Here is a 54,971-nt window from a genome sequence, read left to right on the forward strand (position 1 = left end):
CCTGGCGCTGGGCGAAACGACGCCGGGGCCGCTGATCATGGTGGTGGCCTTCGTCGGCTTCGTCGGCGGCTGGACGAAGCAGCTGTTCGGGCCCGACGCGCTGTTCCTCGCCGGCGCGGCGGCCGCGTGCGTCGTCACGTTCTTCACCTTCCTGCCGTCGTTCGTGTTCATCCTGGCCGGCGGGCCGGTCATCGAGTCCACGCACGGCCAGCTGCGCTTCACGGCGCCGCTGACGGCCATCACGGCGGCGGTCGTCGGCGTCATCCTGAACCTGGCGTTGTTCTTCGCCGCGCATGTGCTGTGGCCGCAGGGCTTCGGCGGGCGGTTCGACGGCGTGTCGGCACTGATCGCCGTGGGCGCGGGCATCGCGCTGTTCCGCTTCAAGCTGGGCGTGATGCCGCTGCTGGCGCTGTGCGCCGGGCTGGGGCTGGCGCTGACGACGGCCGGCCTGCTGCAGCCCTGAGGCGGCGCCGTTGGCTTCGGACGTGGAGGCAGTGGCCGGATCCTTGGGGTGGCGCGTGAGCCGCCACCGGTGGCAGCATGCGGCGCCAAAACCACCAGGGAGTGCTTGATGATCGACCACACAGGCGTCACGGTCAGTGACTTCACCAGGAGCAAGGCGTTCTACGAACGGGCGCTCGCGCCCATCGGCTACGCATTGATCACGGAGCTGCCGGCCGCCGTGACGGGCAGCGTGGACGTTGCCGGCTTCGGCGAGCCGCCCAAGCCGGATTTCTGGATCAGCCGCGGCACGCCCAACCAGCCGCCCATCCACGTCGCCTTCCGCGTGACGTCGCGCATGCAGGTCGACGAGTTCCACCGCGAAGCGCTGGCCGCCGGCGGCACCGACAACGGCGCGCCCGGCCTGCGCCCGCACTACCACCCGAACTATTACGGCGCCTTCGTGCGCGACCCGGACGGCCACAACATCGAGGCGGTCTGCCACGAAGCCGCCTGACGCCGCGAAATGCAGGCCTTCCTCGACACCCAGCCGCTGAGCCTGGCGGAGCTGCCCCGCATCGACGACGCGCTTCGCGCGTTCAAGGCCCACATGCGCGACTACTGGGCAGCGCTGAATGACGAAGGCGTCTGGCTGTTCCTGTCGACGGTGGGCTGCTGGGGCGTGCCTCAACCCGCCTTCCAGATGACCGCCTATTTCGTGACGGTCATGATGTTCGGCTCCCGCCTGGCGAGCCGGTACACGGAGCGGCGATCCTTCAAGACGCTCGCCAGCGATCTGGAACGGCGCATCCACCAGGAAACGGCCAGCGCCGAGGAAAGAACCCGGCAGTTCCTGCTGCTTCAGCAACTGCAGAAGGCCTATCTGTCGGGGCTGCGCCCGCTGATGGCCAGCAAGGTGTTTGCCGTGTCGTGGACGTTCTATGGCACCAGCTTCGTCTATGCGCTGGCCCAGCGGTTCCCCGGGCTGCTGGCCTGAGCTTCAGTACCAGTACACCGGGTACTCGCGCCGGCAGGCGCGGTGGTAGAGCACTGCCACGGCCACCATGGTCAGCGCGCCGGCCAGCGTGGGGAAGAACAGGAAGCTCCACTTCGGCGCCACCAGGAACACGATGATGGGGTTGGAGCCCGCCGGCGGGTGCATGCAGCGGGCCAGCATCATCAGCGCGACCGACACCGCCGCCGCCGTTGCCAGCGCCCACCAGGCCGGGCCCCACAGCGCCAGCGCCGCCAGGCCCACCGCCGTGCAGATGACGTGGCCGCCCACGACGCTGCGCGGCTGCGAGAAGTGGATCTCGGGGAAGGTGAACATCATCACCGCCGTGGAGCCGAACGAACCCAGCGCCAGCAGCACGCCGAGGTTGAACGAGCTGTAGGCCAGCACGGCGATGACGGTGAACACGCCCAGGCAGGCGAAGACGCCCGCCACCGGCGTGAAGCGCGGCGGCCCCTCGCGGCGCGTGATGGCGGCCTGGGCCAGCGCGGCGGGTGGCGGGTAGGCGCTCCAGGACGCCCGGTTCGCAGCGGTGCGGGCCAGGCCGCCTGGCGCGATGTCGGTCATGGCTGCAAGGCCTCGGCAACGGGGGACATGAAAAGAGGGGTGAGCCCACGGGCCGCACCCCTTGAACACCGCCGAACACCTCCGGACGGCGGCGCAAAGAGACTGGGTTCAGCCTTGCAAGTTTCAGGCCGTGCTGCTGGCCGGGTGGCTGCCGGGCACGGCCCCGAGCTCGCCCGACTCGCGCGCCTTCTTGCCGTAGACCAGTTCGAACACGGGGCTGGCCATCATGGTGGTGATGACGGCCATCAGCACCAGCATGGAGAACAGCGCCGGGCCGATGATGCCCTTCTGCAGGCCGATGTTGATGATGATGAGCTCCATCAGGCCGCGGGAGTTCATCAGCGCGCCGATGCCGAGAGCCGTGCGGTTGTCCTCGCCGGCCAGGCGGGCGGCCAGGTAGCAGGCGCCGAACTTGGCCAGCACCGAGGCGGCCAGCACGCCCAGCGCGATCAGCAGCAGCTGCACGGAATTGATCATGTCCAGCCGCGTGTTCAGGCCCGAGTAGGTGAAGAACATCGGCAGCAGCAGGATGACCGTCAGCGGCTCCACCTTCTTCTTCAGCTCGGCGGCGAACAGGCCGCGCGGCATGACGGCGCCCAGGATGAAGCCGCCGAAGATGGCATGGATGCCGACGGCGTCCATGACGAAGGCCGACGTGCAGAAGGCGATCAGCGTGATGCCCAGCACCGTGTTGCTCATGTGGCCGTCGCGCTCGACCATGCGGCCCAGCGGCGCCAGCAGCTTGCGGCCGAACATCAGCACGAAGGCCGCCCAGATGACGCCGCCGCCGATGGCCAGCACCGCCACGCCCGGGCCGGCACCAAAGGCGGCCAACACCAGTGCCAGCACGCACCACGACACGGCATCGTCGAAGGCGCCAGCCGTCAGCGACAGCGTGCCCAGCGAGGTGTTCGCCAGACCGCGCTCGTTGATGATGCGCGCCAGCATCGGGAAGGCCGTCAGCGCGATGCAGGCGCCCATGAACAGCGTCGCGTTGGCCACCGAGATGCCCTCGGCGAACAGCCCCGGCACCTGCAGCAGCATGGGCGTGATCAGGAAGGCGATGAAGAACGGCGCCGCGATGCCCGAGATGGACACGCCGATGGCGCTCCTGGCCTTGGTGGCGAAGTGATCCAGCCGCAGCGTGGTGCCGACGAGGAACATGTACAGCCCCACGCCCAGCTGCGCGCCGCAGTACAGGACGTTCTTCATCTCCTTGGGGAAGATGGCCGCCTGGATGTCGGGCGCGAACAAACCGAACAGCGATGGGCCCAGGATGACGCCCGCGATCATCTCGCCCACCACCTGCGGCTGCGCCAGCAGCTTGGTGCCCAGCCAGCCCACCACGCGGCAGGCCAGGATGATGAGCGCCAGCTGCAGGAAGAAATGGACGCTGAAGTCGGTGGGCGAGTAGGTCTGCGCCACCGCAGGGGCCGGGCCGCCGTGCTTGGCGAACACGTCGCTGAGCATGGCCAGAAGATCGAATTGCATGGGGTTCCTCGTGGACTCTTGTGTACGTTGCCGCGGGGCGGCTCGGCATGCCGGGCCGCCGTCGACAACGTTGTCTCAGGCCAAGCCACCGCGAGGCGACTTGTTGCGTTGCACTGTGCCAGCCGGCTTTCCGGTGTCCATCGGGTCGAACAGAAACGGACCTACGTACCTACATCGCGTTTGCGCCCTTGAAGGTACGTAGGCACAATCCGCCGCCACGATGAAGCTCCTGTCCAGCCGCGAGTTCAACCGCGATGTCAGCCTCGCCAAGCGCGCCGCGCAGGTGGAGCCGGTGCTCATCACCGATCGCGGCCAGCCCACGCATGTGCTGCTGAGCATCGGCGAGTACCGGCGGCTGACGGGCGAGGGCGACAGCATCCTGGAACTGCTGGCCCTGCCAGAGGTGGTGGCCATCGACGCCGCCGACCTGGCCTCCGACGGCGCCTGGGACCACCGGGAGCCGCTCTGATGTTCCTGCTGGACACCGGCATCGTGCTGGAGCTGCGCAAGGCCAAGGCCGCGCAGGCCGACGCCGGGCTGCTGGCCTGGGCCGGCGGCATCCCGCGGCAGAAGCTGTTCATCTCGGCGCTGAACCTGCTGGAGATCGAGAGCGCCGCCGCGCGGCTGGGTCGCAAGGACCGCGCCGCCGGGCTGGTGCTGCGCGACTGGATAGACCAGCGCGTCACGCCCGCCTTCGAGGGCCGCGTGCTGCCGGTGGACGCGGCCGTCGTGCGGCGCCGCGCACAGCTGCCCTACGCCAACACACGCGACGGCCTGCTGGCCGCCACGGCGCTGGAGCACGGGCTGACCTTCGTCACGCACCGCGTGTCGGCCTTCCGCGCCGGCCGCGTGAAGCTGCTCAACCCGTCCGGCTACATTGCCCAGCCCACCGAGGATGACGAGGACTGGAGCCAGGGCGCCCAGACCGGCCACCAGTGGCTGAAGAATCTTTATACGAGAGCATGACTGCCAAGCGACGCATCCTCATCGTCGGCGGCGGCACCGCCGGCTGGCTGACGGCCGCCTACCTGGCCAAGGCGCTGCGCCTGGCCGAGCGGCCACATCTGGAAGTAACCGTGCTGGAGTCGCCCGACATCGGCACCGTGGGCGTCGGCGAGGGCACCTTCCCCACCATCCGCGCGACGCTGCAGTTCCTGGGCATCCCCGAGGCCGAGTTCATCCGCGAGACGTCGGCGACGATGAAGCAGGGCATCCGCTTCGTCGACTGGGCCCGCACGCCCGCGGCGGGCCGGCACCAGCAGTTCTTCCACCCCTTCGAGGCGCCGTTCTACGCCGAAGACATCAACCTCGTGCCCTACTGGCTGCTGCAGGACGAAGCCACCCGCCCGCCGTTCGCGCAGGCGATGACGCTGCAGTCCCGCGTGGCCCAGGCGCAGCGAGCGCCCAAGCGCGCCGGCGAGGCGCCCTACACCGCGCCGCTGAACTACGCCTACCACTTCGACGCCATCAAGCTCGCCCAGCTGCTGGCCAATCACGCGCGGCAGCTGGGCGTGAAGCACGTGCAGGGCACGGTGACGAACGTCGCGCTGGATGCGCGCGGCGCCATCGCCCACCTGGACACGCCGCTGGGCCGCTTCGAGGCCGACCTCTACGTCGACTGCACGGGCTTTCGCGCCGAGCTCATCGGCGGCCCGCTGGGCAGCCCGTTCAAGTCCTGCCGCGGCCAGCTGTTCGCCGACCGCGCGCTGGCCTGCAAGCTGCCGCTGGACGGCCCCGACATGGAGAGCTGCACCATCGCCACGGCGCACGAGGCCGGCTGGCTGTGGGACATCGGCCTGAACGGCTCACGCGGCGTCGGCTGCGTGTACTCCAGCAGCCACATGAGCGACGAGCGCGCCGCCGAGGTGCTGCGCGCCCACTGCGGTACGGAGGACGTGACGATGCGCAGCATCCCGTTCGCGCCCGGCTACCGCGAGCGGCAGTGGGTGAAGAACTGCGTCGCGGTGGGCCTGTCCGCCGGCTTCCTGGAGCCGCTGGAGGCCACCGGCCTGGTGCTTGTCGAGGCGGCCGTCGGCATGATTGCCGAGATGCTGCCGCACAGCGGCCCCATCGATGCCCCGGCGCGGCGCTTCAACGAGCTGATGGCGCTGCGCTTCGAGAACATCATCAACTTCCTGAAGCTGCATTACTGCCTCAGCAAGCGCGACGAGCCGTTCTGGCGCGACAACGCCGACCCGGCCACCATCCCCGCCCGGCTGGCCGACCTGCTGGAGCAATGGCAGCTGCGCCCACCCGGCCGCTTCGACTTCGTGCTGGACACCGAGACCTTCGCGTTCTTCAACTACCAGTACATCCTGTACGGCATGGGCTTTCGCACCGACCTCAGCGCCGGCCGCGCCGACTTCACGCAGACCGCCGAAGCCGATCGGCTGTTCGCCAAGATCCAGCGCTTTGCCGACCGCGCCTTGGCAGACCTGCCCAGCCATCGCGCGTTGATTCAGCAGATCAATGCGATGAAGCAGGCTTGATGGCCCGGGTGCCGGTGCAGCGCCGGTCGGGCGGCTGGTTTTCCCGCGACTGCGACGCGCTGAACTGCTTTTCCACGAAGCGCCACACCATGCGCGATGCATCCGGCCCGCTGGCATCGCTGAAGCGCTCGCGGGCCGCGCCGCCGCTCCACGCGTGGCCCAGCCGGTCCACGCGCACCAGCATGGCCACCACACGGCGGCGACGCCTGAACTCCGTGACCTGCATCGGGTAGCGCTTGCCGCGCAGCAACTCGCGCGGAGCGCCGGCGCGCGCACCAGCCGCGTCCGACCACATCTGCACGGCGGCCTCGGCATTGCGGGCCGATACGACGCCGTCCTGCCCGCCGTGGATGACGATCAGCGGCGGCCAGTCGTCGGTCGGTGTCACGCCAGGCTCGCGCCGGCCCTGCATCGCGCCGACAGCACCCAGCGCCGAACTCGCCGCACCGGGCGGCACGCCCGAGTGCATCGCCAGTGCCTTGAAGCGCTGCGGGTAGCGCGTGGCCAGCAACGCAGCCATGCTGGCGCCGGCCGACAGGCCCGCCACGGCCGTGCGCTCGCGGTCGGCCGCGTAGAGCACGCTGACCTGATCGATGGCGCGCATGATCCACGCCGCCTCGGCCCAGGCGCGGCCGCCCTGCGTGTCGAACCAGTTCCAGCAGCCCTGCGCATTGGCCAGCCGCGGCTGCTCGGGGTACAGCACGAGGAAGCGCTCGCGCGCGGCGAGCCGGTTCATGCGCGTGCTGGCGGCAAAGCGCTTCGCGTCCTGCTGGCAGCCGTGCAGCATCACCAGCAGCGGCAGCTTCTCTCCGAAGCGCACGCCGTCCGGGCGGAACAGCCCATAGCGGCGCGGCCCGCCCGTCGTCAGCACCGCCCCCGTCAGCCAGCTGCCGGCACCGGCGGGCGACTGATGGCGTTGGCGCAGCGGCTGCGCGGCGCGCCGCAGCAGCGTGGCCTGGCGGTTCAGCAGCGCCCCCCAGGAGGGTGGCTTCATGCGTCGGCGGCCTGCGCCAGTTCGGTCGGGTCGGGGTGCTCGCGCAGCGCGGCGTTCAGCTGGTCGATGGCCACGCACCAGTCGCCATCGTCCTGGTGCCACTGCTCGCGCAGGAAGGCCACCTGGCCGGCGCTCCAGAACGGCGCCTCGGACAGGTTCAGCGTCTGCGGCAGCGGACGGTGGCGGCGGATGAAGGCCTGGATGTCGGCCGGCGCATCCGGCAGGCCCAGCTGGCGGAACAGGTCGTCGAGGTCGTGGTGGGTGGTGGTGTCCATGGCGGCACTCCTTTCGACGCCCATCTTGGAGCGGCCGGCCGCGGCGCCTTGTCAGCGGGCGCCTCATCCTGTGTCGGCGCCCACGACGTGCGACAGGCCACGGCGGCGCCGCAAGGCCGGCCTGTCGGACAAGCGCGCGTTGTGCGTCCCGCGCTAGCGGCCGCCCCGGCCGGGCGGCTATCGTCGCCGCCCATGACTTGCCCGCTCTACGTCGTCTTCAACCGTGCCTCGGGCCGCGGCAACCGCGACGAGCTGGGCCCCGCCGTCGAGGCCGCCTGCGCAGCGGCGGGGCGCGCCTGCCGGCTGTTCCCGGTCGAGCAGCCCGGGCAGCTCGCCGCCGTCGCGCGCGACGCCGTGCGCGAGGCGCAACCCGCCCGCGGCATCGTCGTCGCGGCCGGCGGCGACGGCACGATCAACTGCGTGGCCCAGGCCGTGCTGGGCAGCGGCTGCCGGTTCGGCGTGCTGCCGCGCGGCACGTTCAACTATTTCGCGCGCACGCACGGCATTCCGGCCGAGCTGGACGGCGCGCTGCGCGTGCTGCTGACCGAGGACGCCGTGGACGTGCGCGTCGGCCGGCTCAACGAACGCATCTTCCTCGTCAACGCCAGCCTGGGCCTGTACCCCGAGCTGCTGGAGGAGCGCGAGGCGTGGAAGCAGCAATTCGGCCGCAGCCGGCTGGTGGCGCTGGCCGCCGGCATCAAGACGCTGCTGCGCGGCCATCGCAGCCTGCGCCTGGCCATCGAGCTGGGCGGCCAGCGGCGCGAGGTGCGCACGCCGACGCTGTTCGTCGGCAACAACGCGCTGCAGATGGAGCAGGTGGGTGTGCCGCAGGCGCCGGCCATCGACGCAGGCCGGCTGGCCGGCGTCATGCTCCAGCCCGTGGGCCGCGGCACGATGCTGGCACTGCTGGCACGCGGCGCCTTCGGCCAGCTCGGCGCGGCCGACCAGGTGCTGCACTTCGACTTCGACCGCCTGACCGTGCAGGCGCGCAGCTTCGGCGCGCGCCACATCAAGGTGGCGACCGACGGCGAGGTGTTCTGGATGCCGCTGCCGCTGCGCTTCGACGTGGCGCCGCATGCGCTGCCGCTGATCCGTCCGCCGGGCCTGGCGCTGGAACGCGCGCAGGCACAAGCCCAGGCGGCTGCGGAGCCGGACGCGTGACGACCGTTCTGCAGCTGTCGGACCCGCACTTCGGCACCGAGCGCCGGCTGGCGATGGACGCGCTGCAGACCTTCTGCGCCGCGTTGCGGCCCGACCTGCTGCTGGTCACCGGCGACATCACACAGCGCGCCCGCACGGCCGAGTTCGACGCGGCGCGGGCCTTCCTCGACCGGCTGGCCGTGCCCGAGCGCCTCGTGCTGCCCGGCAACCACGACATCCCGCTGTTCGACCTCGTCGAGCGCGCGCTGCACCCCTACCGCCGCTACGCACGCGCGTTCGGTGCGGCGCTGGAAGGCGAGTACGAGCGCGACGACCTGCTGGTGCTGAGCGTCAACACGACGCGGCGCTGGCGCCACCGCCACGGCGAGGTGTCGCCGGCCCAGGTGGAGCGCGTCGCGCAGCGGCTGGCGCGCGCCCGCTCCGGCCAGCTGCGCCTCGTGGCCGTGCACCAGCCGGTGGCCGTGACGGAAGACGGCGATGTCGAGAACCTGTTGCGCGGCCACCCGTTGGCCGTGCAGCGCTGGGCGCAGGCCGGTGCCGACGCCGTCGTCGGCGGGCACATCCACCTGCCCTATGTGCTGCCCCTGCCCGGCCTGGCGCGCACGCTGTGGGCCGTGCAGGCGGGCACCGCGCTGAGCCACCGGCTGCGCGGCGGCATCTCCAACTCGGTCAATGTGATCCACGCCGGCCCGGGCGCCCGCGTCGAACGCTGGGACCTCGACGACGCCAGCCAGTCCTTCCGCCGCGTGGCCTCCACGCTACTCACGGCCGGCTGAGACGGCGGCCAGCGCAGGCCGACCCGCGCGCTCGACGCTGGAGCGTGCCGCCGCGCGGCGCCTACTCGGCCTCGCGCGCCGTGCTGGCGTCCGCCTGCGTGATGACGCTGCCCGGCGCCACGCTGCGCGTCAGCCACACATTGCCGCCGATGACGGCGCCGCGCCCGATGGTGACGCGGCCCAGCACCGTCGCGCCGGCGTAGATCACCACCTCGTCCTCCACGATGGGGTGGCGCGGCTGGCCCTTCAGCAGGTTGCCGTCGCCATCGGTGGGGAAGCTCTTGGCCCCCAGCGTGACGTTCTGGTAGATGCGCACGCGCCGGCCCAGCACGGCCGTCTCGCCGATGACGACGCCGGTGCCGTGGTCGATGAAGCAGCCCGCGCCGATGGTGGCGCCGGGGTGGATGTCAATGCCCGTGTCGGCATGCGCCAGCTCGGCGATGACGCGCGCGATCAGCGGCAGGCCCAGCCGGTAGAGCTCGTGCGCGAGGCGGTGGCTGATGAGCGCGCGCAGGCCCGGGTAGCACAGCAGCACCTCGTCGACGCTGCGCGCCGCGGGGTCGCCCTGGTAGGCGGCCAGCACGTCGCTGTCGAGCAGCTCGCGCACGGCCGGCAGCGTGCGCAGGAAGCGCGCGGCCAGCGCCTCGGCATCGGCCGCGGGCGCCGCGTCGCCCCGCTGGCGCGCGTCGTGGCGCAGCTCCAGCGCCATCTGCTGGCGCAGCGTCACCATCGCCGCGCCCAGCGTGTGGCCGACGTAGAAGTCCTCGTTCTCGGGCCGCAGCGTCGGTGGCCCCAGCCGCATCGGGAACAGCGCGCCGGACAGGCACTGCACCATGCCGGCCAGCAGCTCGCGCGACGGCAGCTCGCGCCCGTCGCCGCCGCGGCGGTGCGCCTCGCGCCAGCGCAGGCGCGCGCCGCGCAGCGCGTCGACAACGGCGGGCAGATCGTCGCCAGGAGGGGGTGTGAGCGGTGCAGTCATGCCCGCAATATGCCCCAGTCGCGCCGGCGGCTCCTAGGGGCCGCGCGGCAACGGCGGCTGGCGCCCCTCCCGTACGCCCAGCAGCAACCCCTGCGCGCTCAACAGCGCCGTGTACGCTTGGCGCCCATGAGCCATAAGCCCACCACCGTGAACGACCTGGGCGAGTTCACCGTCCTCATCGATGCGCGCTCGCCGGCCGAGTACGCGCTGGACCACATCCCCGGCGCCATCAACTGCCCCGTGCTCGACGACGAGGAGCGCCGCATCGTCGGCACCACCTACGTGCAGACCTCGGCGTTCGAGGCGCGCAAGATCGGCGGCGCCATGGCGGCGCGCAACATCGCCCGCCACCTGGACGAGCGGTTCCGCGACAAACCCAAGGACTGGCGGCCACTGGTGTACTGCTGGCGCGGCGGCATGCGCAGCGGCAGCTTCGTCAACTGGCTGCGGCTGGTGGGCTGGGACGCGCAGCAGCTCAAGGGCGGCTACAAGGCCTGGCGCGGCCACGTCATCGAGCAGATCGCACAGCGCGCCCCCACGCTGGACCTGCGCGTGCTGTGCGGCCCCACCGGCAGCGCCAAGACGCGCGTGCTGCAGGCGCTGGCCGACGGCGGCGAGCAGGTGCTGGACCTGGAAGACCTGGCCGCCCACCGCGGCTCGGTGCTGGGCGCCGTGCCGGGCCGGCCGCAACCGTCGCAGAAGGCCTTCGAGACCCAGCTGATGCACCGCCTGGCCGCGCTGGACCCGTCGCGCCGCGTGTGGGTGGAGGCCGAGAGCCGGCGCATCGGCCGCCTCACCGTGCCCGAGCCGCTGCTGCAGCGGCTGCGCGAGAGCCCGGTCGTGGAGATCGCCGCCACGCCCGCCGCGCGGCTGGCCTACCTGCTGCGCGACTACGCCTGGCTGGGCGACGACCCGCAGGGGCTGGCCGACAAGCTCGGCACGCTGCGCGAGCTGCTGCCGCGCGACGTGCTGGCGCAGTGGCAGGCCTGGGCGCTCGAAGGCGCGCTGCCGCCGCTGTTCGAGGCGCTGATGGCCCGCCACTACGACCCGCTCTACGCCCGCTCCCAGGGCCGCCACCTGGCCGGCCTGCCGAACGCCGCGCGCGTGGAATGCGACGATCTGTCCGACGCCGGCATCCTGTCCCTGGCCGGCCGCATCGCCTCACTGACCTGACCTCCCATGTCCACTGCTCCCCTCCCGCGCCTGACCTCGCTCTCCCACGGTGGCGGCTGCGGCTGCAAGATCGCGCCCGGCGTGCTCAGCGAGATCCTGAAGAACACGCGCCAGCTGCCGGTGCCGCCCGAGCTGCTGGTGGGCATCGAGACGTCGGACGACGCCGCCGTCTACCAGCTCACCGACGACATCGCGCTGATCGCGACGACCGACTTCTTCATGCCCATCGTCGACGACCCGTTCGACTTCGGCCGCATTGCCGCCACCAACGCAATCAGCGACGTCTACGCGATGGGCGGCAAGCCCATCCTGGCGCTGGCGCTCGTGGGCATGCCCATCAACGTGCTGCCGGTGGACGTCATCGGCCGCATCCTCGCGGGTGGCGAGTCGGTCTGCGCGGCGGCCGGCATCCCGATCGCGGGCGGCCACACCATCGACTCGGTCGAGCCCATCTACGGCCTCGTCGCGCTGGGCGTCGTGCACCCCAAGCGCGTCAAGCGCAACGCCGACGCCCGCCCGGGCGACCGCCTCGTGCTGGGCAAGCCGCTGGGCGTGGGCGTGCTGTCGGCCGCGCTGAAGAAGGAGGCGCTGTCCGCCGACGGCTATGCGCAGATGGTGGCGACAACGACTCAGCTCAACACGCCGGGCCCCGACCTCGCCGCGCTGGCCGGCGTGCATGCGATGACCGACGTGACCGGCTTCGGCCTGGCCGGCCATGCGCTGGAGCTGGCGCGCGGCGCGGGCGCCTGCGTCGACCTCGACTGGGCGCGCGTGCCGCTGCTGCCGGGCGTGCGCGAGCTGGCCGGGCGCGGCTTCGTGACCGGCGCGTCGGGCCGCAACTGGGCCGGCTATGGCGACAGCGTGCGGCTGCCCGACGGCTTTGCGGCGGTGGACCAGGCGCTGCTGAGCGACCCGCAGACCAGCGGCGGGCTGCTGGTGTCCTGCGACGCGGCGGCCGTGGACGAGGTGCTGGCCGTGTTCCACCGCCACGGCTTTGCCGCGGCGGCCGAGATCGGCGGCGTCAGCGCCGCCGGGGCCGACGGCGCGCAGCTGCGGGTGCGTTAACCGCGCACGGCATCAACGCGGCGGGTCCAGGTCCGCCTTCAACAGGCGCAGCCCATTGGCCACCACCAGCAGGCTGGCGCCCATGTCGGCGAACACGGCCATCCACATCGTCGCGCTGCCGAACACGGCGAGCAGGAAGAACACCGCCTTCACGCCCAGCGCGAACACGATGTTCTGCCACAGCACCGCGTGCGTGTGGCGCGACAGCCGGATGACGGCCGGTATGCGGCGCAGGTCGTCGTTCATGATGACCACGTCGGCCGCCTCCATCGCCGTGTCCGTGCCGGCCGCGCCCATCGCGATGCCGATGTCGGCCCGGGCCAGCGCCGGCGCGTCGTTGATGCCGTCGCCCGTCATGCCGGTGAGCCCGACGCGCTGCTGCAGCGCCTGCACCGCGTCGAGCTTGTGCTGCGGCAGCAGGTTGCCGCGCGCCTCGCGGATGCCGACCTGCGCCGCAATGCTCTGCGCCGTCGCGTCGTTGTCGCCCGTCAGCAGCACGGGCGTGACGCCCAGTGCCACCAGCTCGGCCACCGCCGCCCGCGACGTCGGCTTCAGCGTATCGGCCACGGCGAACAGCGCGATGACGCCCTGCTCGTCGGCCAGCAGCGTGACGGTGCGGCCCAGTGCCTCGTGCCGTTGCAGCCGCGCCTCCAGCTCGGCACTGCACTGGCCGCGCTCCTCGATGAGCCTGTGGTTGCCCAGCACATGGGCCTGGCCGCCGATGCGCCCCTGCACGCCGCGGCCGGCCAGCGCGGTGAACGCGTCGACCGGGGTCGGCGCCACGCCCAGCCCCTGCGCAATGGCGCGGGACACCGGGTGGTCCGACCGCGCCGCCAGGCTGGCAGCCAGGCGCTGTGCGGCCGCCGCATCACCACGCAGCACGGCCTGCTCCACCAGCCGCGGCCGGCCCTCGGTGAGGGTGCCGGTCTTGTCCAGCGCCAGCGCCTTCAGCCGGCGGGCGTCTTCGAGATAGGTGCCGCCCTTGATGAGGATGCCGCGCCGGGCCGCCGCTGCCAGCGCGCTGACGACGCTGACCGGCGTGGCGATCACCAGCGCGCAGGGGCAGGCGATGACCAGCAGCACCAGCGCCTTGTAGATGCCCTGCAGCCAGGGGGCGCCCGTCAACGCCGGCAGCAGCACCGCCACGGCCACGGCCAGCACGAAGACGACCGGCGTGTAGACCGCTGCGAAGCGGTCCACTAAGCGCTGCGTCGGCGCGCGCGTGCCCTGGGCCTGCTCGACGGCGCGGATGATGCGGGCCAGCGTCGTGTCGGACGCAGCGGCGGTGACGCGGAACTCCAGCTCGCCCGTCTCGTTGAGGGTGCCGGCGAAGACAGCGTCGCCCACCGTCTTCTCGACCGGGAGGCTCTCGCCGGTCACCGGCGCTTGGTTGACCGCGCTGCTGCCGCGCGTGACGGTGCCGTCCAGCGGCACTCGCTCGCCGGGGCGCAGGCGGACGAGGCTGCCGATGGCAACCCCGGCGACCGGCACCGTGACCCACGCGCCGCCAGGCTGCTGCACCAACGCGGCCTCCGGCGCCATCGCCATCAGGCCCTGGATGGCGTTGCGCGCCCGGTCCACCGAGCGCGCCTCGATGAGCTCGGCGATGGCATAGAGGGCCATCACCATGGCCGCCTCCGGCCACTGGCCGATCAGGAAGGCGCCGGTGACCGCCACCGTCATCAGCGCATTGATGTTGAGCTTGAAGCGGCGCAGCGCCGCGAGACCCTTGGTGTAGGTGTCAACGCCGGCCAGCGCGATGGCCACCACCGCCACCACCATGCCCAGCGCCTGGCTGGCGCCGCCGTGCGGCAGCCACAGCTCCACGCCCTCCGCCGCCAGCGCCACCAGCAGCGCCACGCCCAGCCGGGCCACGCCGGCGCCGAGGCCGTGCGAATGGCTGCGGTCGTGGTCGTGCTCGTGCCCATCCTGCGCCCGCACGCCAGCCACCTCGACCGGTTGCGGCGTGAAACCCGCCTGGCGGATCGCGTCCAGCGCCCGCAGCAGCGCGTCTTCCGGCGCCGCGATGGTCAGACGGCGCGCCCCCAGCTGGAAGCCCAGCGACGCGATGCCGTCGACGGGCTCCAACGCGCGGCGGATCTCCGCCTCCTCGGCCGAGCAGTCCATTGTTGGGATGAGAAACGTCCGGCCAACGCCCGGTGCGGCGTCGGCGCGCGCACCCTCATGGCCGGCGCCGCAGCCGCCACCGGAACAGGCGGAGCAAAGAGGTGAGGAGGTGTCGTTCATGGCGCCATTCCAAACCCTGGGGTGGCTCCAGAGTCAAGCACACAATGCGGCCCATCCCGCCAAATCTGCAGTCTGTCGCCCCCCGCTTGGGGCCGCCCGGACCCGGGAGATATGGTGTGCTACATCAGCAACACACCTCGGAGCTCCCATGACTCCCACCTGGACAGACCAGGCGCCGATCTACCAGCAGCTGGCCGACCGACTGGCCGTGCAGCTGCTGGACGGCAGCCCCCCGGAAGGCGAGGCCCTGCCCTCGGTGCGCGCCCTTGCCAGCCAGTACGTCATCAATCCGCTGACCGTCACGCGGGCGCTGCAGGCGCTGGCCGACCACGGCCTGGTGGAATCGCGCCGCGGCCTGGGCATGTTCGTCACGGCCGGCGCGCGGGAGCGGCTGCTGCGCCAGGAGCGCGAACAGTTCCTGCAGAAGGACTGGCCGGCGCTGCGCGCCAAGCTCAAGCGGCTGGGGCTGACCGCCAAGGATCTGAACTGGGAGTCGACATGAACACCAACCTGATTGAAGTGAAGAACGTCTCGCTGAGCTACGGCAAGAAGACGGCGCTGAACGATGTGTCCGTGACCGTGCCGAAGGGCCGCGTCGTGGGCCTGCTGGGCCACAACGGCGCGGGCAAGACGTCGCTGATGAAGGCGCTCGTGGGCCTGCTGCCGGTGCAGGGCGAGCTGACGGTGCTGGGCCTGAAGCCCACGCACGACCGCCAGAGGCTGCTGGAGCAGCTGAGCTACATCCCCGACGTGGCGGTGCTGCCGCGCTGGGCCCGCGTGCACGAGCTGATCACGCTGATGAGCAAGCTGCAGCCCAAGTTCTCGGCCGAGCGTGCCCGCGCGCTGCTCCAGCGCACCAGCGTCAGCGAAAGCGACAAGGTGAAGAGCCTGTCCAAGGGCATGGTGGCGCAGACGCACCTGGCGCTGATCGCCGCCATCGACGCGAAGCTGATGATCCTGGACGAGCCGACGCTGGGGCTGGACGTGGTGTCGCGCAAGAGCTTCTACGAGATGCTGATCGACGAGTGGTGCGACGGCGAGCGCAGCGTGCTGATCTCGACGCACCAGGTGGAGGAGGTGGAGGCGCTGCTGAGCGACGTGATCATGCTGGACGAGGGCCGCGTGGCGCTGGCCATCAGCCTGGAGGACATCGACCGACGCTTCGTCGCGCTGAACCACGACCCGGCCGCCGCCGACGCGATGGCCGCCGCCCACCCGCTGCTGCGCTACCGCGAGCAGGGCCGCACGACGTCGCTGTTCGACGGCGCCCCGCCCGAGCACATCACCAGCCTGGGCCAGCGCGTGCGGCCCAGCCTCGTGGATCTCTTCATGGCGCTGACCCGCAACCCGGCGCTGAACAGCAAGCAAGCCTGAGGACCGACACCATGCACACCCACATTCCCACCCTGCTGCAACGCGAATGGATGCAGCACAAGCGCGGCTGGCTGATCACGGCGCTGGCGCCACCACTGCTGTTCCTGGCCGTGCTGCCGTTCAGCGACTTCCAGGGTCTGCCAACGAAGAACCCCGAGCTGATGTCGATCGCCATCCTGCTGATCTCGGTCGCTGCGGTCTATGTGATCTGCCTGTTGGTGGGGCTGTTCCAGCTGCCGGGCCTGGCGCGGCGCGACACGCAGGACCGCTCCATCGAGTTCTGGCTGTCGCTGCCAGGCCGACCCGCCGAGAGCGTGTTGGCAACCGTGCTGGCGCACGCGTGGCTGGCGCCGCTGGGCGGCGCGCTCATCGGCGCGCTGCTGGGCCTGCCCATTGCGGTGGGCGTGCTGGGCAGCAAGATGGGCCTGGCCCATGCGATGGGCACGAACTGGGGCGAGGTCATCGCCGCGGCGGGGCCGGTGCTGCTGCGCGGCCTGGCAGGCACCTTCCTGTTGACGCTGTGGCTGGCGCCGTTCTTCCTGCTGCTGATGGCCGCATCCAGCTGGCTCAAGCGCCTGGGCGTACCGGTGGTGCTGGTGGGCGTGGGCGTGACGGTCGCCGTGCTCTACAACGTCTATGACATCACCTGGCCGCTCGAAGCGCTGCAGGGCCTGAACGCACGCATCAACCAGACGCTGATCCACAGCGGACCGGGCCTGCAAGAGGCGCTGAAGCAAGAGGACGTCGGCAGCCTGGTCAACTGGGCGCTCAAGGACTTCGGCCATGCGCTGGCCGACCTGGCCTCGCTGCAGTTCCTGGGCTGGGCCGCCATCGCCGCCGGCGCCTTCACGCTCGTCGTCATGAAGCGCACGCGCGGCGGCTGAGCGCCAGCCGGCTTGCCAACGAAAAGAGGCCCCGAGGGGCCTCTTTTCGTTGAGGGGGACGCTGATCAGGCGGCCGAGGCCGTACCGGCCGGCGGCACGACGCGCGCCGTCACTTCCTTGCGGAAGCGGTTGAGTTCCTGGACGGTCGCGAAGCTGCGGTCCATCAGCAGGCTCATGTTGTGCAGGATGCGCTCGACGACCTTGTTCTCCCACACGGAGTCGAACTGGATCTGCTTGTCCAGCCAGCGCTCCAGCCACTCGGGGTCGGGCAGGCGGCTCTGGATGGTGTCGCGCGGGAACAGCTTGGCGTTCACGTGCAGGTTGGTGGGGTGCAGCGCCTGCGCCGTGCGACGGGCGCTGGCCATCAGCACGCCCACCTTGGCGAACGCAGCACGCGCCTCGTCGCCGAACTTGGCCATCGCACGCTTCATGTAGCGCAGGTAGGCGCCACCGTGGCGGGCTTCGTCGCGCGACAGGGTTTCGTAGATGGCCTTGATGACCGGCTCGGTGTGCCATTCGGCGGCACGGCGGTACCAGTGGTTCAGGCGGATCTCGCCGCAGAAGTGCAGCATCAGCGTTTCCAGCGCGGGGGCCGGGTCGAAGTCGAAGCGCACCTCGTGCAGCTCTTCCTCCGTCGGCACGAGGTCGGGGCGGAAGCGCTTCAGGTACTCCATCAGCACCAGGCTGTGCTTCTGCTCCTCGAAGAACCAGACCGACATGAAGGCCGAGAAATCACTGTCCTCACGGTTGTCGCGCAGGAACATCTCGGTGGCCGGCAGCGCCGACCATTCCGTGATGGCATTCATCTTGATCGTCTGAGCCTGCTCATCGGTGAGCAGGCTGGCGTCGAACTTGTCCCAGGGAATGTCGCTGTCCATGTTCCAGCGCACGGCTTCAAGTTGCTTGAACAGTTCGGGGTAAAGCATGGTCGGTCCTCGTTTAGAGGCTGGATTCTAAAAGTTTGTGAGCGCAGTCAGGCTCGCGGGCCTGAAGCGGCCGCTCAGGCCTGCTCATGACTGTTTGCAATCGCGCGCCATCAAAGGCGCAGAACCTCGCCAGCCGACGACGCTGGCAACAATCGTCGCCCGAACGCGGGACAGCGCCGCGTAACTTCGTGCTGGTGGGCGGCTCTACAGCTACACATGGTGAAAACCCGAGCGGAAAGCTCAAACGGAGGAGCCCCACCCACGGAATTTAGGCCGCTCAACCTCTCTGGACAGAGCAGCAATCTCGGAGCCGTTCTCCTCCTCCTCCCTCCCTCCCTCGTTGGCTTCGAGGCGTTCTGCGGCCGCTTTTACAAACAAGGCCCGTGTCGAGCGACACGGGCCTTTCTGTTGAGGCCGGCAGCGGGCTACTTCAGCCACCCCTTGCGGCGAAAGTAAATGAAGGGCGCGGCCACCGACAGCAGCATCAGCACCAGCGCGAACGGGTAGCCCCACTCCGACTCCAGCTCCGGCATGTTCTTGAAGTTCATGCCGTAGATGGACGCGATCAGCGTGGGCGGCAGCAGCGCGACGCTGGCCACCGAGAAGATCTTGATGATCTTGTTCTGGTTGATGTTGATGAAGCCGACCGTGGCGTCCATCAGAAAGTTGATCTTGTCGAACAGGAAGGCGGTGTGCGAGTCCAGCGAGTCGATGTCGCGCAGGATCTGGCGCGACTCCTCGAACTGCTCCGCGTTCAGCATGCGGCTGCGCATCATGAAGCTCACCGCGCGGCGCGTGTCCATCACGTTGCGGCGGATGCGGCCGTTCAAGTCTTCCTCGCGGGCGATGGAACCCAGCACCTCGCCGGCCTCGGCATCGGTCACGTCGCTCTTCAGCACGCGGGCGCTCACCGCCTCCAGCTTGTCGTAGATGCCCTCCAGCACGTCGGCCGAATACTCGGCGTCGGCGTCGTAGAGCTTCAGCAGCACGTCCTTGGCATCCTCGATCAGCGCCGGGATGCGCCGCGCCCGCAGCCGCAGCAGGCGGAACACCGGCAAGTCCTCGTTGTGCACGGAGAACAGCACGTTGTTGTAGAGGATGAAGGCCACGCGCACATTGCGCGCCGGCTTGGCCCCGTCGGCATCGTCACTGCCCTCGATGAGGAAGTCGGAGCGGATGTGCAACTCGCCGTTGTCTTCCTCGTAGAAGCGCGCCGATTCCTCCAGGTCTTCATCGACGATGTCCTCGGGAATGGTCAGCCCGAAGCGGTCGCGGATCCAGCCCTTCTCCTCGACGCTGGGGCTTTCCAGGTCGACCCAGATCGGGCGCGACAGAGCCAGGTCTTCAGCGGTTTCGATTTCTTCCTGGAACAGCCCGCCCTTCAGGCGGCCATTGTCCAGCGTGAACACATTCAGCATGCATCGTCTCCAGCAGCGCTGGCAAAGGACGACGCCTGGCGCCGTCCGGGGTGGCGGGGTCAGTCAACCGTCTCACTCCGGGCGGGCGCGGCCTGCTCAGGGCCGCCGGCGGGAGTGGACGGTCACCGAGGGTGATCGCTGTCCAAGAAGGGCTCCGTGGGGGAAATAGCCGTGGATTATTGCACCCGCGCAAGCCGTGAAAGAAGACGCAAAAACGAGGCCTGAGCTACGACAAAAGCTCACCGCCATCCTCTTGTCACGCAGCCACTTTGCGCGCAGACTGGGCTCGTCGATTCCCCACTCCCACCCACCTCCGCTACCCGAAAGACCCCTCCTCCTCCCTCCCCCTTCCCCTGTTTTTTGGTTCCGTTTTTCCGACCCATTCCTCTGAAAGGAGGCTTTATGAATCTGACGATCAGTGGCCATCACCTCGAAGTCACCCCGGCGCTGCGCGAATACGTGCTCACCAAGCTGGACCGCGTGACTCGCCACTTCGACCAGGTTGTTGATATCAACGTCCTGCTGACCGTAGAGAAGCAAAAGGAGAAGGAACGCCGCCAGCGCGCTGAAGTCACGCTGCACGTGAAGGGCCGCGACATCTTTGTCGAGCAGTCCCATGAAGACCTGTACGCCGCCATCGACCAGTTGATGGACAAGCTGGACCGCCAGGTCTGCCGGCACAAGGACAAGGTGCAAGACCACCACCACGCCTCGGCCAAGCGCCTTGAGGTGCCCGCCCGCTGAACACCGGGCGATCCGTCCTCCAGCGGCCTGCGGGCCGCTTTTGTTTTGCGCGATGCGCAACCGGCAGCCCAACGGCTGTTGCTGCAGTGCCGCAAAAACCCGCATTCAGGGGTCGCCAAGGGCCTTTTCCACGCCAGCATGTCCACCCGCCCTCCCCAAAACGGCGCGCAGTTCCATAATCTGCGACTCTGATTGACCCACCCGCCCGGCTCCGGCCGCGCCGACCAGGCGCCCCCGACGCTCGGCCCCAGCCCATGAACCGTCTCGCCGCCATCCTGCCCGCCGACAACGTGTTGGTGAACGTGGATGCGTCCAGCAAGAAGCGCGCCTTCGAACACGCCGGCCTGCTGTTCGAAAACCACCACCAGATGGCCCGCGCGCTGGTCACCGACAACCTTTTCGCGCGCGAGCGCCTGGGGTCCACCGGCCTGGGCCACGGCGTGGCCATCCCGCACGGCCGCGTGAAGGGCCTGAAGAACCCACTGGCCGCCGTGCTGCGCCTGCAGCAACCCATCGCGTTCGATGCGCCGGACGATGAGCCCGTGGGCCTGCTGATCTTCCTGCTGGTCCCCGAGGCCGCCACGCAGCGGCACCTGGAGATCCTGTCCGAGATCGCCGAGATGCTGTCGGACCGCGAACTGCGCGAGCAGCTCAAGACCGAGGCCGAGGCGGCCACGCTGCACAAGCTCATCGCGGCCTGGGAGCCGCTGAAGTCCGTCGCTTGAGCCGCCAATCGGCGCTTCGCGTAAACCCTTAGCCCGTCACCGTCCGACTTGAAACCCACCTCGATCAGCGCCGAGCGGCTCTTCGAAGAACACCGCGAGGCACTCCGCTGGGAGTGGATCGCCGGCCACGGCCATCCCGAGCGCCGCTTCGACGAGGCCGCGGTGCGGGACGCGCAAAGCGCCGCCGATCTGGTGGGCTACCTGAACTACATCCACCCCTACCGGGTGCAGATCGTCGGCCGGCGCGAGGTGGCTTACCTGAGCCAGGAAAGCACGGAGGTCCAGGATCGCCGCATCTCGCGCATCGTCACGCTGGAGCCGCCGGTCATCATCGTGGCCGACGATTCCGCACCGCCGCCGCGCCTGGTGGCCATGTGCGACCGTGCCGAGATTCCGCTGTTCCGCACCACGGAGTCCGCCGGCCACGTCATCGACCTGGTGCGCGGCTACCTGTCGCAGCTGTTTGCCAACCGCACGACGCGCCATGGCGTGTTCATGGACATCCTGGGCCTGGGCGTGCTGCTGACCGGCGAATCGGGCCTGGGCAAGAGCGAGCTGGGGCTGGAGCTGATCTCCCGCGGGCACGGCCTCGTGGCCGACGATGCGGTGGACTTCTTCCGCATCGCGCAGACCGCCATCGAGGGCCGCTGCCCCGAACTGCTGCTGAATCTGCTGGAGGTCCGCGGCATCGGCCTGCTGGACATCAAGGCCATCTTTGGCGAGACGGCGGTGCGCCGCAAGATGCGCCTGAAGCTCATCGTGCACCTGGTGCGCAAGGAGACGATGGAGCGCGACTTCGAGCGCCTGCCCTACGAGCCGCTCTACGAAGACGTGCTGGGCATGCCGGTGCGCAAGGTCGTCATCGCGGTGGACGCCGGCCGCAACCTGGCCGTGCTGGTGGAGGCCGCCGTGCGCAACACCATTCTGCAGCTGCGCGGTATCGACACCTACAAGGAATTCGTCGAACGCCACCAGCGCGCCATCGACAGCGGGTCGCTGGATTGAGGCCCCTCGCGGGGCGGAGATGCTCGCGGCATCCAGCCGCTCGCACATCGCCAGCGCGGGCCGGCCTGGGGCGGCCCGGCGGAGGCGCTCAGTCCTTGTTCGGGCAGTCGACCTTCGTGCAGGTGGCGTACAGCGCCAGCGAATGCTCCTGCAGCTGGAAGCCGCGCTCGCTGGCGATGGCATGCTGGCGGGACTCGATGCCGGCGTCGTAGAACTCCTCGACCTTGCCGCAGTTCAGGCACACCAGATGATCGTGGTGGTGGCCCTCGTTCAGCTCGTAGACGGCCTTGCCGGTCTCGAAATGGTTGCGGCTCAGCAGGCCCGCCTGCTCGAACTGCTGCAGCACGCGGTAGACCGTCGCCAGGCCGATGTCGGCGCCTTCGCCAAGCAAAGCCTTGTAAACATCTTCGGCGGTCATGTGGCGCTGCACCGAGCGCTGGAAGATCTCGAGGATCTTGATGCGCGGCAGCGTCGCCTTGAGGCCGCTGTTCTTGATGTCGCTGGTCTGGGTCTTGGGAGAGGAAGGCATGGCGCGCAGGGGCCGGGACGCTGAAGTGGCCCCGCTAGAATCCGCGCGATCATAGCCAGCCGAGCTTTCGGCGGGCACCTCCGTCCCCTTGCCGCCCTCCAGCCAGCCGCCTCATGCGTCCCCTGCTTGCCTCTCTCCCGCTGCTCGCGCTGCTTGGCGGCTGCTCCAATCTGCCCTCGTGGGCCACGCTGCCCTCCGTCACCGGCGAGAAGGTGCTGGGCTTCGTGACGCCCTACCGCGTCGAGGTCGTGCAGGGCAATGTGCTGACCAAGGAAATGGTGGCCCGCGTCAAGCCCGGCATGCCCAAGGCGCAGGTGCGTGACCTGCTGGGCTCGCCGCTGCTGACCGACGTCTTCCACGAGTCGCGCTGGGACTATCCGTTCACGATCCGCCGCCAGGGCGCGCCGGAGCAGCAGCGCCTGGTCGTCGCCGAGTTCGACGGCGACAAGCTCAAGACGCTGACGGTGCCCGACGACCTGCCGACCGAGAACGAATTCGTTTCCGCCATCAACACCTTCAAGCCCAGCGGCAAACAGCCCAAGCTGGCGCTGAGCGAGGCTGAACGCGCCGCGCTGCCACCGCCCAAGAAGAGCGCCGAAGCCGCGCCGACGGCTGCGGCCGAAGGCCCTGCGCCGGGCCGCGTGTACCCGCCGCTGGATGCCAAGCCGGGAGCCGGCTCGTGATCAAGGTCGCGGTGATGGGCGCCTCCGGGCGCATGGGCAAGATGCTGATCGAGGCCGTCCAGGCCGCCGACGACTGCACGCTGCACGCCACGCTGGACAAGGGCGACGACGTGCGCGCCGGGCTGGCTGGCGCCGACGTGATGATCGACTTCACCCGCCCCGAGGCGACGCTGGCCCACCTGGCCGCCTGCGCCGACCTGGGCGTCAAGGCCGTCGTCGGCACCACCGGCTTCGACGAGGCGCAGAAGGCCGAGCTCGCGAAGTTCGCCGAGCGCACCGCCGTCGTCTTCGCGCCCAACATGAGCGTGGGCGTCAACGTCGTGCTCAAGCTGCTGGACATGGCCGCCCGCGCGCTGGCCGAGGGCTATGACATCGAGATCGTCGAGGCCCACCACCGCATGAAGGTGGACGCGCCCAGCGGCACGGCGCTGCAGATGGGCCAGGTCGTCGCCGACGCCGTCGGCCGCGATCTGAAGGAATGTGCCGTCTACGGCCGCGAGGGCGTGACCGGCACGCGCGACCCGTCGACCATCGGCTTCGCCACCGTGCGCGGCGGCGACATCATCGGCGACCACACCGTGCTGTTCGCCGGCATCGGCGAGCGCATCGAGGTCAGCCACAAGGCCACCAACCGCAGCATCTACGCCCAGGGCAGCCTGCGCTGCGCGCGCTTCCTGGCTGGCGGCAAGACGACCGGCCTGTTCGGCATGAACGACGTGCTGGGTTTCACCCGCTGACATGTTCACCACCTTCTGGGCCCAGAGCGATCTCGTCGGCCGCGGCGTCGCGCTGCTGCTGCTGCTGATGTCGGTCAGCGCCTGGGCGCTGATCCTGTGGAAGACCTGGCTGCTGCGCCGCGCCCGCAAGGGCCTGGTGCGCGCCGTGCCGGCGTTCTGGTCGGCGGCCGGCGTGACCGAAGGCCGCAGCGCGCTGCAGAGCTTCGACACCGAACAGCTGCTGCTGCCGCTGCTGGACGCCGCCACGGCTGAAACGCGGACGGCCACGCTGGACGCCTCGGCCAAGCGTGAATCCCGCCTGACCCGCCGCCTGCGCGACGCGCTGCACGGCGTGCTGGCCAAGCTGCAGTTCGGCCAGGTGCTGCTGGCCTCCGTGGGCGCCACGGCGCCGTTCGTGGGCCTGTTTGGCACCGTCTGGGGCATTTACCACGCGCTGGTCAGCATCTCGGCCAGCGGCAACATCACCATCGAGAAGATCTCAGGCCCGGTCGGCGAGGCGCTGATCATGACGGCCGCGGGCCTCGCGGTCGCGATTCCCGCCGTGCTGGCCTACAACGTCTTCGGCAAGATGGTGGCGGCCTGCGAGGCCGACCTGGAAGGCTTTGCGCACGACCTGCGCGAGCTCCTGGACCACGACGCCTGATCATGGCCTTTGGTCGGCTCGAACGCCCCGACACCGCTCGCCCGATGAGCGACATCAACATGACGCCGCTCATCGACGTCATGCTGGTGCTGCTGGTCATCTTCATGATCACCGCGCCGCTGATGACGGCGTCGCTGCGGCTGGACCTGCCCAAGAGCGAGGCCGCGACGCCCAGTGACGCACCCAGCTTCATCGCCGTGGCGATCACCCCCGACGGCAAACTGCACCTGGGTGACGACGAACTCGACGCCAAGGCCTTCCAGCAGCGCATCTCGGAACTGGGCCGCGCCAATGCGCAGATGGAAGTGCAGCTGCGCGCCGACCAGGCCGTGCCCTATGGCCGCGTGGCCGAGCTGATCGGCTGGGTGCAGGCCGCGGGGCTGAACCGCATCGCCTTCGTCGCGCAGGCCGCCGCGTCGGCACCCTGAGCGAAAGGTCGCGCCTGAGGCGCCACCTAGAATTCGGCGCATGAACGCCAAGACCGAAGCGCCCAGCTACAACCCGAACGAGATCGAAGCCGCCGCCCGTGCCTACTGGACGGAGCGAGACGCCTACCGCGTCACGGAAGACGCGAGCAAGCCTCACTTCTACGCCTGCTCCATGCTGCCCTACCCCAGCGGCAAGCTGCACATGGGCCACGTGCGCAACTACACGATCAACGACATGCTGGCCCGCCAGCTGCGCATGAAGGGCTACAACGTCCTCATGCCCATGGGCTGGGACGCCTTCGGCCTGCCGGCCGAGAACGCCGCGATGAAGGGCAAGGTGCCGCCTGCGCAGTGGACCTACGCCAACATCGCCCACATGAAGGGCCAGATGCAGGCCATGGGCCTGGCCATCGACTGGAGCCGCGAGGTCGCGACCTGCCAGCCCAGCTACTACAAGTGGAACCAGTGGCTGTTCCTGAAGATGCTGGAAGCCGGCATCGCCGAGCGCCGCACGCAGGTCGTCAACTGGGACCCGGTGGACCAGACCGTGCTGGCCAACGAGCAGGTCATCGACGGCCGCGGCTGGCGCTCGGGCGCGCTGGTCGAGAAGCGCGAGATCCCGGGCTACTACCTGAAGATCACGCAGTACGCCGAGGAGTTGCTCTCGGCCGTGGCCAACCCGGAAGACCCGAACTACCTGAGCGGCTGGCCCGAGCGCGTGCGGCTGATGCAGGAAAACTGGATCGGCAAGAGCCAGGGCGTGCGCTTCGCCTTCCCGCACACCATCGAGGGTGGCGGCGGGCGGCTCTGGGTGTTCACGACCCGCGCCGACACCATCATGGGCGTGACCTTCTGCGCCGTGGCGCCGGAGCATCCGCTGGCCACCATCGCGGCCAAGAGCAAGCCCGACGTGGCTGCATTCATCGAGGAATGCAAGGCCGGCGGCACGACCGAGGCCGAGCTCGCCACGCAGGACAAGAAGGGCGTGCCCACGGGCCTGTTCGTCACGCATCCGCTGACTGGCGCCCAGGTCGAGGTCTGGGTCGGCAACTACGTGCTGATGAGCTACGGCGACGGCGCCGTCATGGGCGTGCCGGCGCATGACGAGCGCGACTTCGCGTTTGCGAACAAGTACGGCCTGCCGATCAAGCAGGTCATCGCCGTCGACGACGGGGACTACAACGACAAGACTTGGCGCGAGTCCTACGGCGACAAGTCCAAGGCCCGCTGCATCAACTCCGGCGTGCTGGACGGCCTGTCGCACGTGGAAGCCGTCAACAAGGTCGCCGAACTGCTGGCAGCACAAGGCCTGGGCGAGAAGAAGACCACCTGGCGCCTGCGCGACTGGGGCATCAGCCGCCAGCGCTACTGGGGCACACCCATCCCCATCATCCACTGCGACGACTGCGGCGTGGTGCCGGTGCCCGAGAAGGACCTGCCCGTCACGCTGCCCGAGGACCTGATCCCCGACGGCAGCGGCAACCCGCTGAACAAGCACGCCGGCTTCCTGAACGTCGGCTGCCCCAAGTGCGGCAAGCCGGCCAAGCGCGAGACGGACACGATGGACACCTTCGTGGACTCGTCGTGGTACTTCATGCGCTACTGCGACCCGACGAACGACCAGGCCATGGTCGGCGCGGGCACCGAGTACTGGATGGGGGCTGACAAGGCCAACCCTGGCCGGGTTGGCATGAACCAATACATCGGCGGCATCGAGCACGCCATCCTGCACCTGCTGTACGCGCGCTTCTGGACCAAGGTCATGCGCGACCTGAAGCTGGTGTCGGTCAGCGAGCCGTTCGAGAAGCTGCTGACGCAGGGCATGGTGCTCAAGGGCGCGTTCTTCCACAAGCCCGAGGGCGGCGGCAAGGACTACTACTGGGACCACGAAGTCGACGTCATCCACGACGACAAGGGCGGCATCGCCGGCGCCACGCTGAAGAAGGACGGCACGCGTCTCGAGTACGAGATGACGACCATGTCCAAGTCCAAGAACAACGGCGTGGACCCGCAGGCGCTGATCGACCAGTACGGTGCCGACACGGCCCGCCTGTTCGTGATGTTCGCCAGCCCGCCGGAGCAGACGCTGGAGTGGAACGACGCGGCCGTGGAAGGCGCCCACCGCTTCCTGAAGCGCGTGTGGAACTTCGGCGTGCGCAACGCCGAGGCCATCCAAACCGGCGGCACCGACTTCGCCGCGCTGAACGGCGATGGCAAGACGCTGCGCCGCGAGGTGCACAACGTGCTCAAGCAGGTCAGCTACGACTACGAGCGCATGCAGTACAACACCGTCGTCTCCGGCGCGATGAAGCTGCTGAATGCGCTGGAAGGCTTCAAGGCCGAGGGCCAGGCCGCGGCGGTGCGCGACGGCTTCTCGGTGCTGCTGCGCGTGCTCTACCCGGCCACGCCGCACCTCAGCCACACGCTGTGGCAAGACCTCGGCTTCGCCGCCGAACTGGGCGACCTGCTGGACGCGCCCTGGCCGACGGTGGACGAGGCCGCGCTGGTGCAGGACGAGATCGAGCTGATGCTCCAGGTCAACGGCAAGCTGCGCGGCTCGGTGAAGGTGCCAGCCGGCGCCGACAAGGCGGCCATCGAGGCGGCGGCTCTCGCCAACCCCGAGTTCGCCAAGTTCAGCGAAGGCAAGGCGCCGAAGAAGGTCGTCATCGTGCCGGGCCGCCTGGTCAATGTGGTGGTCTGATGCAGCGACGAGTCGCCCTTCTGGCGCTGACGGCCCTCGCCGGCTGCGGCTTCGAGCTGCGCCGCGAACCTGAACTGCCGTTCAAGACGCTGGCGCTGACCGGCTTCCAGCCCGACTCGCCGCTGGCGGCCGGGCTGCGGCGCCAGGTCAAGCGCACGCCGGTGCAACTGCTGGACGACCCGGCGCGCGCGCAGGTCGTGCTGGAGGTGCTGCAGGAGCACCGTGACCGTACCGTCGTCGCCTCCACCAGCGTGGGCCAGGTTCGCGAATGGCAGCTGCGGCTGAACTTCGACTACCTGATTCGCACCGCCGACGGCGAGCTGCTGGTGCCCAAGGTGGAACTGCGCCTGGCGCGCGACATGAACTACACCGAGACGACGGCGCTGGCCAAGGAGCAGGAGGCCGCCAACCTGTACGGCGCGATGCACTCCGATGCGATCGCACAGGTCATGCGCCGCCTCGCTGCCGTCAAAGTGCAGAACTGATGCAGCTGCGCGCCGAGGCCCTGGGGCCCCACCTGAGCAAGGGCCTGGCCCGCATCTACACCGTGCACGGCGACGAACCGCTGCTGGCGCAGGAGGCGGCCGATCAGATCCGCGCCGCCGCCCGCGCGCACGGGTTCGGCGAGCGGCAGATCTTCATCGTCTCGGGCGCCTATTTCGACTGGGCGCCCGTGCTGGCCGCCGCGCAGGCGATGAGCCTGTTCGCGGAGCGCCAGTTCATCGAGATCCGCATCCCGAACGGCAAGCCCGGCAAGGACGGCTCCGAGGCGCTGCAGCGCTACGCCGAAGCCGCCCCCGACGATGTGCTGACGCTGGTGACGCTGCCGCGCCTGGACAAGACCCAGCTGAGCAGCGCCTGGTTCACGGCGCTGGACGGCCACGGCGTGTCCATCCGCGTCGAGCCCGTCGAGCGCCGCCTGCTGCCGGCCTGGCTGGCACAGCGACTCAAGGCGCAGGGCCAGTCGGTGCCCGAGGGCGAGGACGGCCAGCGCGCGCTGGCCTTCTTCGCAGACCGCGTGGAAGGCAACCTGCTGGCCGCCCACCAGGAGCTGCAGAAGCTGGCGCTGCTGCACCCGAAAGGCGAGCTGACGCTCGCCGACATCGAGGCCGCCGTGCTGGACGTGGCGCGCTTCGACGTGTTCAAGCTCAGCGAGGCCGTGCTGTCCGGCAACGTGCCGCGGCTGCTGCGCATGCTGGGCGGCCTGGAGGCCGAGGGCGAGGCCGCCGTGCTGGTGCACTGGAACCTGGCCGAGGACGCCCGCGCTCTGGCCCGTGTGCGCGCGGCGCTGGACGCCGGCCGGCCGCTGCCGATGGCGATGCGCGAGGCGCGCGTGTGGGGCGCCAAGGAGCGCCTCATCGAGCGCATCGCGCCACGGCTGGAGGCGCCTCAAGCCGGCGCGCTGGTGCAGGCCGCGCAGGTGTGCGACGGCCTCGTCAAGGGCCTGCGCCACCCCGACTGGCCGGGCGACCCCTGGGCCGCGCTGCGGCGCTTCGCGCTGATGCTGGCCGAGACCGCCAGCGGCAAGAGCGGCGCCGTCCTGTCGGCACGCTGACCGCGTCCCGCCCCCGCCCCGCAACCCTCACTTTCCTCACCCGGGACTAGGCCTGGGTCAGCATTGACGTCGATGCTTGTATATTGGATCCAATTATTGGATCCAATGAGCCTGACATGGACGACGGCAGCAACGCCCGCATCATCGATTCCCACACCGGCGGCGAGCCCACGCGGGTGCTCGTCAGCGGCGGGCCCGACCTGGGCGCTGGCTCCATGGCCGCGCGCCTGGCGCGGCTGCGAGACGAACACGACGCCTGGCGCCGCGCGCTGATCCTGGAGCCGCGGGGCTCCGGGGTGTTGGTGGGCGCCTGGCTATGTGCGCCACGCGAGCCCGGCGAGGACTGGGGCGTGATCTTCTTCAACAACGTCGGCTATCTCGGCATGTGCGGCCACGGCACCATCGGCGTCGTCGCGACGCTGCGCCACCTCGGCCTCATCGCGCCCGGGCTGCTGCGCCTGGCCACGCCGGTCGGGCCGGTGCAGGCGACGCTGCACGAGGACGGCGCCGTGACGGTGGCCAATGTGCCGTCGTACCGGCTGGCGCGGCAGGTGGCCGTCAGGCTGGACGACGGCCAGACCGTGCATGGTGACATCGCCTGGGGCGGCAACTGGTTTTTTCTCTGCAGCGACCATGGCCTGGCTCTCGGCCCGGATCGCACCCGGCCACTGACCGCCTATGCGCTGAAGCTGCGAGCTGCGCTGCAGCAGGCGGGCATCACCGGCGCCGATGGCGCCGAGATCGACCACATCGAGTTGCTGGGCCCGCCCGCGAGCGCCGCCAACCACGGCCGCAGCTTCGTGCTCTGCCCCGGCGCGGCCTATGACCGCTCGCCCTGCGGCACCGGCACCAGCGCCAAGCTGGCCTGTCTTGCGGCCGACGGCGCGCTGGAACCCGGCGCGGTGTGGCGCCAGGAGTCGGTGATCGGCTCGGTCTTCGAGGCCCGCTACGAGATCGGCGAGAGCGGCGCCATCCACCCCTTCATCAGCGGGCGTGCGCATGTGACGCTGGATGCGCGCATGGTGTTCGACCCTGCCGACCCGATGAGCTGGGGCTTCTGACGCGCGGCTGGCATGTCAGCCGAAGGGGAAATCCACGCTGGGACTGGGCCGAGTGAACCAGCGCGGTCCCTGGCCGGTCATGTAGAAGTGGTCCTCCAGGCGCACGCCGAAGGCCCCCGGCACGACGATCATGGGTTCGTTGCTGCAGCACATGCCGATCTCCAGCGGCAGGCTGTTGCCGCGCACGAGATAGGGATGCTCGTGCAGGTCCAGGCCCACGCCGTGGCCGGTGCGGTGCGGCAGCCCCGGCAGTTCATAGCCCGGCCCCAAGCCATGGCTTTCCAGCACCGCGCGGGCCGCGTCGTCCACGGCCTCGCACGGGGTGCCGAGCTGTGCTGCCGCAAAGGCCGCCGCCTGGGCCTCGTGCTCGATGGCCCAGATGCGCCGCACCTCGTCGCCAGCGCGGCCGTGCACATAGGTGCGCGTCAGGTCAGAGGCATAGCCCTCGACGGAGCAGCCGCAGTCGATCAGCACCACGTCGTTGTCGGCGAGCGTCTGTGCGTGCTTGACGCCGTGCGGATAGCTCGTCGCCTCGCCGAACAGCACGATGCAGAAACGCGAGCCACCGCCGCCGACGCGCTTGTGCGCCTGGTCGATGAAGTCCTCGACCTCCCGTGTGTCCATGCCCGTGCGCAGCACCGAGCGCGCGGCCTGCTGCACGCGCAGCGTCATGTCGAAGGCGCGCTGCAGCAGCGCGATCTCGGCGGCGGACTTGCGCATGCGCAGCGAAGCGATGGACTCGCTGCCATCCACCAGCGGCAAGCCGGGCGCGATCCTCTGCAAGCGCCAGGCGAACTCGAACGGAAGGCTGCCATCCAGCGCCAGGCCCTGGCCGCTGCAGGGCAGGCCGGAGATCAGCCGTGCCAGCAGCGCCCAGGGGTCGTCATGCTCGTCCCAGCAGTGGATCGCCGCCGGCAGACCCCAGCGGTCCTGCAAGGCGTCGCGCTCGAAGGCCGGCGCGATGTAGAGCGGCTCGCCGTCGGCCGGCACCAGCGCACCCAGCAGGCGCTCGCTGGGGTGCCAGGGCGTGCCCATGAAGTAGCGCAGCGAGCTGCCTGCGTGCAGATAGAGCGCCTGCAGCCCCGCGGCTCGAAGCCGTGCCTGCAGGCGTCGCAGCCGCTGGCGGTACTCGTCGGGCTGAATGGGCTGCACGCCGGGGCGCAGATCGGGCAAGGCGCTCAGCGCCGCATCGAACGAAGTCATGGTGTGGGTGGAGTGGTGGGATGAGTGATGCCGTCGACGTGCCGGCGCTCGATGAAGTGGCCTACCTGGGGCAGGATGCGTTGCGCTTGCTCGAGCACCTGTTCGAACCGCTCGACGACGTGGTGTATTTCGTGAAGGACGGCGCGGGCCGCTACCGCAGCGCCAACCGCAGCCTGTGGCGTCGCTGCGGCCTGCGCGGGCGCGAGGAGTTGCTCGGTCGCACTGCGCGCGACCTCTTTCCGGCCACCATGGGCGAGGCCTTTCTCGACCAGGACCGCCAGGTCATGGCCAGCGGCCAGGCCCTGCATCGGCAGCTGGAGCTGCATGTCTACCCCGACCTGCGCGCGGGCTGGTGCCTGACGCACAAGCTGCCCATCCGCGACGCGGCCGGCCGCATCGCGGGGGTGGCGGGTCTGTCGCGCGACCTCGGCCTGCCCGACCACAGCCACCCGCAGTACCAGTGCATCGCCCGCATCGCCGACTGCATCCGCAGGCGCTATGCCGAGCCGCTGCAGCTCGGCGAACTGGGTCGCGAGGCGGGCCTGAGCGCCGACCGTGTCGAGCGCATGTTCCACCGCGTCTTCCAGCTGACGCCGCGCGAGATGCTGGTGCAGGTGCGGGTGGACGCCGCGCGGGCGCGACTGGCGGCGACGACACCCGTCAGCATGGCCGAGCTGGCACTCGATTGCGGCTATGCGGACCAGAGCGCCTTCACCCGCCAGTTCAAGGCCACGGTGGGCCTGACGCCGTCCCACTACCGTCAACTGCACGCTCCGCGCTAGGGGGCGGGCGGCGGCATCAGCCGCTGCTGCAGAAAGCCGTAGCTCAGCGCCCAGAGCCGCGCCTGCTGCGCCGGCGTCGACGCCCCGGCGTGGCCACCCTCGGTGTTCTCCCAGTACAGCACCTCGTGTCCCTGCTCCTGGAGCCGCGCCACCATCTTGCGGGCATGGCCGGGATGGACGCGGTCATCGCGCGTGGAGCTGGTGTAGAGCACCGGCGGGTAGCGACGGTTTGCAGTCGCGTTGTGATACGGCGAGTACCTGCCGATGTAGTCCCACTGCGCCGGGATGTCGGGGTTGCCGTACTCCTCCATCCACGACGCGCCGGCCAGCATCTCGTGGTAGCGGCGCATGTCGGTCAGCGGCACCTGGCTGACGACGGCACCAAACAGCTCGGGCCGCTGCACCAGGGCCACCGAGGTCAGCAGGCCGCCCAGGCTGCCGCCCATGATGCCCAGCTTGGCAGGCCGCGTGATGCCGCGGCGCTGCAGGTCCTCGGCAACGGCGATGAAGTCGTCGAAGCTGCGCTGGCGGTGCTCACGCTGAGCCGCCTGGTGCCAGCGCGGCCCGAACTCGCCGCCGCCGCGCAGGTTGGCCAGCACATAGACGCCGCCGCGCGCCAGCCAGGCGCGGCCGAGGATGGCGTTGTAGGCCGGCCGCATCGAGATCTCGAAACCGCCGTAGCCGTAGAGCAGCGTGGGCCGCCCACCCTCGGGCACGGGGCCGCGCGGCGCGACGATGAAGTAGGGGATCGAGGTGCCGTCGGCCGAGGTGGCGTGCAGCTGCCGCGCCTCCAGGCCCTGGGTATCGAAGAAGGCCGGCAGCTGCTGCAGCGTCTGCCGCCTGGCTCGTCCAGCCTCGGCGGCCTGGAGACGAGCGGGCGCCAGGAAGCTGCTGCGCGTCAGCAGATAGCGGTTGGAGGTCTGGCCTGCCAGCGCGGCGACCGACAGACTCTCCAGCTCGCCGGCAGGGACCGCGCGGCGCTTCCAGCGCGCACCGGCAGGCCGCCATTCGGCGAGGTGCTGGCGCACGTCGCGCATGCTGACGACGAGCAGCGCGTCACGCAGCGGCACCAGGCTTTGCAGGGCGCCGTCGCGTGCCGGGTCGTGCAGCAGCGTGAAGCTGGGCCGCCCCTCCAGCCAGGGCTGCAGCGGTGTGGCGATCACGGCGCCCGCCGCGTAGGCGCCCCAGTCCGAGCGCAGCTCGATCAGCGCCTGCTTGCCGAACAGGCTGGCCTGCGCGTCGTCGGGCTTGGGCAGCTCGACGAGACGGCCGTCGCGGAGCAAATACTGCTTGCCGGCGAAGAAGCTGGTGCGGCGCTCCAGCATGAACTGCTGGCGGCCATCCAGGTGCTCGCCCCAGGCCCACAGGCCGACCTCGTCGACACCGCCCTCCAGCAACAGCGTCGCGTCCGCCAGCGGCGTGCCGCGCCTCCACAGCTTCAGCTGCCGGGGATAGCCCGACCGGGTCAGGCTGCCGGGGCCGAAGTCGGTGTAGACGCCCAAGGTGTCGGCATCGATCCAGCCCGCGCCGCCCTTGGCCTCGGGCAGCGTGAAGCCGCCCTCGCCTGCAGCGATGAAGCGGCGGTCCACGGTGTCGAACTCGCGCAGCACATGGGCGTCACCGCCGCCCCGGCTCAGGCTGAGGAGGCAGCGCCGGGCCTCGGGCGCGAGGCAGTTCGCCCCGGCCCAGACCCAGCGCTCTCCCTCGCTTTTGGCGAGTTCGTCGAGATCCAGCACGGTCTCCCACCGTGGCCGGCCTCTCAGGTAGTCCTCCGGCGCGCTGCGCCGCCAGACGCCACGCGGGTGTTCCGCATCGCGCCAGAAGTTGTAGACATGGCGGCCCCGCTGTTCGCCCGGCGCCAGTCGCGCCGGCGAGGCCATCACCGCGGCCAGCTCGGCCTCCAGCCTGGCAAAACCGGGCGACGTCAGCACGGGGTCGAGCGTCGGCTGCTGGCGGCGCACCCAGTCCATTGCGCGTTCGCCGTCGACGTCCTCCAGCCAGCGGTAGGGGTCGGCCATGTCGGCCGGCGGCGTCGCGGCGGCGGCCAGGTTGGCCGCCATCAGCAGGGCCAGCAGCCGCATCAGAACTTCACCTCGGCGCTGACCTTGAGCACGCGGCCATTCAGGTTGGGCAGGCCGGCCGGGCGCCGATAGACGGCGGGCTGCTCGTTGAAGGCGTTGAGGAGGTTTGCCGACAGCGTCCAGTGCTTGATGCCGCCGTACTGCAGCCACAGGTCGGTGCTGGTCCAGCTGCTGACGCGGCAGTTGCTGTCCGGCTCGTCGCGTTCGGCACAGCCCTCGGGCTGGTAGTAGCTGTCGTCCCGCTCGTCCGAGGCCAGCTTGGTCGAGCTGGCGTAGTTGACGCGGCTGCCCAGCTTCCAGTCGCCGCGGCTCCAGTTGGCCTTGAGCACCACGCGCTCGCGCGGCACGCCGTCGTAGCCGACGCGATTCACACGGTAGGCATTGGCGTTGGTGTCCCAGTACAGCAGCTTGTTCTGGATGTTGGCCTCCAGGTTGAGGTCCAGCTTGCCCCAGTCGCCCAGCGCCCAGCGGCTGCGCAGGTCGATGTCGACGCCGCTGACCTGGGTCTTGTAGAAGTTGCGGTACTGCAGGCGCATGGTGCGGATGGCGCCGCTGCCGAACGCGATGGTCTGGCCGGTCAGCTCCTTGGCGCGCTGCGACCAGAGCTGGTCCTGCACGCTGACGGCGTCGCGAGGCATCAGCGAAGGGTTGCTGTCCTCGTTCTGCAGGATCTGCGCGATGTCGGGCACGCCGATCTCTTCGCGACGCTTGATGGCGTAGTAGTCAATCGAGACGCTGACGTTGTCCAGGGCCTGCACGACCAGCCCGATGGACGCGTTGTTGGAGCGCTCCGGCTTGAGGTCGGGATTGGGCGTGACGGCCGACGGGAAGCTGACCGAGCAGCCCGAGTTGAAGGCCAGGTTGGCTTCGATCTGGTCGGCGGCGTTGCCGGTCTTCAGCGCATCGCGCAGTGCGCGGGCGGTGCCGCAGCGCTTGGGGTCGTTGCGGCCGTTGTTGAACCAGGAGGCGCCGCCATTGCCGGTTTCGGGCAGGCTGGGCGCGCGGAAGCCCTGCGTCAGCGTGCCTCGCAGCAGCAGGGCCTTGGCGGGGCGGAAGGCCAGCTGCAGCTTGGGCGTCACGGCGCCAAAGCCGTTGAAGACCTTGTCGCCGCGCAGGGCCAGCGTCGCCTCCAGCTGCTTGGTGATGGGCGCCGCGAATTCGGTGAAGACGGCGGCAGTGTTGCGCCTGCCCTCGATGTTGACGCCCGAGAAGCCGACGATGCGCGCCTGCAGCACGTTGTCCATGCTGCGGTGGAAGAAGTCCTCGTGGCGCAGCTCCGCACCCACAGCCATCATCAGCGGGCCCGCCGGCAGCTGGTAGATCTCCCGCGAGCCCTTGAAGTCGACGAACTGCTGGCGGTAGTGGCCGGTGGACCCCATCTCCGGGAACATCTTGTTCAGCACGTCCGCCGAGTTGACCTGGCCAAACTTGTATGTGCCACTGGTGACGGCCTCGGCATACCCGTAGCGGTCGAGGTAGAGGTGCTGGCGCTGCGTGGCACGCGAGCCCATGGTGCCGATGGCGGTGTCGATGTCCCAGCCGGCCACCGTGCCCTCGACACCCATCACCAGCCGGTGATCGAAGGAGGCGCCGACGTTCTTGAACATCTCGGGGTTGTCGACGAAGCGGTAGGCCAGCGTGACCGGGAACTCATACGGGTTCTGCGGATGGCCCACCGGCAGAGCCGGGTGGCTGAAGCTCTGCAGCTCGCCCTTCAGCGAGTCGTACCAGTTCGACGTGAAGCCGGCCGCCTGGCTGCGCGGGACGTTGGTGTAGTACTTGGCCTGGATGTCGGCGAACTGCAGTTCGGTGAAGGCGGTCAGGTCGTTGCTGATCTTGTAGCGGCCACCCAGCATGCCGGTCAGGCGGTCCGTGGCCGGGCGGGCGTCGCTGTCCTTCCAGTAGTCGTACATGCAGACGGCGCCCACCAGGTTCTCCGGCGCGCAGCCCGGTGCCGCCGTCGTGAAGCTCTTGCCGGCGAGCGCCGGGTCTTTGTAGTTCGCGGGGTAGCTCCCGGTGTAGTTGCCGGGGAAGGAGCCCGACGACCGCTGCAGGCGGGCTGGGTTCTGCTCCACATACCACGCCGGCAGCAGCGGGCGCACGTCGCTGTCCTTGTAGCTGCCTCGCTGGTAGAGCTCCAGGTGGCCGTAGACGTTGTAGCCGTCGCCGTCGAGGCTGCCGAAGCCCGCGGTGACCGAGCCCGAGCGGTCGCGTGCCAGCCAGCTGCGCCGCAGCGACTGCTGGGCGCTGACGGCCAGGCCGACGCCGCGGAAGTCCTTCGTCGTGATGATGTTGATGACGCCGCCGATCGCGTCGGAGCCGTAGATGGCCGAGGCACCGTCCTTCAGGATCTCGACGCGCTCGATGAGGTTGGCCGGAATGGCGTCGATGTTGGTGAAGTTCAGTTGCAGGTTGTCGGCAAAGCCATAGCTCGCCAGGCGACGGCCGTTCAGCAGGGTCAGCGTGCCGCCCGTGCCGAGGTTGCGCAGCGAGATGCCCGAGGCGCCGCTGGCCCAGGAGTTGGCACCGCCCAGGTCGCTGAGCGCGCCGCGGTCGTTGTTGGTGAGGTTGCCCAGAACCTCGCCGACGGTCAGGGCGCCCGACGCCTTGATCTCGTCGCGCGAGACCGTCAGCAGCGGCTGCGAGGTCTCGGCGTCGGTGCGCTTGATGTTGGAGCCGGTGACGACGACGCGGTCCAGCAGCTTGCTGTCCCTGGCTTCATCGGCGGCCTGGGCGGCCAGGGTCTGCAGAGCCAGGGTGATGGCGAGGGTGCTGCGCGCCAGCAGCGGTGTTGTCTTGGGCGGTGTCTTCAAGTGGACCTCTATGTCTTGGGTGGGAACCCGGCGGACGTTAGAAATCCATGGCGAGAACGTCTTGAAGCGCAGCGCCGTGGCGGCGCGGAAATCGGCACAAGCGGGCCGGACCTCGGGAAGTCCCCGAGGGCCACCGTCAGGGCTTGTGCGCGCGCCGCTTGGGCTTGATGGCGTGCACTTCCTGCGCTTGCATGTACGCCGAGAAGCGCTCGCAGGCGCCAAGGATGTGCTGGCGCGTCAGCCGCGCCGCGGCCTTGGCGTCGCCGGCCGCACAGGCTTCGAGAATGGCCAGGTGCTCGGCCCGAGCCTGGGCCCGGCCGTCGGTCAGCTGCAGCTGGTCGACGAGATAGCGCTCGGTGCGGTCCAGCGCCGCCACGGCGGCCTGCAGGTGGTGCGGCATGCCGGCCTCGGCATACAGGGCGCGATGGAAGTCGCGGTTCAGTTCGCCCCAGCGGACGGGGTCGGCCTCCTTGGAGAAGGCCTGGCAGCGCCTCTTGGCATCGGCCAGCGCTTCGGCGCCCAGTCGCGGCACGGCGTTCAGGATCAGCTCACCCTCCAGCAGCGCGCGCAAGCGGCACAACTCCTCGACCTCGGCACGGCTGTGGCCGGCCACCGTGTAGCCGTGGAAGCGCTTGATCTGCACCAGGCCATGCTGCTCCAGGCGGTTCAGTGCCTCGCGCACGGGGATGCGGCTGGTGTGCAGCTGACGAGCCAGCTCCTCCTGACGCAGCGGCTCCCCGTCCTTCAACTGGCCCGTGATGATGGCGCGGTGCAGGGCTTCATAGACCTGGTCGGCCGCCGAGGGGCTGGGCGTGGCGCGGGCGAGCGTGATGGGCGTGGCGGGCATGCCGCCATTGTGGCCCGGCGCTTCGGCCGTCTTGCAGATTGGATCCAAAACTTGAACATTGGATCCAATATGCAATATGCTGCGCGCCATTCCACTCACCCGAACCGGAGCAGCAACACCATGTGGCAAGGCGTCTTTCCCGCAGTCACCACCAAGTTCAAGGAAGACGGCAGCCTCGACGCCGCCGAGATGCAGCGCTGCTTTGCGCTGCAGATGGCGGCCGGCTGCGATGGCCTGATCGCCTGCGGCTCGCTCGGCGAAGGCCCCATGCTCAGCCATGAGGAGAGGCTGCAGGTCTTCCAGCTGGCCAAGGAGGTCGCGGGCACGAAGCCCGCGCTGCTGACGGTGGCCGAGGCCGGCACGCGCGAGGCCTGTGCGCTGGCCGAGAAAGCGGCCAGGGCCGGCGCCGACGGCCTGATGGTCGTGCCCAGCACCATCTATCACACCGACGTGCGCGAGACCGCCACCAACCTGCGCGCCATCGCTGCCGCTGCCGACCTGCCAGTGATGATCTATTCCAACCGCATCGCCTACCGCGTCGATGTGACGACCGACCTGCTGGAGGAGCTGGCCGACGACCGTCGCTTCGTCGCCGTCAAGGAAAGCAGCGACGACATCCGTCGCGCCACCGAGATCCTGACCCGGCTGGGCGAGCGCTACGCCGTCTTCACCGGCGTCGACAACCTGGCCTTCGAGGCCTTGTGTGCCGGCGTGCAAGGCTGGGTGGCCGGCCTGGTGGTGGCCTTCCCGGCCGAGACCGTGGCCGTCTACCGCCTCGTCAAGGCCGGCCGCCTGGCCGAGGCGCTCAGCATCTACCGCTGGTTCCGCCCCCTGCTGGACCTGGACGTGTCGACCTATCTGGTGCAGAACATCAAGCTCGCGGAAGCCCTGGCCATCCAGTCCAACGAACGCGTGCGCGCACCGCGCCTGCCGCTGGCCGGCGAGCGCCGCGCCCATGTCGAGGCCGTCGTCCACCAGGCGCTGGCGACGCGCCCGACACTGCCCGCGCTCTGAGCATGGAGTTCCGCAGCCTGATCGGCGGCCAGTGGTGGCCGCACGGCGAGCCCGTCACTGACGACAACCCGTCCGACGTGGCCGACCCCGTCGGCACCGCCTACGAGACCGACGCCGTCGGCGTGCAAGCGGCCATCGCTGCCGCCGCAGCGGCCGCACCGGCCTGGGGCCTCAGCGGGCCCCAGCAGCGCGCCGACGCGCTGGACCGCATCGGCGCGGAGATCCTGGCGCGCCGCGACGAGCTCGGCCGGCTGCTGGCGCGGGAGCTGGGCAAGACCTTGCCCGAGTCCATCGCCGAGGTCGGCCGCGCCGGCCAGATCTTCAAGTTCTTCGCCGGCGAGGCACTGCGCCAGTCCGGCCAGCTGTTCGACTCGGTGCGGCCAGGCGTTCGCGTGGAGGTCACCCGCGAACCGCTGGGTGTCGTGGGCCTCATCACGCCGTTCAACTTCCCGCTTGCCATCCCCGCCTGGAAGGTGGCGCCGGCCCTGGCCTACGGCAACGCCGTGGTGCTCAAGCCGGCCGAGCGCACACCCGCCAGCGCCTGGGCCCTGGCGGAGATCGTGCAGCGCTCGGGGTTGCCGCCGGGTGTCTTCAACCTCGTGCTGGCGCGCGGCGCCGTGGCCGGCCCGCTGCTGGTGGACAGCCCGCAGGTCGCAGCCATCAGCTTCACCGGCTCGCAGGCCGTCGGGCGCCGACTGGCGGCCGACTGCGGCCTGCGGCTGAAGAAGCTGCAGCTCGAGATGGGCGGCAAGAACCCGCTGCTGGTCCTGGACGATGCCGACCTGGACCAGGCCGTGAACTGCGCCGTGCAAGGCGCGTTCTACTCAACCGGGCAGCGCTGCACGGCGTCCAGCCGCCTCATCGTGACGGCCGGCATCGCGCCGCGCTTTCGCGCGGCCCTCGTCGAGGCGACGCGCGCCTTGCGCGTGGGTCACGCGCTCGACGCCCAGACGCAGATCGGCCCCTGCGCCGACGCCGCGCAGCGCGAGGGCGTCGAACGCGAGATCGCGGCCGCGCTGGCCGACGGCGCCGAAATGCTCTGCGGCGGCGAGCGCCCGGTTCGCTCCACGCAGGGCCATTTCCTTGCCCCGACCTTGCTGATGCCCGCGCGGCCCGGCACGCGGCTGGACCGCGTCGAGGCCTTCGGCCCGTTGGCCAGCCTGACGGTCGTGCCGGATTTCGAGGCCGGCCTGGCGCTGGCCAACGACACCGAGTTCGGCCTGGCCGCCGGGGTCTGCACCCGGTCGCTCAAGCACGCGGCAGCCTTCCGCCGCCACGCCCAGGCCGGCCTGGTGATGGTCAACCTGCCCACCGCCGGCGTGGACTACCACGTGCCCTTCGGCGGCCGCAAGGCCAGCAGCCTGGGGCCGCGCGAACAGGGCGCCGCCGCGGCGGAGTTCTACACGACGGTCAAGACGGGCTACCTCCTGGCATGAGCGACTCGCAGTGGGAACTGCTGCCGCCGCTGCCGCACGGCGGCAAGCGAGCCGTGCAGACGCTGGTCATCGGCGGCGGCATCGTGGGCCTGGCCTGCGCGCTGAGGCTGCAGTCGGCCGGCCAGCAGGTGCTGCTGATCGAACACGAGCGCCTGGCCGCGGGCGCCAGCCGCGGCAATGCCGGCGCGCTGGCCTTCGCGGACGTGCTGCCGCTGGCCTCGCCAGGCATCCTGCGCCAGGCACCGCGCTGGCTGCTGGACCCGCTGGGGCCGTTGAGCCTGAGGCCCGCCTACACGCCAGCCATGCTGCCGTGGCTGTGGAAGTTCTGGCGCGCCAGCCGGCCGGCGCGCGTGGCCGCCAGCACCCAGGCCCAGGCAATGCTGCTCGCGCAGTCGGCCGCCGAATGGCCTGCGCTGCTGCGCCTGGCCGGTGCCGAGTCCCAGCTGCGCGACGGTGGCAACCTGCATCTCTATGACAACGCCGCCCAGTGGCGGGCGGCACTGGCCGGCTGGGAGCAACGCGCCGCTCACGGCGTGGCTTTCCAGGCCATCGAGGGCAGTCACCCGATTGCCGCGCTGCAGCCAGGCCTCAACCCAGCCATCCAGCACGCCGTGTTCACGCCGCACTGGCAGACCGTCGAAGACCCGCTGCTGCTGTGCCGCAGCCTGGCCCAGGCCTTCCTCGCGCGCGGCGGCCGCCTGGCGCGCGCGAGCGCTCGCAGCCTGCTGCCCGAGGCCCGGGGACTGCTGCTGCAGCTGGGCGACGACTCGCTGCTGCTGGCGCAGCGCGTGCTGCTTTGCGCCGGCCCGTGGTCGCACCGGCTGGCCGCCAGCCTCGGCGAACGCTTCCCGCTGGAGACCGAGCGCGGCTACAACACGACGCTGCCGCCCGGTGCGTTTGCGCTGCGCCGGCAGCTGAGCTTCCCGGGGCACGGCTTCGTGGTCACGCCCATCGCCGGCGGCGTGCGTGTGGGCGGTGCGGTGGAGTTCGCCGGCCTGCGGGCCGCCCCCAACTACGCCCGCGCCGACGCGATGCTGGCCAAGGCGCGCCGCTTCCTGCCCGGTCTGCGCACCGACGGCGGCACGCAGTGGATGGGCTGCCGGCCGTCGCTGCCGGACTCGCTTCCCGTCATCGGCCCCTCCCCCGCCGACGGCCGCCTGTTCTACGCCTTCGGCCACGGACACCTGGGGCTCACGCAGGCGGCCGCAACGGCGGCGCTGGCCACCGCCTGGGCCACCACCCAGGCCCTGCCGCCCACCGCCTTCGCACCGTCCAGGTTCCTCTAGCACGCGGCGCGAAACCCGCGCGGGTCGGTGCTGTCGCACACCCGCCGGGGTTTGGCGGGCCCTCCCCAGGCCACCCGCGCGGCGCGATTGGGCTATCGTGCGCCCGGGAGTTCACCACCATGACGCTTCGCCACCTCGCCATCCTGTTGCTTGCGCTGGGCCCGCTTGCGGCCCAGGCCGTACCCGTGACCGTGCAGCTGCGCGGCCCGGGGGGGCAGCCGCTGGCCAATGCTGCCGTGGCCGTGGAGGTCCGGGGGCGGCCCGCCAGGACGACCAGCGCCAAGGCCGAGATCGGCCAGCGCGACCGCCAGTTCACGCCGCAGCTGCTCATCGTGCAGACCGGCACGGCCGTCAGCTTCCCGAACTTCGACACCGTGCGGCATCACGTCTACTCGATCTCGCCGATCAAGGTGATGGACATCAAGCTCTACTCGGGCACGCCGGCCGAGCCCGTCGTGTTCGACAAGCCCGGCGTCGCTGCGCTGGGCTGCAACATCCATGACCGCATGAGCGCCCATGTCGTCGTCGTCGACACCGCCACCTTCGCGCGCACCGACGACAAGGGCCAGGCCACGTTCGACCTGCCGCCCGGCGAGCACGCCGTGAAGGCCTGGCATGACCAGCAGAAGTCGCCCACGCTGCAGAACCTGCGGCTCACGGTACCGCCCGGCGGTGGCGCCGTCACGCTGAGCGTGGCGGAGTAACGATGCCGGCCTGGCTGAACCCGCGTCGCCTGGAGGGCCGCATCGCCGGCCTGTTCCTGGCGCTGCTGCTGGCGGTGCAGCTGGTGGGCTTCGTCGCGCTGCGCGCCGGCATCACGCACAACGCCGAGGAGTCGCTGGCCGCCGAGCTGCAGACCGGCGAGCGCGTGCTGCGCCGGCTGCTGGAGCAGCGTGCCGGCAAGCTGCACGACGCGGCCGAGCTACTCGCCAAGGACTACGGCTTTCGCACCACCATCGGCCTGTCGCTGGCGGAAGCCGCCACCGCCGAGACGATCAAGGACGCACTGTCCAACCAGGGCGAGCGCGTCGGGGCGTCGGTCGTCGCATTTTTCGACGCGCAACTGCAGCTGGTCGCGGCCACGCGCGACGGCGCGGCGTCATTCGGCCCGGCGCTGCAGCAGAGCATCAACAGCAACGATGGCACCGCGCTGGCCGTGCAGGGCAGGCGTGCCTACCAGGTCGTCGCCGTGCAGGTGCGCACGCCGGCGCCGGTGGGCTGGGTGCTGATGGGGTTCGAGCTGAACCGCGAGGTGCTGGACGACCTGAAGGCGCTGTCCGACCTGGACAGCGCCGTGCTGGTGCAGCCCGCCGGCGGCCGCTGGCAGGGCATCGTCGACAACCTGCCCCCCGAGCCCGCGGTCGCGCTGGCGCAGACGCTGGGCAGCGCGGCGCCGGCCGGCGGCGTCATGGAACTGTCCGGCGAGCGGCTGCGCGCGCGCTTCGTGCCGCTGCTGGACGCCGAGCCGCGCCTGGGCGTGCTGATGCTGCGCTCGCTGGACGCGGCGCTGGCGCCCTACCGGCAGCTGCAGCTCATCCTGCTGGGCATCACGCTGCTGGGCGTGGCCGTGTTCGCGGCCGTCAGCGTGCTGCTGGCGCGCGGCATCAGCAACCCCATCACGGCGCTGTCAGCCTCGGCGCGCCGGCTGGAGGACGGCGACTACGACACGCCGGTGCCGGCCGCCTCGCAACTGGACGAGGTGCGCAAGCTGGCGCTGGCGCTGGAGAACATGCGCGAGGGCATCCGCCGCCGCGACGCCCTCGTCAACAACCTCGCCTACGTGGACCCGCTGACGCTGCTGCCCAACCGCGCGCGCTTCGCCGAGTTCCTGCAGCACCACCTGCTGCACAGCGACATGCCCGGCGCGGTGCTGATGCTGGACCTGGACCGCTTCAAGCATGTCAACGACGTGCTGGGCCACGATGTCGGCGACCGCCTGCTGCAGAGCGTCGCCGAGCGGCTGCAGGCGCTGTGCACGCCGGCGCACTCGGTGCTGGCAAGGCTGTCGGGCGACGAGTTCGTCATCCTGCTGGCGCACACCGACGCGCGCACGGCCAGCGAGGCGGCACTGGCCATCCTGAAGGACTTCGAGCATCCGCTGCACATCGACAACGAGACCGTCGACCTGGGCGCCGGCATCGGCATCGCGCTGTTCCCCGAGCACGGCACGGACGTCAACCTGCTGCTGGGTCGCGCGGAGCTGGCGATGTACGCCGCCAAGGCGCGCCAGTGCGGCAGCCTGATCTACCACGCGCAGCTGGACGTGGGCAGCCAGGAATCGCTGTCGCTGCTGTCCGAGCTGAGGCGCGCCGTCGAGAACCAGGAGCTGCGGCTGTACCTGCAGCCCAAGATCGACCTGCAGAAGGGCAGCGTCGTCGGCGCCGAGGCGCTGGTGCGCTGGCAGCACCCGACGCGCGGCCTCGTGCCGCCCATGCAGTTCATCCCGTTCGCCGAGCAGACCGGCTTCATCCGCATGCTCAGTGCCTGGGTGCTGAGCGGCGCGGCGAAGTTCGCTCGCGAGGCCCAGGATGCGGGGCTCTCGCTGCGGCTGTCGGTCAACCTGTCCACCCGCGACCTGATGGACCAGGATCTGCCGGCCAAGATCGAGGCGCTGATCACCCCGCGACAGGTGCCGCCGTCCACCATCTGCCTGGAGATCACCGAGAGCGCCATCATGGACGACCCCCAGCGCGCGCTGTCCACGCTGGAACACCTGCACGCGATGGGCTTCAAGCTGTCCATCGACGACTTCGGCACCGGCTATTCGTCGCTGGCCTACCTGAAGCGGCTGCCGGTGGACGAGCTGAAGATCGACCGAAGCTTTGTCATGGCCATGGAGCGCGACATGGACGACGCACGCATCGTGCGCTCCACCATCGAGCTGGCGCACAACCTGGGCCTGACCGTCGTGGCCGAGGGCCTGGAGACGGCCAAGGCCTGGGGCATGCTGAGCCGGTTGGGCTGCGATGAGGGCCAGGGCTATTTCATCGGCAAACCCATGCCGCAGGAGCAGTTCATCGCGTGGGCACAGGACTGGCAGCCGCCCGAAGGCGTGACGCTCACCGCGGAAAGCGTGATGGCCAAGCTGGGTTAGCCCCTCGCCCAGTCTTGCCCGGCTGAACGCCGGCAAGCCTGGTCGGTCCCCCGAGGGGACGGCGATGCTCGCGGCAATGAGCCGCTCGCACATCGCCTCAGGCGGGCCGGCTTGGGAGCGGCCCGGCGCTCGGCCCGCAACTCAAACGCCGCGACCGTCAGTTGTCGCCATCCTCCAGCGCCTCGCACAGCGCCGTCAGCCCGGCCACCACCGTCTGCGCCCGCACCGCACGGCGGTCGCCGCTGAAGTGCTCGCGCCAGACCCGTGCCGGCCGGCCGGCATGCACCAGCGCCAGCCACACGGTGCCCACCGGCTTGGCCTCGCTGCCGCCCGTGGGGCCGGCGATGCCGGTGACCGACAGCGCCCAGTCGATGGGCGCATGCGCCAGCAGCCCGCGCGCCATGTGCTCGGCGACCTCGGCGCTGACGGCGCCGTGCAGCGCGATCAGGCCCTTGGGCACGCCCAGCAGCTCGGCCTTGGCCTCGTTGCTGTAGCTGACGACGCCGCGCTCGAACCACTGGCTGGAGCCGGCGATGTCCGTGCAGGCCGCCGCGATGAGGCCGCCGGTGCAGCTCTCGGCCGTGCCGATGCGCTCGCGGCGCCGCATCAGCGCCACGGCGATGCGGTCGATCAGTTCGGCGTTGTCGTGGGACATGGCATCACCCCATGAAGTAGCGGACCAGCGCGATGACGACGAGCGTACAGCCGGCGGCGACGAAGTCGTCCACCAGGATGCCCAGCCCCTGCGCCCAGCCGATGGGCGCGCCGCGCTCGGTCTTGAACAGCCGGTCCGCCCAGCCCACCGGGCCCGGCTTGGCGGCATCGAAGAAGCGGAACAGCCCGAACGCGACGGCCTGGCCGACGAAGCTGCTGGGCGCGATCAGCCACAGCACCAGCCAGAAGGCCAGCACCTCGTCCCAGACGATGCTGCCCGGGTCGGGCGTGTTCAGGTGCTGCGCGCAGCGCGTGCAGGCCCACCAGCCGACGGCGGTGCCGACGCCGATGACCAGCGCCCAGCCGACATCGCTCAGCCACGGCGCCATCGCCCAGAAGGCGATCCAGGCCCACAGCGTGCCGACCGTGCCGGGCGCCTTCGGCGCCAGGCCGCTGCCGAAGCCCAGCGCGATCCAGCGCGCCGGGTGGCGCAGCATGAAGGCGGGCGTGGGGCGGATGGGGGCGCCGGTCATGACGCGAAATGGTCGAACGACCGCAGGCCATGCTCGACGGCATCGCCGCGGCCATCGACGACGCGCAACCCCGGTTCGGCCTCGATGACACCGATACGCGTCAGCGGCACGCTGGACGAGGGCAGCCGCGCACCCGGCGGGGCGGTGAACACCAGCTCGTAGTCGTCGCCGCCCGCCAGCACGCAGGTGCGCTGCAGCGCGGCCGGCTGCGCGGCCAGCACGGCGCTGCGCGGCAGCGCGTCCACGTCCAGCCGCGCGCCGACGTGCGAGGCGGCCAGGATGTGGCCCAGGTCGCCCAGCAGGCCGTCGGAGATGTCCAGCGCCGCCGTCGCCACGCCGCGCAGCGCCTGGCCCAGCGAGACGCGCGGCGTCGGGCATTCCATCGCCGCGCGCACGGCCTCGAAGCCGTCGCCCGGCAGCGCCACCGTGCCGCGGAACACCTCCAGCGCCAGCCGCGCGTCGCCCAGCGTGCCGGACACCCAGATCTCGTCGCCCACCCGGGCACCGCTGCGCAGCAGCGCCTGGCCCGCCGGCGCCTCGCCGAACACGGTGATGCACAGGTTCAGCGGGCCCTGCGTGGTGTCGCCGCCCACCAGCGGGCAGCCGTGTGCATCGGCCAGCGCGAGCAGGCCGCGCGAGAAGCCGGCCAGCCAGGCTTCGTCAACACGCGGCAGCGCCAGCGCCAACGTGAAGCCGCGCGGCGTGGCGCCGCAGGCGGCCAGATCGCTGAGGTTGACCGCCAGCGCCTTGTGACCGAGGCGCGCCGGATCCACCGTCGACAGGAAGTGCCGGCCCTCCACCAGCATGTCGCTGGAGACCAGCCAGCGCGCGCCCGGCGTGGGCACCAGCACCGCGCAGTCGTCGCCGACGCCGACGTCGACGCCCGTCGTGGCGGGGCGCTGGAAGTAGCGCCGGATCAGATCGAATTCACCCATGGCCGCGATTGTCTCCATGTGGACATCCGCAGCGGCCATGCACGGGCCGAGGTGGCATGATTCCCACCCCGCCGGCCGGCGCCTTTGCTTGTTCCACGTCCATGAAGAACCCAGAAGAAAAACGCGCCCAACTCCGCCAGGCCGCGCTGGAATATCACGAGTTCCCGACGCCGGGCAAGATCGCCATCGCGGCCACCAAGTCGCTGGTGAACCAGCGTGACCTGGCACTGGCCTACTCGCCCGGCGTGGCCGCGGCCTGCGAGGAGATCGTGGCCGACCCGGCCAACGCGTTCCGCTACACGTCGCGCGGCAACCTCGTCGCCGTCATCTCCAACGGCACGGCCGTGCTGGGCCTGGGCAACATCGGCCCGCTGGCATCCAAGCCCGTCATGGAGGGCAAGGGCGTCCTCTTCAAGAAGTTCGCCGGCATCGACGTCTTCGACCTCGAAGTGGCCGAGAACGACCTCGACAAGCTGGTGGATTGCATCGCCGCGCTGGAGCCCACCTTCGGCGGCATCAACCTGGAAGACATCAAGGCGCCGGACTGCTTCTACGTCGAACGCAAGCTGCGCGAGCGCATGAAGATCCCGGTCTTCCACGACGACCAGCACGGCACCGCCATCGTCGTCGGCGCCGCCTTCCTGAACGGCCTGAAGGTCGTCGGCAAGGACATCAAGCAGGTGAAGCTCGTCACGTCGGGCGCGGGCGCGGCCGCGCTCGCCTGCATCTCGCTGCTCGTCAAGCTGGGCCTGCCCAAGGAAAACATCTGGGTGACCGACCTGGCCGGCGTCGTCTACGAGGGCCGCACCGAGCTGATGGACCCGGACAAGGCCGAGTACGCGCAGAAGACCGACCTGCGCTCGCTGCGCGAGGTCATCCAGGGCGCCGACGTGTTCCTGGGCCTGTCCGCCGGCGGCGTGCTGAAGGCCGACATGGTGGCCACGATGGCCGCCCAGCCGCTGATCTTCGCGCTGGCCAACCCGACGCCCGAGATCCTGCCCGAGGAGGTCAAGGCGGTGCGCGACGACGCCATCATGGCCACGGGCCGCACCGACTACCCGAACCAGGTCAACAACGTCCTGTGCTTCCCGTACATCTTCCGCGGCGCGCTGGACTCGGGCGCGACGACGATCAACGTCGAGATGGAGATCGCGGCGGTGCAGGCCATCGCCGAACTGGCCCAGGCCGAGCAGAGCGAAGTCGTCGCCGCGGCCTACGTCGGCGCGACGCTGTCCTTCGGCCCCGAGTACCTGATCCCCAAGCCGTTCGACCCGCGGCTGATGATGCGCATCGCGCCCGCCGTGGCCAAGGCGGCCGAGGACTCCGGCGTCGCGATGCGGCCCATCCAGGACTGGGATGCCTACCGCGAGAAGCTGCAGAGCTTCGTCTACGCCTCGGGCAACACGATGAAGCCCATCTTCACCGCCGCCAAGCGCGCGCCCAACAAGCGCGTCGCCTACGCCGAGGGTGAGGAGGAGCGCGTGCTGCGCGCCGCGCAGGTCGTCGTCGACGAAGGCCTGGCACGCCCGACGCTGGTGGGGCGCCCGGCCGTCATCGCCGAGCGCTGCGAGCGCTTCGGCCTGCGCCTGCAGCAGGGGCGCGACTACGACGTCGTCAACGTCGAGCACGACGACCGCTACCGCGACTACTGGCAGACCTATCTGCGCATGACCGAGCGCAAGGGCGTCACGCAGCAGCTCGCCAAGATCGAGATGCGCCGCCGCCTGACCCTCATCAGCACGATGCTGCTGCACAAGGGCGAGGTCGACGGCATGCTCTGCGGCACCTGGGGCACCACCGCCACGCACCTGCAGTACATCGACCAGGTCATCGGCAAGCGCGCGGGCGTCAAGACTTACGCCTGCATGAACGGCCTGATCCTGCCGGGCCGCCAGGTCATGCTGGTCGACACCCACGTCAACTACGACCCGACCGCCGAGCAGCTGGCCGAGATCACCATCATGGCCGCGCAGGAGATGTGCCGCTTCGGCCTGACGCCGAAGGCGGCACTGCTGTCGCACAGCAACTTCGGCACCAGCGACAAGCCGTCGGCCATCAAGATGCGCGACACGCTGGCGCTGATCCAGCAGCTGGCGCCGTGGCTGGAGGTCGACGGCGAGATGCATGGCGACACCGCGCTGGACGCCGGCTACCGCAAGCAGCTGATGCCGCACAGCCCGCTGACCGGCGAAGCCAACCTGCTGGTGCTGCCCAACATCGATGCCGCCAACATCTCCTACAACCTGCTGAAGACGGCCGCCGGCGGCGGCATCGCCATCGGGCCGGTGCTGCTCGGCGCGGCCAAGCCGGTGCACATCCTGACGCCGTCCGCCACCGTCCGGCGCATCGTCAACATGACGGCGCTGACCGTCGCCGACGCCAACGCGGCACGCAGCTGAGCGGCGGCACCACGGCCGGGAGTCCCGGGCAAAAGCGCCCGGACTCCCCCAATTGACAGAAGTTTTCGTTCGAGAAAACCTGTCACGACACCGTCATTACCCCAGCAAAATCAACGACTTGCACGCATGTGAGCGCAGGCTTACATGCCCCTTGACCGGACCCCGGCGCCTGGGTCCGGCTTGAGCTTTTGGGGTCGCTTCGGTACCATATCGGTTTCGAATCAAGGGTTAACCCGTGTCTTTGCTCTCGTGGCTGGGGCGCTCCGGCGCCTCGGCGGTGACCACCGCCCTGCTGCTGTCCGGCCTGTCCGGCGGCGTGCAAGCCAAGGAAGCAGCCCCCACCACCGCGCCCGCTCTGGCTGAAATTTCGCTGAGCGAGCTGCCCGTCCAGGCCCAGGAAACCCACCGGCTCGTGTTGGCCGGCGGCCCGTTTCCCTACAGCAAGGACGGCGTGGTGTTCGGCAATCGTGAGCGCCTGCTGCCTCCCAAGGCCCGCGGCTTCTATCGCGAATACACGGTCAAGACTCCTGGCGCACGTAACCGAGGCGCTCGCCGCCTTGTTTGTGGCGGCAAGCCCCCCACGTCGCCCGAGGTCTGTTACTACACCGGCGATCACTATGCCAGCTTCCAGCGCATCCGCGCCGAAGCGGCACGGTGAGGCCGGCCGAGACGAGTTTTGGCAGTTTTGTGACTTGAAAGGAGGAACGCGACCATGCTTTTGCAGACCGTCCGTCCCAATATCGTGCAGGCCATACGGGCCTACCGGGTCGAGGACTTGATGCAGGCCGCTCAAGAGGCGGGCCAGCATTTCCTGTATGCCAATCTGTCGGAGGCGCAGTCCAAGCAGGACGTGCTGGACGGCATCGCGCAGGCCTTCCTCTTCCCTGCTCACTTCGGCAAGAACCTGGACGCCCTGCATGACTGCATGACCGACCTCGTCCACAAGGCCGGCAGCCAGCCGGGCTTCGTCGTGGTGCTGGAGCAGCTGCCCGACAACGTGCGCTTCGACCGCGAGGCCCGCGAGCAGCTCCTCGACGTCTTCCGCGACACGGCCGACTACTGGGCCGACAGGAAGATCCCCTTCCGGTGTTTCTATTCTTTTCAGTAGCCCGCTCCCAAGAAAACGGGTCATGGGAGCGGGCTGCTGAGGTGGCCCCGGTGATTGAGAAGCCCGCGCCGAAAAGCGCGAAGTCGACGATTGGCAACCCCAACTTCGGCGTGAACATGCCGATGATGTGCAGCGCCTTCGACACGTCGATGTGGCTGAGCGCGGCCTGACCGCGCGTGCGTCACGTTCGGCGGCCTGATGCGCTGAACGTCTGATGAAGAAGAAACGGGACCCTCGGGTCCCGTTTGTCATTTCTGCGGCGCAACTTCCAGCGCCAGCGCGACGAACTCGTCCACCGGCACCTCCTCGGCTCGGCGCTGCAGGTCGAAGTGGCCCGCGTAGCCGCGCTCGGCCAGCCAGTGGCCCAGGCTGTGGCGCAGCAGCTTGCGGCGCTGCGAGAAGGCGCTGGCGACCAGTTCGCCCAACAGCTTCGGGTCGAGCGCGGGCGGCGTCTTCAAAGGCAGCATGCGGACGATGGCCGAGTCCACGCGCGGTGGCGGGTCGAAAGCCTCGGGCGGCACGTCCAGCACGGACTCGATGTCGTAGCGCCACTGCAGCATCACGGACAGGCGCCCGTAGTCCTTGCTGCCGGGGCCGGCCGCCATGCGGTCCACGACTTCCTTCTGCAGCATGAAGTGCTGGTCGACGACATCGTCCACCGCGTCCAGCAGATGGAACAGGATGGGCGTGGAGATGTTGTACGGCAGGTTGCCGACGACGCGCAGCCTGGCCGCCTTGGTGGCCGCCAGCGCCCGGAAGTCGACCTTGAGCACGTCGCTCTCGATGACTTCGACATCGCCGCGCTTGCGCAGCCGCGCCGCGAGGTCGCGGTCCAGCTCGATGACGGTGAGCGGCACCGACCCTGCCGGGATGCGCGCCAGCAGCGGCAGGGTCATCGCGCCCAGCCCCGGGCCGATCTCGACCAGCGTTTCGCCGGCCTGCGGGTCGATCAGGTCAACGATGGCGTCGATCAGGACCGCATCGGTCAGGAAATGCTGCCCGAACCGCTTGCGCGGGATGTGCTTCAGTCCAGCCATTCCCGCACTTCGACAAACGCCTTCGCGCGCAGCTCCTTGACCCACTCCTGGTAGACCTCGTCGTACTTCTGCTCACGCAGTGCGCCGCGGGCCTGGTCGCGCAGCACCTTGGGCTCGACCTCCACGGTGCGGCGCTCCAGCACCTGGATCAGGTGCACGCCGAAGCGCGACATGACGGGGCCGGAGATGCCATTCAACGGCAGCGCGTTCATAGCCTCCTCGAACTCGGGCACGAAACCGCCGGCCCCCATCCAACCCAGGTCGCCACCACCCTCGGCACTGCCGTCCTCGGAGTTGGCCTTGGCCAGGTTCTCGAAGGTGGCCTGGCCGGATTCGATCTGGCGCTTCATCTCGGCCAGGCGGCGCGCAGCGACCTCGGCCGTCAACTGGGCCGATGGGCGCAGCAGGATGTGGCGGGCATGCGTCTGCAGGCTCTGCGTCATGGACGCACCGCCCTGGCGCTCGACGACCTTGAGGATGTGGAAACCCGCGCCGCTACGCAGCAGCTCGGGCGCGACCTGACCACTCTTCAGGTCCTTGACGGCACCGACGAAGATGTCGGGCAGGCGGTCGGCCGGACGCATGCCAATCTCGCCGCCGCGCGCCTTGTTGCTGTCCTCGGAAACTTCGCGGGCAACCTTGGCGAAGTCCTCGCCGCCCTGGATGCGGGCCAGCGCGGCCTGGGCCACGGCGCGCTTTTCGGCGACCACCGCCTCGGGCGCGCCTTCGGGCACCGGCACCAGCACCTGGGCCAGGTTGATCTGCCCGCCCTGCTCCAGCGCTTGGCGCTTCTTGTCGAGGTAGGCGTCGATCTCGGCGTCGCTGACCTTGATGCGGCCCTGCACCTCGCGCTCGCGCACGCGCTCGGTCATCATCTGGTCGCGCAGGTTCTCGCGGAAGCTCTTGTAGTCGGTGCCGTCGGCCTTCAGCCGCTCGCGCAGCTGGGCCATGGTCAGCTTGTTCTGCGCGGCGACGTTGGCGACGACGCGGTCCAGCTCGGCCTCGTCGACCTTGTTGCCGTTCTCGCGGGCGTAGGTGACGAGCACACGGTCCTCGATCAGCGCATCCAGCGCCTGCTTGCGCAGACCGGCCGTCTCGGGCATGACCTCGCCCTTCTGGCGCGCCTCCTGGCGCAGCCGCTCGGTGCGCGCGACGACCTCGCTGGCGGCGACGACGTCCTGGTTGACGACGGCGGCGATGTAGTCCCCCGGCTGCAGCGCAGGCGCGGTCTGGGCCGAGGCGCCGAAAGCGGCCAGGGCCAGCGTCACTGCGAGGAAAGTGGGAGCGAGGCGATGGATCATGGGAAGAAGTCTGAACTCGGCGAACGGTCGGAACTCAGCCGGCGGTAACCGGGCACATTGTCCTTCAAGACCTTCAGGGCGTTGGACCCCAGCTGGCTGAGGCCCACGAGCTCCAGCTGCAGCATCATGCGGGTGTTGGTCTCGGCGCGGCCGGTGGACAGCCGCTCGACGCCGAAGCGCAGCACCCAGCAGCCGGCGTCGTACTCGAAGCCCATGACCGAGTCGGTCAGGCGCTTGTCGCGCAGCGAGTACTGCACGCGGCCGGCACCGTACCAGGCGCCGCCGCAGCTCTGGCTGTTGGCGCCGCGCTGCGTGACGGGCTGGCCGTACAGCGGCCACTGCCAGGCGAGCTCGACCTGCTCGCTCTGCGCCCGGGCCAGCCGGTAGGCGACGCTGACGGTCTTGAATGGCCCCGGCGAGTAGCGGGCGCGCACGACCGAGCGCACCGAGCGGTTGGTCTCGGGGTTGAACTCCAGCGTGCTCTCGGCCCACCAGCGCTCGTCCAGGTGGGCGGCGGCGGCCAGCAGCAGGTCGGAGAAACGTTGCGTGACGGGCTGTCCGTCGGGCGTGATGCGCTGGTCGCGGAACAGCACGCGCTGCACCGCGCCCACGCGCAGGATCTCCTCGCCTTCGCGACTGCTGACCCAGCGGCTGGTGGCACCGAAGCTCAGCGCATGCAGGTCCGACACCCGGTCCACGCCCGAGAACGGGTTGTCGGTGTAGATGGAGTCGAAGTTGAAGTCCTTGGGCGCGGCGTCGAAGTTGGGCAGGCTGCCCTGCTCGCGGAATGGCGTGTTCACGTACAGCAGGCGCGGCTCCAGGCTCTGGCGCATCGCGCGGCCGAACAGCTTGGTGTCGCGCTCGAAAACCCAGCCGTGGTCGATGCTCAGCGTCGGGATGACGCGGCTCATGCGGCGGCGGCCGTCGTCCAGTGGCCGGTCCAGGTCGTACGCGGCGGCGTTGAACGACAGGCGCGGGATGAACCACCAGGCCTCGCCGCCCAGCGGCGCGGCCACATGGCCCAGCGCATGCACGCGCTGGCCGCCGGGCAACTGGCTGAGCTGGCCGGCCAGCGCCGAGCCGGGCAGGTCGAAGCGGTTGTATTCCAGCTCCAGCCCGCCCTCCAGCCGCGCCTTGCGGCCCCAGGGCCGGAAGCTGTCCAGCACGGCCTCGTCCGCCGCGGTCGTCACGCGCACGCCCAGCTGCGGACTGCGCTGGTAGGGCGAGTCGAAACGCGCCAGCGCGTCGGCGCCCTGCAGCGTCTGCCAGCGCTGCACGCGGGCGTAGGTGTCGATGGCGCCCCAGGACAGCTCGCGGTGGCGGCTCAGCGACAGGTCGCTGGCCAGCAGCCGCGGCGTCTGGCTCTCGACGCGGCGCGACAGATCCTTCCAGTAGTCGTCGTCGGAGACGCGCTCGCTCTTGAGCTTGTAGCGCCAGTCGCCCAGCAGGCCGTCGCCGTTGAGCTTGAGGCTCCAGCGCGAGCGGCCGAAGACACGGTCGCTGGGCAGCAGGTCGACGTTGACGCGGCCGGCATGGCCCGGCTCCAGGTAGCGGAACTCACCGTCGACCCCCGCGCCGCGCTTGGTCATGACGAACGGCGTCACCGTCGCATCGCGCTGCGGCGCGATGTTCCAGTAGTAGGGCACGCCCAGCTCCAGGCCGGAGCGGTTGTCCAGGAAGATGTTGGGCGGCAGCCAGCCGGACTTGCGGGCCGAGCTCAACGGGAAGCTCAGGCCCGGCGCGGCCAGGATGGGCACGCCCAGGAAGCGCAGCACCGCGCCCTCGGCCTGACCCTCGTTGCCGGCCAGGTCCAAGCGCAGCTGCTTGGCGGTGATCTGCCAGGCCGGCTCCTGGTTGTCGACGACCGGGCAGCTGCTGTAGCTGCCCTGCGTGGCGCTGAGGTGGTCGCTGTCGATGAACTTGACCAGCTGCGCCTTGCCGGCGCCGCCGGTGGCCTTCAGGAAGAAGCTGGGCGTCAGGAACTCGCCTTCGAAGCGGCTGACGTACATCTGCAGCAGCGGCCCGGTGAAGACGTTGCCGTTGTGGTTGATGCGGACGTTGCCCTCGGCGCGGGCGAAGTCGTCGACGACGCGGTAGTTCAGCGTGTCGGCATTCAGCAGCAACTCGCCGTAGCGCAGCTCGACGTCGCCCTCGGCCGACGCCTGCTGCTCGGCCTGGGCCGTGACCTTGGCGGCGCTGATGACCAGCGCCGGCTTGACACGCGACTTGGCGGGCGCCGTCAGCACGCGGCTGCCGCGCAGCGTGACGGCGTCGTCTTCGGCAGGCCGGGCAGAGGCCTGCCCCCAGGCGCACAAGGCCAGGGCAATCAACGTGGGCAGCGGGGCGGGGTGGGGAGGTCGGGACG

Annotated in this window: 52 protein-coding genes (1 of these 52 cut by a window edge); 33 read left to right on the top strand and 19 right to left on the bottom strand. The window is 70.1% G+C overall.

The window, feature by feature from the left end:
- From chrA to ACG04Q_RS02720, 3 genes are all read left to right on the top strand, one after another.
- Positions 1-463 carry the 3' portion of a chromate efflux transporter gene (chrA, locus tag ACG04Q_RS02710; protein WP_394509277.1) on the top strand. It extends 899 nt beyond the left edge of the window, so the window shows 463 of its 1,362 coding nt (coding positions 900-1,362); its start codon lies off the left edge, out of view; the stop codon is at positions 461-463.
- Between the two features lie 108 nt (positions 464-571).
- The gene (locus ACG04Q_RS02715) at positions 572-958 is read left to right on the top strand and encodes a VOC family protein (protein ID WP_394509278.1); all 387 of its coding nucleotides are present in this window, start codon (positions 572-574) and stop codon (positions 956-958) included.
- Positions 959-967: 9 nt separating this feature from the next.
- Positions 968-1,438 (top strand): hypothetical protein, encoded by a 471-nt coding sequence (locus ACG04Q_RS02720; RefSeq protein ID WP_394509279.1) that lies wholly within the window; start codon positions 968-970, stop codon positions 1,436-1,438.
- Between the two features lie 3 nt (positions 1,439-1,441).
- Here the strand turns inward: ACG04Q_RS02720 and ACG04Q_RS02725 are convergent, their stop codons facing one another.
- Together ACG04Q_RS02725 and ACG04Q_RS02730 are read right to left on the bottom strand one after the other, a co-directional pair.
- A complete protein-coding gene (locus ACG04Q_RS02725; protein ID WP_394509280.1) occupies positions 1,442-2,020 on the bottom strand; it encodes an HPP family protein in 579 nt (192 codons plus the stop codon).
- A 123-nt stretch (positions 2,021-2,143) separates the two neighbouring features.
- Complete coding sequence (locus ACG04Q_RS02730) at positions 2,144-3,511, bottom strand: cation:proton antiporter (protein WP_394509281.1); 1,368 nt, start codon at positions 3,509-3,511, stop codon at positions 2,144-2,146.
- 220 nt (positions 3,512-3,731) lie between these two features.
- Between ACG04Q_RS02730 and ACG04Q_RS02735 the strand changes: the two genes are divergently transcribed.
- Genes ACG04Q_RS02735 through ACG04Q_RS02745 form a run of 3 tightly spaced genes read left to right on the top strand, consistent with a single transcriptional unit; the run spans position 3,732 to position 6,000 of the window.
- Entirely contained in the window at positions 3,732-3,980 is a 249-nt protein-coding gene (locus tag ACG04Q_RS02735) for a type II toxin-antitoxin system Phd/YefM family antitoxin (protein ID WP_394509282.1), read from the top strand.
- Positions 3,980-4,477, top strand: a complete 498-nt coding sequence (locus ACG04Q_RS02740) for a PIN domain-containing protein (RefSeq protein ID WP_394509283.1) — start codon at positions 3,980-3,982, stop codon at positions 4,475-4,477. Before ACG04Q_RS02735 ends, ACG04Q_RS02740 begins: the two co-directional genes overlap by 1 nt.
- Complete coding sequence (locus ACG04Q_RS02745; protein ID WP_394509284.1) at positions 4,474-6,000, top strand: tryptophan halogenase family protein; 1,527 nt, start codon at positions 4,474-4,476, stop codon at positions 5,998-6,000. Before ACG04Q_RS02740 ends, ACG04Q_RS02745 begins: the two co-directional genes overlap by 4 nt.
- Here the strand turns inward: ACG04Q_RS02745 and ACG04Q_RS02750 are convergent.
- Positions 5,978-6,994 carry an extracellular catalytic domain type 1 short-chain-length polyhydroxyalkanoate depolymerase gene (locus tag ACG04Q_RS02750; protein WP_394509285.1) on the bottom strand — a complete coding sequence of 339 codons (1,017 nt, stop codon included), beginning with the start codon at positions 6,992-6,994 and terminating at the stop codon, positions 5,978-5,980. The two genes, ACG04Q_RS02745 and ACG04Q_RS02750, sit on opposite strands and share 23 nt — an antisense overlap.
- On the bottom strand, positions 6,991-7,269 hold the full coding sequence (locus ACG04Q_RS02755) for a DUF2789 family protein (protein WP_394509286.1): 279 nt from the start codon (positions 7,267-7,269) through the stop codon (positions 6,991-6,993). The genes ACG04Q_RS02750 and ACG04Q_RS02755 overlap by 4 nt, the downstream gene beginning before the upstream one ends.
- 192 nt (positions 7,270-7,461) lie before the next feature.
- Between ACG04Q_RS02755 and ACG04Q_RS02760 the strand changes: the two genes are divergently transcribed.
- Positions 7,462-8,430 (top strand): diacylglycerol/lipid kinase family protein, encoded by a 969-nt coding sequence (locus ACG04Q_RS02760; RefSeq protein WP_394509287.1) that lies wholly within the window; start codon positions 7,462-7,464, stop codon positions 8,428-8,430.
- Positions 8,427-9,206 (top strand): metallophosphoesterase family protein, encoded by a 780-nt coding sequence (locus ACG04Q_RS02765; RefSeq protein ID WP_394509288.1) that lies wholly within the window; start codon positions 8,427-8,429, stop codon positions 9,204-9,206. Before ACG04Q_RS02760 ends, ACG04Q_RS02765 begins: the two co-directional genes overlap by 4 nt.
- 61 nt (positions 9,207-9,267) lie before the next feature.
- Here the strand turns inward: ACG04Q_RS02765 and epsC are convergent, their stop codons facing one another.
- Positions 9,268-10,185 (bottom strand): serine O-acetyltransferase EpsC, encoded by a 918-nt coding sequence (gene epsC / locus ACG04Q_RS02770; protein WP_394509289.1) that lies wholly within the window; start codon positions 10,183-10,185, stop codon positions 9,268-9,270.
- Between the two features lie 126 nt (positions 10,186-10,311).
- Here epsC and mnmH point away from each other — a divergent pair, with 126 nt between their 5' ends.
- Together mnmH and selD are read left to right on the top strand one after the other, a co-directional pair.
- Positions 10,312-11,358: a tRNA 2-selenouridine(34) synthase MnmH gene (gene mnmH / locus ACG04Q_RS02775; protein ID WP_394509290.1), complete on the top strand. Its 1,047-nt coding sequence runs from the start codon at positions 10,312-10,314 to the stop codon at positions 11,356-11,358.
- Positions 11,359-11,364: 6 nt separating this feature from the next.
- Positions 11,365-12,423 (top strand): selenide, water dikinase SelD, encoded by a 1,059-nt coding sequence (selD, locus tag ACG04Q_RS02780; RefSeq protein ID WP_394509291.1) that lies wholly within the window; start codon positions 11,365-11,367, stop codon positions 12,421-12,423.
- A gap of 12 nt (positions 12,424-12,435) precedes the next feature.
- Here the strand turns inward: selD and ACG04Q_RS02785 are convergent, their stop codons facing one another.
- On the bottom strand, positions 12,436-14,670 hold the full coding sequence (locus ACG04Q_RS02785; RefSeq protein ID WP_394509292.1) for a heavy metal translocating P-type ATPase: 2,235 nt from the start codon (positions 14,668-14,670) through the stop codon (positions 12,436-12,438).
- A 148-nt stretch (positions 14,671-14,818) separates the two neighbouring features.
- Between ACG04Q_RS02785 and ACG04Q_RS02790 the strand changes: the two genes are divergently transcribed.
- The 3 genes from ACG04Q_RS02790 to ACG04Q_RS02800 are packed head-to-tail and all read left to right on the top strand — an operon-like array spanning position 14,819 to position 16,928.
- The gene (locus ACG04Q_RS02790; protein WP_394509293.1) at positions 14,819-15,172 is read left to right on the top strand and encodes a GntR family transcriptional regulator; all 354 of its coding nucleotides are present in this window, start codon (positions 14,819-14,821) and stop codon (positions 15,170-15,172) included.
- Positions 15,169-16,044, top strand: coding sequence for an ABC transporter ATP-binding protein (locus ACG04Q_RS02795; RefSeq protein WP_394509294.1), 876 nt, complete (start codon positions 15,169-15,171; stop codon positions 16,042-16,044). The genes ACG04Q_RS02790 and ACG04Q_RS02795 overlap by 4 nt, the downstream gene beginning before the upstream one ends.
- A gap of 11 nt (positions 16,045-16,055) precedes the next feature.
- Positions 16,056-16,928 carry a hypothetical protein gene (locus tag ACG04Q_RS02800; RefSeq protein ID WP_394509295.1) on the top strand — a complete coding sequence of 291 codons (873 nt, stop codon included), beginning with the start codon at positions 16,056-16,058 and terminating at the stop codon, positions 16,926-16,928.
- 65 nt (positions 16,929-16,993) lie between these two features.
- Here ACG04Q_RS02800 and ACG04Q_RS02805 read toward each other — a convergent pair whose 3' ends face one another.
- Both ACG04Q_RS02805 and corA read right to left on the bottom strand, forming a co-directional pair.
- A complete protein-coding gene (locus ACG04Q_RS02805) occupies positions 16,994-17,854 on the bottom strand; it encodes a ferritin family protein (RefSeq protein WP_394509296.1) in 861 nt (286 codons plus the stop codon).
- Positions 17,855-18,279: 425 nt separating this feature from the next.
- Entirely contained in the window at positions 18,280-19,272 is a 993-nt protein-coding gene (gene corA / locus ACG04Q_RS02810) for a magnesium/cobalt transporter CorA (protein WP_394509297.1), read from the bottom strand.
- 402 nt (positions 19,273-19,674) lie between these two features.
- Here corA and hpf point away from each other — a divergent pair, with 402 nt between their 5' ends.
- From hpf to hprK, 3 genes are all read left to right on the top strand, one after another.
- Complete coding sequence (hpf, locus tag ACG04Q_RS02815; protein WP_056200061.1) at positions 19,675-20,016, top strand: ribosome hibernation-promoting factor, HPF/YfiA family; 342 nt, start codon at positions 19,675-19,677, stop codon at positions 20,014-20,016.
- A 254-nt stretch (positions 20,017-20,270) separates the two neighbouring features.
- Positions 20,271-20,741 (top strand): PTS IIA-like nitrogen regulatory protein PtsN, encoded by a 471-nt coding sequence (gene ptsN, locus ACG04Q_RS02820; protein ID WP_394509298.1) that lies wholly within the window; start codon positions 20,271-20,273, stop codon positions 20,739-20,741.
- Positions 20,742-20,789: 48 nt separating this feature from the next.
- Positions 20,790-21,746 carry an HPr(Ser) kinase/phosphatase gene (hprK, locus tag ACG04Q_RS02825; RefSeq protein WP_394509299.1) on the top strand — a complete coding sequence of 319 codons (957 nt, stop codon included), beginning with the start codon at positions 20,790-20,792 and terminating at the stop codon, positions 21,744-21,746.
- Positions 21,747-21,834: 88 nt separating this feature from the next.
- Here the strand turns inward: hprK and fur are convergent, their stop codons facing one another.
- Entirely contained in the window at positions 21,835-22,275 is a 441-nt protein-coding gene (gene fur / locus ACG04Q_RS02830; protein WP_394509301.1) for a ferric iron uptake transcriptional regulator, read from the bottom strand.
- Positions 22,276-22,388: 113 nt separating this feature from the next.
- Here fur and ACG04Q_RS02835 point away from each other — a divergent pair, with 113 nt between their 5' ends.
- The 8 genes from ACG04Q_RS02835 to ACG04Q_RS02870 all read left to right on the top strand — a co-directional run bounded on the left by ACG04Q_RS02835 (position 22,389) and on the right by ACG04Q_RS02870 (position 30,083).
- Positions 22,389-22,958, top strand: a complete 570-nt coding sequence (locus tag ACG04Q_RS02835; protein ID WP_394509302.1) for an outer membrane protein assembly factor BamE — start codon at positions 22,389-22,391, stop codon at positions 22,956-22,958.
- Positions 22,955-23,695 (top strand): 4-hydroxy-tetrahydrodipicolinate reductase, encoded by a 741-nt coding sequence (gene dapB, locus ACG04Q_RS02840; protein ID WP_394509303.1) that lies wholly within the window; start codon positions 22,955-22,957, stop codon positions 23,693-23,695. The genes ACG04Q_RS02835 and dapB overlap by 4 nt, the downstream gene beginning before the upstream one ends.
- A gap of 1 nt (position 23,696) precedes the next feature.
- Positions 23,697-24,338: a MotA/TolQ/ExbB proton channel family protein gene (locus ACG04Q_RS02845; protein WP_394509304.1), complete on the top strand. Its 642-nt coding sequence runs from the start codon at positions 23,697-23,699 to the stop codon at positions 24,336-24,338.
- 2 nt (positions 24,339-24,340) lie between these two features.
- A complete protein-coding gene (locus ACG04Q_RS02850) occupies positions 24,341-24,766 on the top strand; it encodes an ExbD/TolR family protein (RefSeq protein ID WP_394509305.1) in 426 nt (141 codons plus the stop codon).
- Positions 24,767-24,806: 40 nt separating this feature from the next.
- Positions 24,807-27,467 carry a leucine--tRNA ligase gene (gene leuS / locus ACG04Q_RS02855; protein ID WP_394509306.1) on the top strand — a complete coding sequence of 887 codons (2,661 nt, stop codon included), beginning with the start codon at positions 24,807-24,809 and terminating at the stop codon, positions 27,465-27,467.
- Positions 27,467-27,952 carry an LPS-assembly lipoprotein LptE gene (locus tag ACG04Q_RS02860; RefSeq protein WP_394509307.1) on the top strand — a complete coding sequence of 162 codons (486 nt, stop codon included), beginning with the start codon at positions 27,467-27,469 and terminating at the stop codon, positions 27,950-27,952. The genes leuS and ACG04Q_RS02860 overlap by 1 nt, the downstream gene beginning before the upstream one ends.
- Positions 27,952-29,022 (top strand): DNA polymerase III subunit delta, encoded by a 1,071-nt coding sequence (gene holA, locus ACG04Q_RS02865; RefSeq protein WP_394509309.1) that lies wholly within the window; start codon positions 27,952-27,954, stop codon positions 29,020-29,022. Before ACG04Q_RS02860 ends, holA begins: the two co-directional genes overlap by 1 nt.
- Positions 29,023-29,138: 116 nt before the next feature.
- Positions 29,139-30,083, top strand: coding sequence for a proline racemase family protein (locus ACG04Q_RS02870; RefSeq protein WP_394509310.1), 945 nt, complete (start codon positions 29,139-29,141; stop codon positions 30,081-30,083).
- Between the two features lie 15 nt (positions 30,084-30,098).
- On the opposite strand, the gene ACG04Q_RS02875 is transcribed toward ACG04Q_RS02870, so the two are convergent.
- On the bottom strand, positions 30,099-31,286 hold the full coding sequence (locus ACG04Q_RS02875) for a M24 family metallopeptidase (RefSeq protein ID WP_394509311.1): 1,188 nt from the start codon (positions 31,284-31,286) through the stop codon (positions 30,099-30,101).
- 20 nt (positions 31,287-31,306) lie between these two features.
- On the opposite strand from ACG04Q_RS02875, the gene ACG04Q_RS02880 reads away from it, so the two are divergent.
- Positions 31,307-32,068 carry a helix-turn-helix domain-containing protein gene (locus tag ACG04Q_RS02880; RefSeq protein WP_394509312.1) on the top strand — a complete coding sequence of 254 codons (762 nt, stop codon included), beginning with the start codon at positions 31,307-31,309 and terminating at the stop codon, positions 32,066-32,068.
- Here ACG04Q_RS02880 and ACG04Q_RS02885 read toward each other — a convergent pair.
- The 3 genes from ACG04Q_RS02885 to ACG04Q_RS02895 all read right to left on the bottom strand — a co-directional run bounded on the left by ACG04Q_RS02885 (position 32,065) and on the right by ACG04Q_RS02895 (position 37,809).
- Positions 32,065-34,149, bottom strand: coding sequence for a prolyl oligopeptidase family serine peptidase (locus ACG04Q_RS02885; protein ID WP_394509313.1), 2,085 nt, complete (start codon positions 34,147-34,149; stop codon positions 32,065-32,067). The two genes, ACG04Q_RS02880 and ACG04Q_RS02885, sit on opposite strands and share 4 nt — an antisense overlap.
- On the bottom strand, positions 34,149-36,962 hold the full coding sequence (locus ACG04Q_RS02890; RefSeq protein ID WP_394509314.1) for a TonB-dependent receptor plug domain-containing protein: 2,814 nt from the start codon (positions 36,960-36,962) through the stop codon (positions 34,149-34,151). Before ACG04Q_RS02890 ends, ACG04Q_RS02885 begins: the two co-directional genes overlap by 1 nt.
- A gap of 136 nt (positions 36,963-37,098) precedes the next feature.
- The gene (locus ACG04Q_RS02895; protein WP_394509315.1) at positions 37,099-37,809 is read right to left on the bottom strand and encodes a GntR family transcriptional regulator; all 711 of its coding nucleotides are present in this window, start codon (positions 37,807-37,809) and stop codon (positions 37,099-37,101) included.
- Between the two features lie 120 nt (positions 37,810-37,929).
- On the opposite strand from ACG04Q_RS02895, the gene ACG04Q_RS02900 reads away from it, so the two are divergent.
- The 5 genes from ACG04Q_RS02900 (at position 37,930) to ACG04Q_RS02920 (ending at position 44,639) form a co-directional block, all read left to right on the top strand.
- On the top strand, positions 37,930-38,823 hold the full coding sequence (locus tag ACG04Q_RS02900; protein ID WP_394509316.1) for a dihydrodipicolinate synthase family protein: 894 nt from the start codon (positions 37,930-37,932) through the stop codon (positions 38,821-38,823).
- Positions 38,824-38,825: 2 nt separating this feature from the next.
- Entirely contained in the window at positions 38,826-40,259 is a 1,434-nt protein-coding gene (locus ACG04Q_RS02905; protein ID WP_394509317.1) for an aldehyde dehydrogenase family protein, read from the top strand.
- Positions 40,256-41,545: an NAD(P)/FAD-dependent oxidoreductase gene (locus ACG04Q_RS02910; protein WP_394509318.1), complete on the top strand. Its 1,290-nt coding sequence runs from the start codon at positions 40,256-40,258 to the stop codon at positions 41,543-41,545. The genes ACG04Q_RS02905 and ACG04Q_RS02910 overlap by 4 nt, the downstream gene beginning before the upstream one ends.
- Before the next feature lie 119 nt (positions 41,546-41,664).
- Entirely contained in the window at positions 41,665-42,249 is a 585-nt protein-coding gene (locus tag ACG04Q_RS02915; RefSeq protein ID WP_394509319.1) for a methylamine utilization protein, read from the top strand.
- 2 nt (positions 42,250-42,251) lie between these two features.
- Positions 42,252-44,639: a putative bifunctional diguanylate cyclase/phosphodiesterase gene (locus tag ACG04Q_RS02920; protein ID WP_394509320.1), complete on the top strand. Its 2,388-nt coding sequence runs from the start codon at positions 42,252-42,254 to the stop codon at positions 44,637-44,639.
- Positions 44,640-44,796: 157 nt separating this feature from the next.
- Here the strand turns inward: ACG04Q_RS02920 and ACG04Q_RS02925 are convergent, their stop codons facing one another.
- From ACG04Q_RS02925 to thiL, 3 genes are read right to left on the bottom strand one after another with little or no spacing between them, the layout of a single operon-like run.
- The gene (locus ACG04Q_RS02925) at positions 44,797-45,294 is read right to left on the bottom strand and encodes a CinA family protein (RefSeq protein ID WP_394509321.1); all 498 of its coding nucleotides are present in this window, start codon (positions 45,292-45,294) and stop codon (positions 44,797-44,799) included.
- A 4-nt stretch (positions 45,295-45,298) separates the two neighbouring features.
- Positions 45,299-45,826 carry a phosphatidylglycerophosphatase A family protein gene (locus ACG04Q_RS02930; RefSeq protein WP_394509322.1) on the bottom strand — a complete coding sequence of 176 codons (528 nt, stop codon included), beginning with the start codon at positions 45,824-45,826 and terminating at the stop codon, positions 45,299-45,301.
- Positions 45,823-46,761 (bottom strand): thiamine-phosphate kinase, encoded by a 939-nt coding sequence (gene thiL, locus ACG04Q_RS02935; protein ID WP_394509323.1) that lies wholly within the window; start codon positions 46,759-46,761, stop codon positions 45,823-45,825. Before thiL ends, ACG04Q_RS02930 begins: the two co-directional genes overlap by 4 nt.
- A gap of 101 nt (positions 46,762-46,862) precedes the next feature.
- On the opposite strand from thiL, the gene ACG04Q_RS02940 reads away from it, so the two are divergent.
- The 3 genes from ACG04Q_RS02940 (at position 46,863) to ACG04Q_RS02950 (ending at position 50,268) form a co-directional block, all read left to right on the top strand.
- Positions 46,863-49,160 carry an NADP-dependent malic enzyme gene (locus ACG04Q_RS02940; protein ID WP_394509324.1) on the top strand — a complete coding sequence of 766 codons (2,298 nt, stop codon included), beginning with the start codon at positions 46,863-46,865 and terminating at the stop codon, positions 49,158-49,160.
- Between the two features lie 277 nt (positions 49,161-49,437).
- Complete coding sequence (locus ACG04Q_RS02945) at positions 49,438-49,818, top strand: guanyl-specific ribonuclease (protein ID WP_394509325.1); 381 nt, start codon at positions 49,438-49,440, stop codon at positions 49,816-49,818.
- Positions 49,819-49,872: 54 nt separating this feature from the next.
- Positions 49,873-50,268, top strand: coding sequence for a barstar family protein (locus ACG04Q_RS02950; protein ID WP_056873061.1), 396 nt, complete (start codon positions 49,873-49,875; stop codon positions 50,266-50,268).
- 248 nt (positions 50,269-50,516) lie between these two features.
- On the opposite strand, the gene rsmA is transcribed toward ACG04Q_RS02950, so the two are convergent.
- Genes rsmA through ACG04Q_RS02965 form a run of 3 tightly spaced genes read right to left on the bottom strand, consistent with a single transcriptional unit; the run spans position 50,517 to position 54,936 of the window.
- The gene (gene rsmA / locus ACG04Q_RS02955) at positions 50,517-51,296 is read right to left on the bottom strand and encodes a 16S rRNA (adenine(1518)-N(6)/adenine(1519)-N(6))-dimethyltransferase RsmA (RefSeq protein WP_394509669.1); all 780 of its coding nucleotides are present in this window, start codon (positions 51,294-51,296) and stop codon (positions 50,517-50,519) included.
- A complete protein-coding gene (locus ACG04Q_RS02960) occupies positions 51,293-52,606 on the bottom strand; it encodes a peptidylprolyl isomerase (protein WP_394509326.1) in 1,314 nt (437 codons plus the stop codon). The genes rsmA and ACG04Q_RS02960 overlap by 4 nt, the downstream gene beginning before the upstream one ends.
- Positions 52,603-54,936 (bottom strand): LPS-assembly protein LptD, encoded by a 2,334-nt coding sequence (locus ACG04Q_RS02965; RefSeq protein WP_394509327.1) that lies wholly within the window; start codon positions 54,934-54,936, stop codon positions 52,603-52,605. Before ACG04Q_RS02965 ends, ACG04Q_RS02960 begins: the two co-directional genes overlap by 4 nt.
- Between the last annotated feature and the right edge of the window lie 35 nt (positions 54,937-54,971).

Source organism: Pelomonas lactea (assembly GCF_043555885.1).
In the GTDB taxonomy this organism is placed as follows: Bacteria; Pseudomonadota; Gammaproteobacteria; order Burkholderiales; family Burkholderiaceae_C; genus Pelomonas; species Pelomonas lactea.

Excerpts from the sequence above, each read along its gene's own strand:
- ACG04Q_RS02715 (WP_394509278.1), top strand. The coding sequence starts at position 572 with ATGATCGACCACACAGGCGTCACGGTCAGTGACTTCACCAGGAGCAAG.
- ACG04Q_RS02720 (WP_394509279.1), top strand. The coding sequence starts at position 968 with ATGCAGGCCTTCCTCGACACCCAGCCGCTGAGCCTGGCGGAGCTGCCC.
- ACG04Q_RS02725 (WP_394509280.1), bottom strand. The coding sequence starts at position 2,020 with ATGACCGACATCGCGCCAGGCGGCCTGGCCCGCACCGCTGCGAACCGG.
- ACG04Q_RS02730 (WP_394509281.1), bottom strand. The coding sequence starts at position 3,511 with ATGCAATTCGATCTTCTGGCCATGCTCAGCGACGTGTTCGCCAAGCAC.
- ACG04Q_RS02735 (WP_394509282.1), top strand. The coding sequence starts at position 3,732 with ATGAAGCTCCTGTCCAGCCGCGAGTTCAACCGCGATGTCAGCCTCGCC.
- ACG04Q_RS02740 (WP_394509283.1), top strand. The coding sequence starts at position 3,980 with ATGTTCCTGCTGGACACCGGCATCGTGCTGGAGCTGCGCAAGGCCAAG.
- ACG04Q_RS02745 (WP_394509284.1), top strand. The coding sequence starts at position 4,474 with ATGACTGCCAAGCGACGCATCCTCATCGTCGGCGGCGGCACCGCCGGC.
- ACG04Q_RS02750 (WP_394509285.1), bottom strand. The coding sequence starts at position 6,994 with ATGAAGCCACCCTCCTGGGGGGCGCTGCTGAACCGCCAGGCCACGCTG.
- ACG04Q_RS02755 (WP_394509286.1), bottom strand. The coding sequence starts at position 7,269 with ATGGACACCACCACCCACCACGACCTCGACGACCTGTTCCGCCAGCTG.
- ACG04Q_RS02760 (WP_394509287.1), top strand. The coding sequence starts at position 7,462 with ATGACTTGCCCGCTCTACGTCGTCTTCAACCGTGCCTCGGGCCGCGGC.
- epsC (WP_394509289.1), bottom strand. The coding sequence starts at position 10,185 with ATGACTGCACCGCTCACACCCCCTCCTGGCGACGATCTGCCCGCCGTT.
- mnmH (WP_394509290.1), top strand. The coding sequence starts at position 10,312 with ATGAGCCATAAGCCCACCACCGTGAACGACCTGGGCGAGTTCACCGTC.
- selD (WP_394509291.1), top strand. The coding sequence starts at position 11,365 with ATGTCCACTGCTCCCCTCCCGCGCCTGACCTCGCTCTCCCACGGTGGC.
- ACG04Q_RS02785 (WP_394509292.1), bottom strand. The coding sequence starts at position 14,670 with ATGAACGACACCTCCTCACCTCTTTGCTCCGCCTGTTCCGGTGGCGGC.
- ACG04Q_RS02790 (WP_394509293.1), top strand. The coding sequence starts at position 14,819 with ATGACTCCCACCTGGACAGACCAGGCGCCGATCTACCAGCAGCTGGCC.
- ACG04Q_RS02795 (WP_394509294.1), top strand. The coding sequence starts at position 15,169 with ATGAACACCAACCTGATTGAAGTGAAGAACGTCTCGCTGAGCTACGGC.
- ACG04Q_RS02800 (WP_394509295.1), top strand. The coding sequence starts at position 16,056 with ATGCACACCCACATTCCCACCCTGCTGCAACGCGAATGGATGCAGCAC.
- ACG04Q_RS02805 (WP_394509296.1), bottom strand. The coding sequence starts at position 17,854 with ATGCTTTACCCCGAACTGTTCAAGCAACTTGAAGCCGTGCGCTGGAAC.
- corA (WP_394509297.1), bottom strand. The coding sequence starts at position 19,272 with ATGCTGAATGTGTTCACGCTGGACAATGGCCGCCTGAAGGGCGGGCTG.
- hpf (WP_056200061.1), top strand. The coding sequence starts at position 19,675 with ATGAATCTGACGATCAGTGGCCATCACCTCGAAGTCACCCCGGCGCTG.
- ptsN (WP_394509298.1), top strand. The coding sequence starts at position 20,271 with ATGAACCGTCTCGCCGCCATCCTGCCCGCCGACAACGTGTTGGTGAAC.
- fur (WP_394509301.1), bottom strand. The coding sequence starts at position 22,275 with ATGCCTTCCTCTCCCAAGACCCAGACCAGCGACATCAAGAACAGCGGC.
- ACG04Q_RS02835 (WP_394509302.1), top strand. The coding sequence starts at position 22,389 with ATGCGTCCCCTGCTTGCCTCTCTCCCGCTGCTCGCGCTGCTTGGCGGC.
- ACG04Q_RS02845 (WP_394509304.1), top strand. The coding sequence starts at position 23,697 with ATGTTCACCACCTTCTGGGCCCAGAGCGATCTCGTCGGCCGCGGCGTC.
- ACG04Q_RS02850 (WP_394509305.1), top strand. The coding sequence starts at position 24,341 with ATGGCCTTTGGTCGGCTCGAACGCCCCGACACCGCTCGCCCGATGAGC.
- leuS (WP_394509306.1), top strand. The coding sequence starts at position 24,807 with ATGAACGCCAAGACCGAAGCGCCCAGCTACAACCCGAACGAGATCGAA.
- ACG04Q_RS02860 (WP_394509307.1), top strand. The coding sequence starts at position 27,467 with ATGCAGCGACGAGTCGCCCTTCTGGCGCTGACGGCCCTCGCCGGCTGC.
- holA (WP_394509309.1), top strand. The coding sequence starts at position 27,952 with ATGCAGCTGCGCGCCGAGGCCCTGGGGCCCCACCTGAGCAAGGGCCTG.
- ACG04Q_RS02870 (WP_394509310.1), top strand. The coding sequence starts at position 29,139 with ATGGACGACGGCAGCAACGCCCGCATCATCGATTCCCACACCGGCGGC.
- ACG04Q_RS02875 (WP_394509311.1), bottom strand. The coding sequence starts at position 31,286 with ATGACTTCGTTCGATGCGGCGCTGAGCGCCTTGCCCGATCTGCGCCCC.
- ACG04Q_RS02880 (WP_394509312.1), top strand. The coding sequence starts at position 31,307 with ATGAGTGATGCCGTCGACGTGCCGGCGCTCGATGAAGTGGCCTACCTG.
- ACG04Q_RS02885 (WP_394509313.1), bottom strand. The coding sequence starts at position 34,149 with ATGCGGCTGCTGGCCCTGCTGATGGCGGCCAACCTGGCCGCCGCCGCG.
- ACG04Q_RS02895 (WP_394509315.1), bottom strand. The coding sequence starts at position 37,809 with ATGCCCGCCACGCCCATCACGCTCGCCCGCGCCACGCCCAGCCCCTCG.
- ACG04Q_RS02900 (WP_394509316.1), top strand. The coding sequence starts at position 37,930 with ATGTGGCAAGGCGTCTTTCCCGCAGTCACCACCAAGTTCAAGGAAGAC.
- ACG04Q_RS02905 (WP_394509317.1), top strand. The coding sequence starts at position 38,826 with ATGGAGTTCCGCAGCCTGATCGGCGGCCAGTGGTGGCCGCACGGCGAG.
- ACG04Q_RS02910 (WP_394509318.1), top strand. The coding sequence starts at position 40,256 with ATGAGCGACTCGCAGTGGGAACTGCTGCCGCCGCTGCCGCACGGCGGC.
- ACG04Q_RS02915 (WP_394509319.1), top strand. The coding sequence starts at position 41,665 with ATGACGCTTCGCCACCTCGCCATCCTGTTGCTTGCGCTGGGCCCGCTT.
- ACG04Q_RS02920 (WP_394509320.1), top strand. The coding sequence starts at position 42,252 with ATGCCGGCCTGGCTGAACCCGCGTCGCCTGGAGGGCCGCATCGCCGGC.
- ACG04Q_RS02925 (WP_394509321.1), bottom strand. The coding sequence starts at position 45,294 with ATGTCCCACGACAACGCCGAACTGATCGACCGCATCGCCGTGGCGCTG.
- ACG04Q_RS02930 (WP_394509322.1), bottom strand. The coding sequence starts at position 45,826 with ATGACCGGCGCCCCCATCCGCCCCACGCCCGCCTTCATGCTGCGCCAC.
- thiL (WP_394509323.1), bottom strand. The coding sequence starts at position 46,761 with ATGGGTGAATTCGATCTGATCCGGCGCTACTTCCAGCGCCCCGCCACG.
- ACG04Q_RS02940 (WP_394509324.1), top strand. The coding sequence starts at position 46,863 with ATGAAGAACCCAGAAGAAAAACGCGCCCAACTCCGCCAGGCCGCGCTG.
- ACG04Q_RS02950 (WP_056873061.1), top strand. The coding sequence starts at position 49,873 with ATGCTTTTGCAGACCGTCCGTCCCAATATCGTGCAGGCCATACGGGCC.
- ACG04Q_RS02960 (WP_394509326.1), bottom strand. The coding sequence starts at position 52,606 with ATGATCCATCGCCTCGCTCCCACTTTCCTCGCAGTGACGCTGGCCCTG.